The following is a 57,671-nucleotide window of genomic DNA, read 5'->3' as shown; positions in this document are numbered from 1 at the left end:
GAATCATACATGAATACGAATCCACTATTCGTTTGTTCAAAGCAATTGATGAATGTTTCTTTAAATTCGTTCAGATAATATAGGTCGCCATAGGGTTTTACAAGCAGGAGCTTACACATGTTCCACTTCATATCATGTTTAAGAAATTGATTTAGCTTTAAGCTGTTTATTCCTTTAATCGCATCAAGGAGGAGCGCTTCCTTTTTTTCTTGGATCATCTTTACCTTTAACTCTAAATATTCATCATTCTCCTCAACCGTTTTTTCTACTTCCTGCAAATGGTGGATTAACTCATCCTCATCGATAGGCTTTAGCAAATACCCTTTCACATTATACTTCATTGCTTGTTGGGCAAATTCAAACTCAGCATGCCCACTTAAAATGATGATCACAACCGAAGAATTCTGTTCTCTTATCCTACGAATAAGCTCAATTCCTGTAATACCTGGCATCATCATATCGACAATCATCACATCAGGTAAAAGTGTCTGAAATTTATTTAAAGCATCGTTCCCATTTCTAGCAGTTCCAACGACTTCAAACCCATATATTTCCCAAGGAATTAGGGTGACTAATCCTTGAAGGGTCGTTGGTTCATCATCAACAATCATAACCTTCAACATTCTAACTCCTCCTAAAGGTCGGTATTATAAAGTAAATCTTTGTCCCAACATGCTTTTTACTTTCAATATTCAGCCCTGCATCTTTACCGTAAGAAAGCTGTAGTCTTTGATGAATGTTCCTTAACCCTATTCTCATCCCCTCTTTTTCCTCTTGTTCATTTAACGCCTTGAAAATTTCCTGTTGTCTTTCTTCACTTATCCCAATGCCGTTATCTGTTACTTCAACAAGAAGACCCTTTTCACATAGAAGTGTCTTAACATAGACACTTCCGCCTGATTCATTTTTTTCAACACCATGGATGACAGCATTTTCTACTAACGGTTGAATAATAAGGGGTGGAATCGGAAATTGCTTTGTTTGTGGGTCAATTTCGATAAAATAATTCAATCGATCACCATGACGGAATTTTTGAATTTCAAGATAGGAACGGACTACTTCTATTTCACTAATAAGATTCACATTTCGTGAACCAACTTCAATGCTGTTTCTAATTAATTTTCCAAGTAGCTTTACTGCTCGTGCTATTTCCTGTTCTCCTCGAATATGTGCCTTCATTCGTATCGACTCTAATGCATTAAAAACAAAATGAGGATTCATTTGACTAGCTAGCATTTTAAATTTAATTTCACTTTGCTTTCTTTCAAGAAGGGTTTTTTGTCGATTTGATTCATATACTTCATTTAAAAGCTGTTTAATATTTTTCACCATTCGATCAAGTTGTTTAGACAGCTGACCAATTTCATCTTTTCCATCTATTAAAATATGTGTATTAAAATTGCCATTTCCTACTTGGCCAATCTGAGAGCTTAACCTAATGAGGCGATTTGAAAGTAATTTCGAAATATAATAGATTAATAGCAAAGCGATACATACGCTAATCGTCACAACGATAAGCCCCATTTTTCCAAACATATTTGCATTACGTCCAATCTCTTTATCCGCAATAAGTGAGATAATTCGTACATGGTTTACACTACTATCAAGCTGAATCGAATCAACCAAAATATGTGTAGAAACGTCCTGTGTCATCCCTTGAAAGGTTCCGGTTTTACCCGCTAATATTTCTTGTGAATCAATAATATTTTGAAGCTTGTTCCCAATGAAATCCTTTTGATTAGAGCTAATAATATTATTATCATCATCAACGATCATTGTTGGTTGCGATTCTTGCGATAAAATGAGGTTAAACATTTTCGTATTTAATTGAATAACTAGTACACCGCTTTTTTCATATTCAACAAAGTCTATTTTTCTAACTAAGCTTAAATATTTATTACCATTGCTTGTATCATCTTCAATATAATCCCAACGAATTAACCCTTTCCCGTTTTTAGCATTGCGATACCAATCGGAATTTTCGACATTTTCATCCACAGGGACAATTTGCCAATTGTTTAATAATGTCTCGTTTTCCGTATAAAATTTTATGTTTCTAATTTCATTTTTATAAATGCTTCGGTAGCTCTGGAAAATATTATAATCGCGGTACGATAAGACAACGTCATATAAATCTTCATAATCGGTGTTAACAATTTGTCCTAACCGCTGATCATATAAAAGATTATTTGATATATAAACAGGGACTTTTAAGACTTCTAAAGTTCGCTGTTTCACCCTTTCCATATTTGCTACAGCCTCTTGCTCTGCATCAACTAACGCTAACTTCCTCAGCTCATTCGTTAAAAATCCTCCGACAATGATGACGGGAATGAACACAACAACGATAAAAGAAAGAATTAACTTATTCCTTAGCTTTATATCATTTAATTTTTCTTTTACTTTATAAAGCTTTATATATACCACCCCTTTGGATTAGAGAATCAAAGTATAAGTTCCAATCAACATGTGATTGTACTCATTAAGTTCTTTATTCTAAGCTTATTTTTAAGATGGCTGTTTTCGTAAACTACATTGCTTTTATCCCTTAGGAGTCTCGCACTTTTGCTCCAATCAACCTTTATAAAATTAGTTCAATCGACGCACCATCAACAAAAATGTATGCCCTTACATTTTATTCTGCCTTTTTACATTTCAATTTCTTTGTTATAAGAATTAAATTACCATGATTGCTTGAATATAAGAATATCATAATGCTATTTTTTTATGGCATAATGCCTGTATCATGGAATAAAAATCGTTTTTGCAAGCTAGTGTGAAGCAATTTATATATGAATGTTCGAAAAAAGGATGATCGAAATGATCATCCTCTATTTCTTTCATTGCTATATATACATTTTTAAACAAATTATTTCATATATTTTTCAACTAATTCAAAACATCTTTCCTCAGTAAGATTATTTTCTACTACAACATATTCTAGATGTTCCTCCGTACCGCCTTCATATTTTAAAGATGCCTCTTTTGCTGTCTTATCACGATAATTTATCCATTCACGTTGTTCTTCTCTTAGCTGTTCCATCTCTTCTGATGGAAGTTGTTCCCCTAGAACTCCGTAAATTTCATTTAATAAACCATCCCAAATATCGTATCTATCGCCTTCCACTTTTTTCAAAGCGTATGTAGAGTCATCTAACGGGTTCTCTCGCATCTCGTCGGTTTTCTTTTTCGTGTCATTTAGCTTTGTAACATATTCTTCCTTTTTACTTACTGTATTGTTTTTTGGTAATTCTTCTTTTTTATTTTCATTGTCTGGAGTATCCACATTTTCATTTGTATCATTACTATCTACTTTGTTTGTAACATTATTTTTTGTATCAGACGTATTTGTGTTAGTTTTATCGTTTTTTGAATCAGTTTCTGTCGATTCTGAGTTAAAAGAATCATCGTCAGTGTGTTGAATTGATTCATTTTCTTTTTGTTTTTCTAATGTGGTACTGGACTCAGCAGAGGAGTTTCCACAAGCAGCCAATATAACGAATAAGGCTGTTGACATTCCGATTAAAAACATTTGATTTTTTTTCATTAAAATACTACCTTTCCTGTAATCTATTTTTGAATAAATGATCCTGCTCTTTAACGGAAAATGAGCAATTATTCCCATTTTTATATTCTAACATAAATTTCCTGTCTTTTTTTCATCTTAATACCACATCAAATCATCATGACAAAAATAAAAAAGGGTATTAAGGAATACGCTCATTCCCTAATACCCTTTGTCTTCAATCTGAGAAGATATTATCCTCTTTGATTTCTACTTTTACTTATTCCAAAGCTCAACACGTTCTTTTACTAGCTCCGTATAAGCCTTTTCGGCATCTTCAACTCCAGCCTTCTCTAAGTCTTTCATAAATTTATCCCATACTTTATCAAAATCATCTGGGTCTGCAAGAATTGCTTCTGGGATACGTTTTTTCACAATATCTAAGCATTTTTGCATGACTAACTCTAAATCTGATCCTGCTTCAACTGGAATATTGAAAGCAGCTCCCCATTCCTTAACAGGGAATTCTTCTTTTTGTGGATATAAATCCTTCCACATTTCAACACCGTAATTTTTTAATACTTCTTTTTCCGTTTCTGTATAGGCATCTTTAATTTGCTCAGGACTTGCAATTGTATATGTTTGACCAGTCGAATCAGTCACACCATCACCATAATAAGGAGCAAAGCCTTTTAATACACCGACACCTGTTTCTTTTACATAGTTCGCATTGTTATTACGTTCATTCATCTCTTCCTCAGGAATAATACGTTTCCCATCAACGATTTCGTAGTTTTCCCCTTCAATTCCCCAATTTTGTAAAATTTGCCCTTCCTCAGATGCTAAAAAGTCTAAGAACTTAATAGCACGAACTGGATCCTCACAATCAACGCTAATGCCAATTCCCCAGCCACCGAGATAGCCAGTGTCTTGGAAATTATGGTGTTTATATTCTTCAGTTAAGGTTACAGGATACATACCATGCATTCTTTCTTCCTTACCTGCTTCTCTTAATGCGCGTTGTGCATCTGCTACTTCCCAATCAGTGTCGATAAGTCCAAGAACTCGCCCTGAGGAAATTTTCGCTAAATATTGGTCATACTTTTGGACAAAGCTTTCAGGATCAAGTAATCCTTCAGCATTCATATGATTTAACCATCTAAAGTACTCCTTTTCTTCTGGACGGCGATAATGCATCGTAGCTTCATGTGTTTCTGGATTAATGTAGAATTCACCATCATCAGAGGCACCTGTTGCATAAAACGCTGGATTTGTTGTCGAAATTTGGATTCTCCAATCATCAGCCAATAAAGATAACCCAACCGTTGGCTGTCCATCGATTGTTGGATGTTTTTTCATATATTCCTTGATTGCGTTTTCAAAATCTTTCACTGTTCTAATTTCCGGGTAGCCTAAATCTCTTACAACATCATGCTGAAGCATAAAGCCATTTCCTGGTGCCCAATACGTATGATCAACTGCAGAAGTTGGCAGGATATAAATGGACGGATCTTCCTTACTCCATTTTAATCGATCAATATATTCTCCATATATCTTTTTTAAATTTGGCGCATGCTTATCAATTAAATCTGTTAAATCAATAAATGCCCCTGCATCAACTAACGTACTCGCAGAGCCTTTTGGCAGAATAAAGTCTGGATATTCACCACTAGCAGCCATTAACGGAATTTTTTGTTCGCCACCACTTACATCAAATTCTGCATTAATGGTTACACCAGTTTCTTCAATTACCTTTTTACTAACTGGGCTCTCCATATTATCCCATTGAGAATGTGGATCAGCACTAAACAATGTGAATGTAACAGGCTCGTCTGAATTACTGCTCGAATCTTCTTTTACCGTTTTTTCATTGCTGTTACATCCCACTAGAAATAATACGAGCGCTAGCAGCATGCTTAATGTGACTCTTGTGTATTTCCCTTTCATTGTTATTTCTCCCCTCTATACCTTTATTAGTGTTAACAGGATTACCTGGATTAACCAAACATTACAAGTGTTTATATCTGTTTCAGGAAAAGCTTAAGTTAGTCCTAGTAGAACCTTCTCTTCTGCTGCTTATACTTTGTTTCACATAAACCTTAGCTTTTTACAGCACCTAATGTCATCCCTTGAACAAAAAATCGTTGTACAAACGGATAAACGAGTAATATCGGGATAATCGTTACCATTGAAATGGCCATTTTAATCGATTCAGGTGAAACCTTTGCTGCTGCTGCTTCCCCTGTTGTTCCTCTGAATTGGTTCGCATCAGCGGCACCCATAGTCGTGTTTTGTAAAATTTTCATTAGCTCATATTGTAAAGTTGTTAAGCTTGGATTTGAACTATTATAAAGATACGTATCAAACCATGAATTCCATTGACCAACAGCAACAAATAGAGCAATCGTTGCTAATACAGGCGTACATAAAGGTAAAACAATTCTCCAAAATATGGAGAAATCATTTGCCCCATCAATCTTTGCTGATTCCTGTAACGAATATGGCAGTCCATCCATAAATGAACGAACAATAATGATATTAAATGCATTGACCATTCCAGGTAGGACATATACCCAAAATGAATTGATTAATGAAAGCTCCCTCATCAGCATATACCCTGGAATAAGTCCACCTGAGAAATATAATGTTAAAACAAGAATAGTCGAAACAAATTTTCTCCCTTGGAAATCTGCCCTGCTTAATGTAAAGGCTACCATTGCTGAAGATAAAACACCGAGTGCTGTTCCAATGACCGTTCTTAAAACAGAATTGAAAAATCCAGTCACTAAGTAGTCATATTCAAAAATCGCTTTATAATTATCAAGTGTAAACTCTCGTGGCCAAATGTATATTCCACCACGCACTGTATCTGTTGAATCATTTAAGGAAATTGCAAGTACATTTAAAAAAGGATAAAGCGTAACGATAAACACGAGAGTTAGGAAAATGTAATTACAAGTATCAAAGATTCGATCGTCCCATTTTGCCGTAATTGTTGATTTTTGCTTCATGTCGATACTTCCTCCCTTACATTACGCTTTGATTTGTAAACCTTTTGAAAATTCCATTTGCCAGGAAAAGTAGAATAATACTGACAAGTGAATTAAAAATTCCAATCGCGGTTCCGTAAGAAAATCTGCCTAAACCGATCCCGTAATTTAACGCATATAAATCTAAAACCTCTGAGTAATCAACAACAGTTGAATTACCGAGTAAAAATTGCTTTTCAAAGCCAATCGTAATTAAATGACCAATTGATAAAATAAGGACAACTAAAATCGTTGGTCTAATACCAGGAAGTGTAATATGCCAGATTTGTCTCCATCTGCTTGCCCCATCAACCTTTGCCGCTTCGTACAATTGCGGATCAATCCCGGCCATCGCTGCAAGGAAAATAATCGAGTTCCAGCCCATTTCCTTCCATAAATCAGACAAAGTGACAATTATCCAAAACCATTCTCCCTTTGTCATAAATTGAATTGGTTCATCGACTAGCCCTGTTGATGTAAGGAGCTGATTTACAATTCCACCATCGATTGAAAGCATTTTTGTTACAATACCTGCAACAACGACCCATGACACAAAATGCGGTAAGTAAGAGACTGTTTGAACAATGCTTTTAAACGCTTTTTTTCTAACTTCATTTAATAGCACTGCAAATAGGATCGGCACTGTAAATCCTAAAAGTAATCCCATAATACTCATCGCAAGGGTATTTCGTAATACGAGATAAAACCGCTCATCCTGGAATAAAGCAATAAAATGCTCAAAGCCAACCCATTCCTGCTCAAAAAACGTTAAGCCTGGACGATAATTTTGAAACGCCATTGTCCAGCCCCATAGCGGAAAATAATGAAAGACAATCACCCATATGACAAAGGGCAGTGACATTAAATATAAATATTTTTGCTGCTTAAACATCCGCCAAAAGCTTCTTTTTTTCTTTGGTGTTACTATCTCTGAATGCGCTTTCTCTTTTATGACTTCCACGTTATCCCCCCTCCATATCTGTACTTTTATGATAGCTAAGTTTTACTAACTTCAATACCTGATAGATTTTAAGAGAAATCAGGTCAAAATTATAGATTAATAATCAGATATTCAGGCGTGTGTCCGATTATCGAAACGATGAAACTTATTTAATCTATAGGGTAAAAGCTGCTTTATCATTTCCGAAAATGCTCTGAAACTTTGTTTTTATTTCCACTGCAAGAATTCAGTTCTGTGGTCGGCTCTTAAGACTCTCTGCTGAAGTGTCTGTGGCCTCCCTTTGACATGATTCTCTAAACAGGAGACTTACACACCCCTTTCGATCAACAATATTCTTTTACATGACCTAGAAAAAGAGCCTGACCTATAGTAAAGGATCAGACCCAATTTCCATCTTATTTTGTTTAAAGTCAGACCATTTATGGAACTCCCCCTTACCCTTCTTTGCGAAAAGATGAAGGTGAAATTCCAACATATTTTTTAAATTTCCGATGAAAATAATCGACATTAGCATAGCCAACCTTTTCAGCAACTTCATATACTTTATAGCCCTTTTCTAATAGTTTTTTTCCATTTTCAATCCTTACCTTATCTAAGTACGTATTAAAATATTCCCCTGTATAGCTTTTAAAAAGCTTACCTAAATAAGCGCTATTATAATTGAAAACATCAGCTAATGTTTCCAAACGTAAGCTCTGATTATATTCCTTATGGATTAAATCAATTAGTTTTTTTAATGTTACATCTGTCTCTCCATTATCAAGCATAGAGAGAATTTGGTTTATTTGCTTAAGGAAGTATTGCTTTATACAAGGAATGCTTTGCATCTCAAATAGATCTCCTGCACTCGTTATAAATGAATGTAAAGATTTTAAATCCGGATTGGCAAGGAGCAGCTTATTTATTGTATTTGTATATATGTGAAAAATTATTTTTTTCACGTCCAGTTCACTATTATCGTGGTGGCTTAACTCTTCAAAAAGCTCATTTGTAATTTTTTCACATGCAGCCATATTAACGATATCCATCGAATAGTATAAACGCTCAACATATGAATCGATTGAAATTTTAGTTCCCTGCTCATCATTTACTTGGAATGTAGCCTTAAGCTCCTTGCTTGATAGCAGCTTTCCTTTTGGATAGAAAAATTTCCTTTCAAATATTGCTAGTGCAGACTGATATGAATCGGGAATGTCTTCGATTCGATTGACCGCATCCCCGATCGCAGCATATAATTGCTGTTCCTTTATTAATAGAATTAGCTGATGGAAAGATATATTTGTTCGATGCTTTGAGAGAAAATCGTCTAGAAAGAATAGGATTAAATATTCACTTTTTTCAATAACAAATCCTCGCTTTGATGCTTCTATAATGCTCTTTACCTTTGCGCTTATTTCCTCATCGTTTATGGAAAGGATCGCCGTTTGATACGTATCAGAACTTACCTGATAGTAATCTGCCAGCCTCTTTACATCTTCTCCAATTTCGCTATGTTTCGAGAGGACAAGCTTTCGCATAAATTCCTCACGCATGTTTTCCTTGTCCTCGTTCAATAAATGATAGAGCTGTTTTTCATTTTGTAGCTTTTGAAAAATCCCCTTTAAATGTGTAATGAGTTCCTCCTCATCTAATGGCTTTAATAAAAAACCATCACATTTACAGCCTATTGCTTTTTTAGCATAATCAAATTCTGCATATCCACTTAAAATAATGAAATGGATGGATTCATTTTCCTCTCTTATTTTTTCAAGTAATGTGATCCCATTCATTTCTGGCATTTTAATATCAACGATCATTAAATTTGGTGAATGCTGTTGATATTTTTCATAACCATCTCGTCCGTTTTTGGCAATATCGACTACCTCAAAGCCTAATTCATTCCAAGGTATAATTGCTCTTAACCCTTTTCTAATCATCGGTTCATCATCTACAATGATCACTTTATACATGTTCATCCCCCCGCAGTAAGAGTAAATTGGATTTTTGTTCCTTTCCCCTCAATACTAGAAATTCTCAAGCCACTATCCTCTCCGTATGTTAGCCGTAATCGATTATGAACATTAAGAAGACCGATTCGATTTCCATCTAATTCATTAGGATTATTTAGCATTTCATTTATACTCGCTAATTTTTCCTGACTTATTCCACAGCCATTATCTTCAACAATGACAGTCAGCTCATTGTCTGAAACGCTTGTTGTTATATAAACCGTTCCACCATCCTCTTTATCCTCTAACCCATGAATAACAGCATTTTCAACTAAAGGCTGAATGATCAGCGGATAGATTTGGATGTTTTCAGAAAGTGGATCAATCGCTAATTCATAATTCAGGCGGTTTTCATACCTAAACTTTTGTATTTCTAAATAGCAGCAAACCATTTCGATTTCACTACTTAACGGAATTGTATTCCCACCTACCTCAAGACTTTTTCTCATCAATTTCCCTAGTTGCTTAACAACCATAGCAATTTCCTTTTCACCCTTCATATACGACTTCATCCGAATCGACTCAAGTGTATTAAATAAGAAATGAGGATTAATTTGACTTGCCATCATTTTCAGCTTTATCTCCTTCTGACTGATTTCAAGCAAATTTCGTTGCTGTGTCGCATCCTGTACTTGCTCGATTAATTGATGAATATTTTCAACCATCTGATTAAATTGCTTTGACAATTGCCCGATCTCATCATCACCATCAACAACAATTCTTGCAGTTAAATCCCCTTTTGAGACCCGATCTAAATTTTGGCTTAAATTTGATAAACGCTTTGATAACAGCCAGGAGACGGCAGCAATTAAAACAATCGCGAATACGATACCTGCGACTGTGACGACAATTCCAAGCAAGCTTAGGCGATTAGCATCCTTTACGATATGTTTATCCGTCACAATTGAAATGATCTTAAGATGGTTTTGACTCATTTCAGGCTGTAAGCTATCAATAATTATTTGTGAGGGCTCTCCTTCAATGTCTCCCTCAATAATCGTTGGATCATTGGTAATCGAATGCATAGGGTCGATAATTTCATACATGCTTTTCCCAATAAGTTCTGTTTGATTTGCAGAGATAATATAATTGCTTTCATCGACTATCATCGTGAGAAATGGCTCCTGTTGAAGAATCATATTAAGATGACGTTGATTGACCGTCATAACTAAAATCCCATATGTTTTATAATCTAAAAAATTAATCCTTCTAACTAAACTTAAATACTGCCTATTATTCTTCGTTTCATCTTCAAGATAGTACCATCGATTATAGGCTGGATCTTCAGTTGATTTACTATACCAATGGAAGCCTCTTACTTGTTCATTTATCGGAATGATTTCCCAATTACTAATTAACGTTGGATTATTTATATATAGCTTAATATTTTCAACCTCTGGATAATAATGGAGATAATAATCAAAGGCTTGATACTCCTGAAATGCATCAACAACCTCAAAGGTCGTATTGTATGAACTATTTGCAAGACTACTTAGCTTTTGATCAAATTGAAGATTATTAGAAATATAGATTGGTACATTTAAAACTTCGGCTGTTCGTTTTTTTACACGCTCAACATTCATTTTTGACTGTTCAATCGCATCCTTTACCGCATTGTCTCTTAATTCATAGGTTAAAAATATCCCGACAACCATGATAGGAATAAACACAACAACAATAAATGTCACCATAAGCTTGTCACGTAATTTCATACTATTAATTGTTTTCATCATTACTGAAGCAAGATTTTTCCCCACAAATATAGACCCCTTTTTAGTAAGCGCTTTCAAATAGATGTATTAATATTATTATAACTTAGATACCCTTCTTCATTAAAAAAAGATATTGTATGATATTTTACACATTTTCATGTCAAAATTAGTGAAAGAAGCCTTTTCTACTAGGAACTGTTAAGCTTGGGTGTTGATTTCAGCTTCAGGCATTTGCTTTCCTCGGTTGGTCTAGAGCCTTCTCGTATTTGAAAGCTTGGGGCTCTCCCATTGACAAGCTTCTCTATGCAGGAGACTCATTTATCTGTTCAATCCCCAGTGCATTAAAATTAACAATAAATATTTACATAGCCTGCCACTAAAAAGAGACTGGCCTGACAAATTCACCCTCATTGGACAATCAGGTTTATCAGTCATTTATCGGTCAGTCTCGTACTATTTTATAAGAATTGGAACCAGCTTAATTGAATGCTTCCCTTAAAAACGATAAATATATTTTTAACATCCATTCCATTTGTAATAGATTGTTCAACAGTTGTCCATGCTTGGAATCCGCCCGTTTGTGGAATCTCACATTTACTAATAACAGGACCATCTTCTGTATTAGCTCTTACTTCTAAACAAGCCTTTTCGCCACCATTAGCAACTCGCGCTTTAAAGGTTTGAAATGATTGTTCCCAGTTAACTTGATGCAAGGCAATCCAGCCCATAACCTTTATATTTCGAATACTTGTACCACCATCCTTACATTCATCTAAATAAATTTGATGATAATCATCGTAATTGATTGCCTTTACCTTTTGAGCAATATTTCTCGGTGGAATGACTTCACCATCGATTTCAATTTCGGTCTTTAAATGAATCGCTTCAGAGGATGCTCCAATCATGATCGAATAGATCCCTTGTTCAATACAATAGCGCTCTCTTGTAACATCCCAAAAGGCAAGCTCTTCTCGATTTAATTCAAAAGTAATTTCCTTCCTTTCACCCTTTTGAAGGTAAACACGTTTAAAGCCTTTTAACGTTTTAATTGGCCGCTTAACACGTGATGTTTTACAGCTTATATACATTTGAATAACTTCTTCACCATCTACCTCACCTGTATTTGCAATCGTTGCTGAAATTTTGATTTTTTCTTTATCTGTATCATTTATTATGAGATGTTGATAATCGAAGCTTGTGTACGATAATCCATGTCCAAACGGGTATAATACATTCCCTCTAAAGTATTGATAGGTTCTTTCTCCCTTAATAATATCGTAATCCATTATATCCGGAAGCTGTCCGGCAGATTGATACCATGTCATATTTAATCTTCCTGCAGGATTATATTCGCCAAACAATACATCAGCGATCGCTTGCCCATGCTCCTGGCCACCGTGTGAGGAGTAAAGAACGGCTGGCACATTTTGTTTTATCCAATTAATTGAAAATGGATAGCTTCCAACAATGACAACGACTGTGTTAGGATTTACCTTTAACACTTCCTGAATTAGCTTTTCTTGATCAGGTGGTAAATTTAAATTCGGTCGATCAATGCATTCCTTACCGTTTATAAACGGATTATTTCCAACAAAAAGAACTGCAGTCTCTGCTTGTTTTGCTGCTTCCACCGCTCTTTCAATTCCACTTTCAACAACTTCCTTTATGAAGTAATCCTTCTCCTGCTCACAAACATTCAAGTAGCCATTTTCATCAAGTCCAATCGGTTGCTGATCCCAGGATGATAAGTGAATTTGATTGTTTTTTCGTTCATTCATACTGAATACTTCTTTTACAAACCAGCCCTTAGCTTCTAAAGAGCTTGCAGTTAATCTTCCATGCTCGTCAACTGTCATATATTTCTCGTTGTACTCAGACTGGATTGTTTCACTGCCCCATCCCCAATTTTTATGTGTAAAGATACTTAAGGCATTATTTGCTGGCTCACCTAGTTTTACATGAAGAGAATGCTCTTCCACTTGAATATATTTTCCTGTTGTAGCCGAACGAAGCTTAATTCTGTCACATCCATCTGTAAAAATGACGTCTCCCTGCACCTTTTTGGTAATTCCTTTTAAAGGTGAAACTGTATAAGGAGGTGTACCACTATACCAATCAGTAAGCACCTCGTTTGCAAGTGGTCCGATAACTGCCACTTTCTTTGTTTTTAACGGCAATACATTTTGCTCATTCTTCAGTAGAACGATCGATTTTCTTGCAGCTTGTAATGAAAGCCTGCTATTTTCAGGTGAGCAAAGCTTATCCTCTGGAACGTTTGCATATGGATTTTTGTCTGTAGGATCAAATTCTCCAAGGCGAAAACGGACGCGAAACGTATTTTTTAAAGCTGTATCGAGATCAGCTTCATCAAGCAATCCTTGCTCAAGTGCATCCTTTATAGCCCGTAACGAAATCTCTTGATCATCTGTAATACTGTCAATTCCGTTTTTTATCGATAAAGCGACAGCTTCTGCATATGACTCAACATATTTATGGTCATTTACAGAACCTAATACATCCCCAGCATCACTCACAACAAAGCCATCTATGCCCCATTCCTGCTTAAGAATGTCATTTACATCAGGATTCATATTACATAAAGTGCCATTTACCGCATTGTAGGCGGTCATAATGGATTGAACCTTACCTTCTTTAATTTGTCTTTCAAAAGCCTTTAAATAATATTCACGCATATTTCTCGGATCAATGGTTGCGGAGCATTCGCCACGATCAACTTCATTATTATTTCCTAAAAAATGCTTTAACGTTGCAGCTGCTTTTAAATAGGTTGGATGATCACCTTGGATTCCTTTAATAAATTCTGTTGTTAGCTTCCCAGTAAGATATGGGTCTTCGCCATACGCTTCTTCCGTTCTTCCCCATCTAGGATCCCTTTCCATATCGACGGTTGGTGCCCAAATCGTAAGTCCATTTTTTTCTGGATCCTTTTGGGAGTAAATTCGTGCTTCATCGGCAATGACCTGTCCGATTTCCTTCATTAATTCCTCATCCCATGTACAGCCAAGTCCAATATTTTGCGGGAAGACCGTCGCTTTTCCAAGCCAAGCTACTCCGTGAGCACCTTCTGTCCCATGCTTATATTTCCTTATCCCTAACCGGGGAATTTCGTCTTGATATTGACACATTAAATTTATTTTTTCTGTTAACGTTAATTGTGAAACCAAATCCTCGAGTCGATCCTCTAACGGCATCACCGGATTTTGAAATAAGTAGGTTTTCGTCGTTGAGCTCATCAATCTACCTCTTTTCTACGTAATGTGAATACTTCTATTCTACGAGGTGTTGAAGCGTTTTCAAACCTAATGAATTAGCTGAAAAATCAGGTCATTTTTTCAGGTTTAATAAGAAAGTACCTACCTAACCAATTAAGAATAAGGTGAACAAAAGATGGCGAGTTCTCTACATTTTAGTAAATTGAGTTGTCGAACTATAACGTTAATGCTTCAATTCCTCATCTAAGTTATTCATCCAATATCCTTTTACTTCCTTTATTTGAGTATAATAATCCTCTTCTCCATCAAGGAAGAATGGCTCACCGCAATCATCTAGATATTAATCTTGATTAGTCGCATATTTTTTTTGCAAGTCAACATAAGCTTCAACAACTCGATTCGCGATTCTTTTATTAATCGGATCACTATCATTACTAGCCCACGGAACGACGACACTAAATGCAATTTCCGGATTTGTAGATGGGTAGTAGCCGACAAAGTTTAAATTATTTGTCTCCACACCCCAATACTTTCGATTTACTCCATAATACGCGGTCTCAGAAGTCCCTGTTTTTCCGGCGACATCATGAGAAAATCTTCCTTGCGCTGTCCCAGATGTAACGACAAGCTTAAATCCTTGGCGAACTCGCTCAATATCACTTGCTGTATTATTTACTCTGTTTAATATTTCCGCTTCTTTGTTAACAGCAATTGGTCCAAGCTCTGAATCTTCACTAGGTTCATGGATGCTTGTGACAATTCGCGGCTGAATACGTGAACCACCGTTTGCGATAACAGAGACATATTGTGCTAATTGCAATGGAGTATATGTGTCAAATTGTCCAATCGAAATATCTAAAAGCTTCCCCGCTTCATCTGGTGGGTTTTGCAAGCCAGATGATTCCTGTGGCAAATCAATACCCGTTTGGACGCCTAAGCCAAATTGGGCAAAATAATTTCTTAGTTTTTGAAAATCTTCTAAACTAGCATTAAATGGTCCATTTTTCACATATGTGATATCAGCAATTTTCATCGCGACAAAGAACATGTATACGTTTGAAGATTCCTGCAATGCGGTTAAATCTGTCATTAACCCTAATGGATATGCACTAAAGGATTTCTTCTCTGGTGTTCCTTTTAAATAAATCGGTGCATCATAAAATGTTTGTCCATGTGGCATTCCATCCTGGTAGCCTGAAAGAACTGTTGCACCTTTTACAGTTGAACCCGCTTCATATTGTGTTGAAAATGCACCATATGCAAAATCAAGGACATTGCTACGATTTTTCGGGTCAAGCTGTTTACCTACCATTGCCAACACGTCACCTTGGGACGGATCCATCATAACGACAAATGCACGGTCCATTAATTTATGACTACCACTCGCCAATACTAACTCTTCCTCTACAATCTTTTCTACTGCAATTTGTAGCTCCATATCAAATGATAGCTTTAAATCATGACCCCTTTGTCCTTCATCAACCACCTTTTTCGAAACAATCTTCCCTGTGTTATCAGAAATGTATTCTATTTTTGCTTTCCGTGGATTTAAGTAATCCTCGTATTGGTACTCTAAATAACTTTTACCAACACGATCATTTCTCGCATAGCCTCTTGCTACATAATAATCCTCTCGTGATTGAAGAATACCTTGCTCAGGTGTCGTTAAACCACCAAAGATCGACTTTAAATACTCTCCATATGGATACGTTCGATCCCAATCAGTAATTACATCGATTCCTGGTAATTCCTCCAAATGCTCAGCAACAGTTGCAACTTCCTCTTCTGTTAAACTTGTTGATTTTACAATTTGCGGTTCATATTGATATCCTGATGAGAAACGCTTGTATATATATGCAAGCTCCTGCTGTTCTAAATTTTCTTTTATTTTTGTTATCTCTGTTTCTGGCACTCTTTCAACTTGGAGCTTATAGGTTTGTGCTGGCTCAAGCTCTATTTCCTTTTTAGAAAGAAGCTTCTTAGCTTTTTCAGCGTTTGTTACTAACCAATAATCTCTTATATCACGTTCTTTTAACTCTTTCTTTAAAAATTCCGACTCAAAGCTAATAAATTCTGCAAGCCTTTTGGCAGTGTTGATTTTATCTTCAGTCTTTGTTGCCTTATCAACTGTATAGGTAATCGCAGGAACACTTTGATTATCGACAACAACGCGATTATAACGGTCAACCATTTTCCCTCTAGGTGCAGGGAGAGTTGCATAGGCTGCCTCAGTCTTTGAAGCTTCCTTTGAAAACTCCTCCCCCTGAACAATTTGCACAAATCCTAACCGAACAATTAGCGCTATAAAAAGCAAAAAAATGAGAAAAAAGAAAACATTGATTCGTACAAATCTTGTTTTTTTTAATTTACGAGTTTCAGATCCATTTGTTTGTTCTGTCAAATGCGTTCCCTCCAATTAACATCCTTTCAAGCTTGTATCTTGGTAAATATAACGGTCCTAATAAAATTTCATTTAAAGTATTCCACCAGCGCTTCCTTACCTACTGGTACCGCTGCGCTGCTGCCGCCTTTTTCCTTTACATCCTCAAGGACGATTGCCAACGATATTGTAGACGAATCGATATCTGTCGCAACGAACCAGCCATTTTCACTACCGTTTTCATCATCCTGGGATGCTTTGATTTCTGCTGTCCCTGTTTTTCCTGCTAGGCTTACACCAGAAATATTAGCAGTACTTGCTGTTCCACCTGATTCTTGTATAACAGCAGAAAATGCCTGCTGTAACGTAGGAAGATGTTTAGCGGAGATCGCAGACTCCTTCCAAATTACCCCAGCCTTGTTTTCTTGTTGAATGAGTGATGGTGCCATAATATTGCCATCATTTGATAAAGCACTATAGATGAGCGCAATATTTAATGATGTAACCATCACTTCACCCTGACCATATCCTGAATCTGCCAGAAGAATTTCACCATCAAGTTTTCCGTTGTTTGAAATTTGACTTCTGCTTAACGGGTAGCCAATTTCCAATTCCTCGCCAATGCCAAACTTTTTCGCACCCAATATAAACGGTTCACTTCCTAATTGAAGTGCACTCATTGCAAAGTAAATATTGTCGGAGTACTTTACGGCATTTTTTAGATTGACAGATGACTGACTATTAACACGCGTAATGCTATAGTTCCCCCAGGAACGATCCTTTTGCCATGAGCGCCCTTGTATTGATATTTGCTGATTAGGATCGATCACTCCTTTTTCGAGCCCTTCTGCTGCAGTAATTAGCTTAAACACAGAACCTGGTGAATACAGCTTGCTAAAGCGGTTCGCTTCATCTTCATACTCAATTGCTTCACGCCTTTTTTGCTCTTCTCTCGTTACATAGGTTGTATACCTGTTCGAGTTATAGGAAGGTGAGCTTACAAGGGCAAGAACCTCTCCTGTTTTTGGATGAACAGCTGCTGCTGATCCTTTTTCACCATCCATATGCTCATAAATCGTCGATTGCAGATTAGAGTCAATTGTTAACTTAATGTCCTTCCCGTTTTTCGGAGCTTGCTTTGCAATCGTTTCGATCTTTTCGCCATTTCGTTCAATATAGATTTCAATGCCATCAATTCCTCTTAAACTATCCTCGTAAACCTGCTCAAGTCCTGCTTTTCCGATAAGGGCTGTATTTTTATAGCCCTTATCCTTATGCTTTTCCAATTCCTCAGCACTGATATTTCCAACATAGCCAACAAGTCTGCCAAAGGCTTCCTGGTTTACATACACTCTTGATGTCTTATCATTGACAAAAATTCCTTCACTCCGTCTTTGCTCAAGCTTAATTAACCTTTCGTCTTGTACTAGAAGATCGACAATTGGAACAAAATAATTCGGATTAGCGTTTTCCTCTAGCCTTTTCGTAATATATTCCTTACTAATATCTAAAATAGCCGCCAAATCCATAATCTTCTTTTCTCGATTGCTTTCATCAAATACTGCTGGATTAATCCCAACTGTTTTGACATCTCCATCCATCGCTAGCGGTATCCCATTTCGATCGAGAATACTGCCTCTTATTGCTTTCAAACTACTTACCTTAACCTTATCCCCTTGCTTCATAGCTGGAAAAATCAAGCTCTCATCCCAGACAATTTTCCATTCACCCTCCTCTTTTTGTAATGGAAGCCGATAATCTGAGACAGATACTTTTCCTGCTACTGTTTCCATCTCTATCGAAAAGGAAATGATGTTTTCTTCACTATCGATATCCACATTTGTGACCCGAATATTCTTGGCTTCAATCCCTGAATAAATAGTTTTATATCTTGAAACAAACTCTTCTTCTGTTATGTATTCTTTCGATTCAGCCGCTAAAAAAGCATATAGCTCTTGAAAATCCTGCTCTGATAATCGATTAGAAAAGCGTTCAAACAGTTCGCTTTGTTTATTTTCAGTTGAACAGCCCACCATTAACCCAATATAAATTGGTAACAATAACAGAACGAAAAACAGCTTATTCTTTTTCACTAACGGTACCTCCTATTTGCAAGACATGAGAAAAATAAACTTTCCTACAGTTTACTTTTCTTCACTTCTAAAACTTACATATGTAATTTTTTCAAATTATTACACGTGTAAGTTTTAAAGTCAATACTTTTTTCTTACGCGTGTAAGTTTTAATTTGTCATAAGAGCTTTAGAAGCTTATTATCGACGTTGACTACATGTTTTCCGCCCTATATAATAAAATTATTACATTTGTAAGTTTAGGATGGTTGATATGAAGAATTTACCGCAAATTTCAGAAGCAGAATTAGAAGTGATGAAAGTAATATGGAAGCACCCGTCAATTAATACGAATGAAGTAATTGAAAAGCTATCAAAAAAAAGTAAATGGAGCCCAAAAACAATCCAAACGATGCTGCTTAGATTAATTAAAAAAGGAGCATTAAATCATCATAAGGAAGGTCGGGTTTTTGTTTATACACCAAATGTAGCTGAAAGTGATTATGTAGAGGTAGAAAGTCGAAGCTTTTTAAATCGTTTTTACAACGGTGCTCTTAATTCAATGGTTTTGAACTTTTTAGAAAACGATAAGCTATCAGATGATGAAATTAATGAATTGTATCAAATTTTAGAAGAACGTAAAAACAGAAAGCAGGAATAACATGGGCGATTCTTTCTTTACCCTCTTTTTGATTAGTAATATTCTATTGTCGATCATTTTTGGCATTATCCTACTCATTAAAAAATTCGGGAAAAGCCAAATAACAGTTAGAGCACAGTATTCCATTAGTGTTCTTTCCTTGTTCATACTGCTTATACCTTTTGTTCCCTTTAAGCTATTTCATGTAGACAGCTTTTTTTCATGGATAAAAACGAGCCCTTCTCGTTTATCTGGATATGCTGGGTCAGAAAGTACAGCTCAAGCTGCTAGTAATAATACGAATTGGCTTCAGGACTTTTCGTTGACAATTAACGAATCTCCTTTCCAAATGTTCGATTCTATTTTTTTAATCATCTGGGTTATTGGAATAATCGCCATGTTATTCGCTCTCTTTTATAGCAATCGAAAAATTCATTCCATAAAAAAAGAGCTACAAAAAGTGAACAATAAGGCGTTATCTGCCGTTTTTGAAGAATGTAAGCAGGAAATTCGCTTTAAGAAAAACGTTACCCTTGGATATTCCTCATTGGTTCACTCACCATTAACCTTTGGATTAGTCCGACCTTATATCGTTTTACCAAAGCATAGCTCATCGCTTTCTTCTGATGAGCTAAAATGTATTTTGCTTCATGAGCTTTTTCATTGTAAGCATCGCGACATGCTGGTAAATTATTTTATCTGTCTATTAAGAGCTGTCTATTGGTTTAATCCACTTGTATGGTATTTTTTAAAAGAAGTGAAAACTGAGATGGAAATTCATTGTGACTACTCAGTCTTAAAATCGCTTGACAATGAAACACAATATAAATATGGAGAGGTCATTTTAAAATTTGCTTCCCTAGAGCAGAAATCATCTTCCTTGCTGGCTGTATCAGAAATGAGCAGTTCATATAAACAAGTAAAAAAGCGCATCGTAAATATCGTCAATTTCAAAACAGAGTCACAAATTCTTAAACTAAAAAGTGCTCTCATCTTCATCCTTGTACTAGCAATTATCGTAATGAGCATTCCTTCCTTATCGGCTCTTGCTATTAATAAGGAGCACCATGCATTTACGAAAACAAATGTTATTTACAAGGATTATACTAATTTTTTTGGCGAGTTTACCGGAGGGTTTGTTTTATACGATTCAAAGAAGGATACGTATACGATCCACAATAAAGCGGAAAGTACGACAAGGTTCACACCGAATTCAACATATAAAATTTATAGTGCCTTATTAGCTTTAGAAACTGGAGTTATTGCGAGAGATGATACTAAATTGCAATGGGATGGAACTCCTTATCAGTATGAGGAATGGAATCAAGATCAGGATTTATTTACTGCTATGGAACGATCAACCTCATGGTATTTTCAAACGCTTGACAAGCAGGTTGGAAAAAAGAAAGTCTATAACTTCCTTGATAAATTGGACTATGGAAACGAAAACTTCACAAGTTCAGTTACTAACTTTTGGCTTGACGGCACGTTGAAAATATCTCCTGTTGAGCAGGTTGATTTATTGCGTAAGTTTTACCATAATACATTTAATTTTAATGAAAAGAATCTGCAAACGGTAAAAGATTCGATCACATTAGATAAGGCAAACGGACGTGTTTTATCAGGGAAAACGGGAACATCTATTGTGAATGGTGAACATATAGATGGTTGGTTTATAGGCTACGTTGAAACCTCTGATAATACGTATTTCTTCGCTGTTCATATTAAAGGGAATAAACAAGCAGGCGGAAGCTCCGCAACTAAAGTTGCTCTAGACCTATTGAAACAGGAAGGAATTTATCCATCTAGCTACTAAAGACTATGATCGGATAGAACTGCTAGCATCATTCAAGCAGGACGTGCAGCATTTTGCTCTTAAATTTTCATTTCCAAAGGCTCAAAAAAGCACTGCGTTAACAGTGCTTTTTGCTTTCCTCTTTATTGTTACTAATCTATAGCTTCTTCATGTTGACTTAAGTTTAGCTTTTGATCCATCATTTCTAACACTCTCATCGTTTTTTGAATCACCTTATGAAAATATAAGAATGTAAAATAAGCACTTAACGATCCAATGCACAATGGAAGAATAAACGTAAAGCTTAAGCTTAAATAAATAATTCCACCACTAATAAGTGCAACTCCTACGGTTGAAAATGGATTTCCAACTGTCAGGATAAATGAGTTTTTTAAAGATGGAATAAACTTCAATTCAAAATGAACGATGTATGAAAAATAATATGCGTTCCATGTAAAAAAGAATGCAGTTATCACAATAAAGATGACGATAAAAAGAGTTGATTGCTGCTCGAAAAACAACAAATAATTCACAATCCATCCGCTCCAAAATAAGACAAAAACGATTCCTCCAAGAATACTTCTTTTATAGTTTTCCTTGTAATATGTCATAAAGGAACGAACAATTGAAATATCTCCCTCACCCATAACCCATTTTCTAGCTACCCCATACATTGCAGAGGTTGCAGGGAAAAATACAAACGGAGTTAGAATTCCGATTAACATGCCACTTGTTTGTAGATTAGCAAAATCACTGCCTACTAAACTAAGGACAAGATAAACGATTGGAAAATTAAAAATGAGCCAAATGATATTTAATAATACTAGCCGTGTAAATACAACAGAAAATTTATAAAATCCTCCCATCAAGCCGTTCATTTCCATAGGATGTCCACCTTTATCTATGAATTTTTATCTTTACTCCTCTTTAATCCATGTTAAAGTTGTTTGTTTATTTTTATTAAGCGAGACTTTCCAGCCAGCCTCAGCTTTAAAAGCTTGCTCCGTTGCTATAAGGTTCATCGCTCATTTCTTTTTATTCTTACTAAAAGCTCCTGGTCCTTTTTAGATGTAATCGTTAGTTCAATTTTCTTTTTCTCTTGCAAATCCCATGCAAGCTCATTAACATAAATTTGGCCGCGGCATAAAGTTCCGTTAATCTTCCCTTGCATTAGCGCATTCGGTAAAGCTGGTAATACGTCCAACCTTCCTTGGAATGAAAATAAAAGCAACTGATGAATTAATTCAGGAATCGCCCCATTTGCATCGACATTAAACACATGATAATGATCATAATGAGCAGTCATCATGCTCGGATAGATTGCACCACCAGCTGCCATCATTCGTAAAATATCCCAGACTGTGTCCCCCATTCCAAACCTTGCTGCTGATAACCCGGCATGCATGCGTCCATGTGAGGATGTATCAGTATGGGGATTGTAGAGCCAATGCTCGAGCTTCTTCTCTAAAGCAACCTTTGATGCCTTCCAAAGCTCAGGTGTCTTCTCTTCTGAAAACTCATAGCTTTGAAAGATCGGATAAAGATGAGAATAATGTCTATGGTTATAATTTTCACCATGATCCCAAACAGCCCATTCTTTTAATGCCCCCTCCTCATTAATTAAATATGGAGGTAATTGCTCAAGCATTTTCTCCCATTTCGGAAGTTCCTCATTGTCGATGTTAAGCTCCTTACATGCTGAGATAAGATTTGTTAGTACCTCTTTGGCAACAGCAATATCCTGTGTACTATTCGCAGCGATTCCATTTTCAGCAGAATATGACGGATTAAATACATATTTCCCTGCTTCATCAAAATAAAGGAAGTCTTCATAAAAGAGCACAACCTCCTTTAAGAAAGGGACGACATAATTTTGTAAAAATGCCTTGTCGTCAGTATATAAATAATATTCATATAAAAAATGTCCTAGCCAGCCTGCACCACATGTCCAAAAGGCACCAAAAAAGATGTCACATTCGCGGTTCCCCCAGCTTGAATCACCCCAATGAAGATGTTTTCCACTGGTAGAAGCGCGAACTCCTGATAATATCCCACGGCAGCCAAACATTCTTTTTGCATTGTATCTGAAATCGTCCAAATATCGTTCCAATAATGTAACGTATGGTTTGAATCCCTCGAGCATATTCCCACTAAACACCGATGCCATTGCTAATTGAAGATTTGTATCTAATGTATAGTCAGAAGACCAGGAAGGTGTCCACGTTCCCGTCCAAATTCCTTGCAAATTAGGTGGTCGCAGCCCTGAGCTTGAAATAAACATATATCTTCCCGCATAGAACATTTTTTCTACTAACGCAAGAGATAGCTGATTCGTTTTCCGAACTTCATCAAATAAATCTTCTGAGCTCCAATAACGCCGATTTCCTCCGTTTAAATCGATTGCAACACGATGAAACATTTCACCATGAATTTCTTTATGCCTGTTAAGTAGCTGTAAATAGCTTTTTTCAATCGGAAAGAGCTGCTTCGAATTTAATAGAGTCTTATCAAGATGTTCAAATGGAATAATCTTGATAAAAAGTAAAACTTCCTTCGTATTTCTAATCGTTATTCTCTGCTCATCACTTGAAATATCACCATCATGACAAACAATCTCGACAAAGCTTTCATATCCATTGTTGCCATGTTTATACGTGTGGTGCCCTTTAATTGTTGTATCCTCGACGTTATAGGTGGCATCAATTAATTCATGGTCGATTTTTTCAACTGATAAGCATAGCTCAGGAATAGTATCACTAGAGAAGATGGACATCACTATTGCTCCATCTGAACGTGATGCAAAAAGATTTCGTCTAAATTGCTGGCTCCCCTCATTCCATGATGCCGATACTTCACCAGTTGCAAAATTAACAGTGCGAAGATACTCTGTTACTGCACCTATCGATGGTTGTTCAATCGTTAGAAATATTCCTGGATGAAAGGGATCTGTATTAACAATTGTATGCCCTAATTTTTCACCTTCACGAATGAAATATTCATGTGAAGCAATATAGCCCTTTGTCTTACTTAGCTTGCGAACCTCTTCTAAGAAAGGTGCCATATTAGGAATTTCCTCGGTTGAACCGAGTGGTAAAAATAATTCGGCATGATTAACGATAACTGTTTCTTTTTGTGGTGGGCCAAAATGCATTGCCCCAAGCTCACCATTTCCTGTCACATTGGAAAATTCCCATGTTTCTGCTGGTTGCCTGCTATAAGCGCCATATTCTGGTATTCTTTTATCTATTTGTTTTAGTGCTCCATTTGTCACGTTTCTTCCCTCCCCGAACTATTCATGATAGTGTACTTGTTGCCAAATATGCATGAATATTATGTTTCGTAAGCTTTGCTGTAAGTTATCATATTAATCTATCAATAAATGTATTTAGATATCGCCACAAAAGCCTATCATTCAGCTCAAGTACTATCTTCCATTTTAAGCGCTTCCATAATTGTTGTAATGAACAGGACATAGAATGATTCTTTCCTCTAAGTTTAAATGAAAAGAATGTAGTAAATCCATGTTCTATTTAGTAGAAAAATCCATTCATTTTTTTATATTTTTCGCTAAGGGGGGACAGTCCCCCTTAGAAATGATTTGCAGCACATCTAAATCCCATATGCCCGGTCGTGCTATTTGCTGTATTAAAGGTTCTTGCGGAGATTCGATACCGATTGCAATAGGAATGGTGGCAAAGATAGGAGCCACCTTTTATAACCCTCACATTTGATTCCATCTGTAAGACAGCTTCTCTCGCAAACTGAGTACTATAAATGTCCTCACACCATTCCCAAACATTTCCTGACATATTATAAAGACCAAAGTCATTTGCTTCAAAGCTATCAACAGGTGCTGTTCCATAATAGCCGTCATCTCCATTATTTACCGACGGAAATTCCCCCTGCCAAATATTGCAATGATGTATTCCATTTAAATACAATTCGTTTCCCCACGGGTATGTACGATCAATCACTCCACTAGCAGCAGCGTATTCCCATTCAGCCTCAGTTGGGAGGCGCTTTCCTGCCCAATTTGCATATGCCTTTGCATCATTCCATGAAACATGAACAACTGGATGTCTTAGTCGATTTGCAATTGATGAATTCCTCCCCTCAGGATATTTCCAATTCGCTCCATTCACTGCTTGCCACCACGGTGTATGTGGCGAAGAACCTAATAAATCTGATTCATCAATGTCACGAATGAATGAATAAAAAACAAAAGACCAGCCATATCTTTCTGCTTCCGTTACATAGCCTGTTTCCTTAATAAATTGAGAGAACTGTTCATTTGTGACCGCATACTTATCCATATAAAAGGAGTTTATTGTGACTTTGCGACGGACTGTCTCTCCATCCTCCACAGAGCTTTCACTATCGTTCGAGCCGAGTAAAAACTCCCCACCTGGTAGCAACACCATCTTTTCTTTTTGAAAAACTGGATTTTGCTTCACATTTATTTCCTCCAATTGATTCGGTTCATGTCTAGAAAGAGAACAGCAAGATTGATTCAGATTTGCCTTCAAATAAAATCCACTCCTTTGTTTATAGATAAAAGGTTTAATCAGCTAAAATGAACGAAAAAACTGCCGATAGGACGACAGCTTTTTCGTTGTAATGATTTCTTCCTATTTTTTTGAAATTAATGAACTAGCTTCATTGCTCTGATTAACTGGAACGTTTTTCCCTACAGTAACACGGCGAACGACACGGTGCTCATCATAATCAGCGATTGCGTAATGCTGTGTTGCTAAGTTATCCCAAATAACTACATCCCCTTCTGTCCACCGCCAACGTACAGTATTTTCCAAACGAGTAACATAGCTATCAAAGATGCTTAATAACCGTTCAGATTCACTTGTTGAATACCCTTCAATTTTCCCAGCAAAGCCGCCAAGTAAAAGATGCTTTTTCCCAGTCTCGGCATGAACATGAACAACTGGATGTCTTGTTTTATATTTAGTAGATTCAAAGATTTCACGGTATTTCTTTTTCACTTCATCAGCTTCACTCACATATTGCTTAAATTGTGCGTAATCATATTCATTCGTATGAATCGCCCATAACTCATCCGCTAGCTTTTGCAAGCCCTTTGGCAAATCCTCATAAGCTGTATTAGTATTAGCCCAAACGGTATCACCACCTACACTAGGGATTGTGACGCCTCTTAATATAGAGTACTTCGGAACTTCAGGTACAAATGTTACATCTGTATGCCAATTATTTGCTTTTGCACCATGCTCTGAATCAAGCTCAAAGATGTAGTTTGAATTTTCTTTTACAGGTACAGTTGGATGTGCATATGGTGCACCTAGTCGCTTTGCAAATTCCTCCTGGCTTGCATCATCTAAATGGTTCTGACCTTTAAAAAATAAAACCTTGTATTCATCTAAAGCAGCTTTTATTGTTTCAAAGACTGATGGATGAATGTCACCACTTAATTTAACTCCTTGAACCTCTGCTCCGATTCTCCCTGCAACAGGTAATACCTTGATTCCTTCTGTTTGAATTGTTGTCATTTTAAACTTCCTCCCATGTTTACTTAACTCATAGCCGAGTTAGATTTTTCAAATACCCCTCAAACTAAATTGCTTCTTATTTCGTTTGGTGAAAATGTAATCTTTTTCGTTATTCTTCATATGTCACAGCTTCAGGTAAAGCATTTCTTAGCGGCTCGATATAGAGCTTCTCTTTCACTTCATATTTATCAGTTAATGTGCCTCTTTTTTCTAGCCATTCTTTCATTTCCTCAAGATGCAAAACATCTTCATTTGTAAAACCAAGTACGTAGTTCGTATGTTCTAAATCACGTAGCACGTCAGCTTCGGGTAGCTTGATTTGTTTATACGCGATTTTTGCTGCTTCCTTTTTATTTGATTGGATGTACTCAATCCCTTCACTTAAAGCCTTTAACACATTTTCGATATTTTTTGGATTCTTCGTAACATATGATTTATTTGCAAGTAGATAAAGATTGATAGAGACACCTGCCCCATTTAAGTCGTCAATTTGCCTCACCCCCTCAATACTTTTAAATTTTTCATTTAGTGCACCACCTCCCCAAACTGCATCAATATCACCATTCTTCATTCCTATGATCGCTTCATCAGGCGAGCTGTAAGGAACAAATTTGATATCCTTTTCAGCAATCTTATTTTTCTCTAAATATTTGGCCCAAATATATTCATAGACGGTTCCTTTAGCAACACCTAACCTTTTTCCTTTTAAATCCTGAGCAGATTGTATATTTCCATTTACTAAAAGTGTGATATCTTGATTGGATTGTTCAGTTCCTCTAGTAATCGTCCCGAGAATAACTAAATCTCCTTTTCCTAATGAATTTAATAATGCATAATCTGCTGCAAACCCTGTATCCGTTTGCTCCGTAAAAAGTGCATTAATCGTATCTATTCCATAGGCAAAGCTAGCTATCGTTGGCTCTAAGCTATATTTTTCAAAATAGCCTTGTTCCTCTGATACTCTAAATGGAAGTGTTGAAATTCCCGCATCGATCCCAAACCTAACTTGGCTCGTTTTACTTCCTTCGCTTGCTGAACTCGAAATCGTTTCCCCATTACTTGTTGCACAACCGGCTAATACTAGAACAATCAAGAAAGCGACAATTTTAAATAAGTAATTTCTCAATAATGCTCCCTCCTAATTCGTTTCATGAACAAAAGCTCAGGGCGCCTTGATCAGCCTTTAGCTTATATCAAAGACGGGCTAGGCACTGAAAGCTGGATACGTGAGTGCTTATCCCGCAGGTTTAAGATTTTTATCGTTACCTAAACAAAGACTAAGAACACGAAATTTAGATTTTCGTGTCCTTTGGTCGTCCAATCAGACATATATATTCTTTTTGATAACAAACCTACATTTGTAGACTTCTCATTACTCTACAAAAAATGGAGATTCTACTTGCATTGAAGATTAAATGCAAGTGGAATCTCCGATTGTTCGGTCGATTATCATGTTATGTTCCCCTATATAAATACTCAGGTTTACTAGTGCCTCTGTTCCATTATTAGTTTATCAATCACTCAATTGCGAGCTCTTTTTCAATCACTTCCTGTAAATCCTTTTCATAGGAGCCTGTAATAATTTTTAATTTTTTTAACTGATCTCCTAATGAAAAAGGCTCCTTGTAATATGGCGTGATATAGCTTAATTCATTATATCCAACGTGATACAAGCCATTAAAAAAGCCTAAATCGTGAATATGACCGATTATCCCCTCACCAATAAGTTCATCATTTGCATATAAACGAATCATACCTTGATCGTCTTTTCGTTTATGATGTCGTATCTTCAAATGATGATCACCTGATAAAAGCCTTTTATCAGAACGTACGAGATATTTATCAATATTTTTATGATTATAGTAAAAATGTAATTTACCACCCTGAATAAAGATGCTTATCCCCCCACTGTTTTCACCGTGAGCTAAAATTACCCCTTCTGTATCATCAGTTATTCTTACTTCGGCAGTAATGTCAAAATCCTTATTCCGCAAATCAGGTGCTACTGAACCGTGGAAGGGTGCCCGTGATGGATAGTACACTTTAAATGATGGTTCAACCTCTGTTGTTTTAACTTTTTTCAATCCCGCTAGCTTTTTATCAAGCGTTCGACCATCGAGTGGAAAGACTCCATAGTTTTCAGCCTCCTGCCACCAAAGCTCGATTAATTCCTGCAGTTTTTCAGGATAAATTTCTGCTAGGTTATTTGTTTCGGTAAAATCTGTATCAGTATGGTATAATTCCCATTCATCATGCTCAAAATCCCCATTAGGAGTATGCGCAGATACCGCCTTCCAGCCATTATGCCAAATTCCTCGATTCCCTATCATTTCATAGTATTGTGTTGTTTTACGGGTCTTATCATTCTTTTCAAATGTATAAAGCATACTCGTGCCATGAACAGGTTGCTGCTTAATGCCTTTTAAATAATTTGGCATATCTAAATCCAATAACTCTAACACCGTCGGAACAATGTCTGTTACATGATGGTATTGTGTTCTAACCGTACCAGGGTCTTTAATTTTTTTCGGATATCGAATGATTAACGGATCTCTAATTCCACCTTCATGCACATAGGATTTATACCATTTAAGCGGAGTATTTCCAGCATAAGCCCAGCCCTTTGGGTAATGATTATTTGCTTTAGGACTACCAATTTCATTTAATCGTGCTAATTTTGCTTCCAATGACTCACCGCCACCGTGCCACGAATTCACTGTCCCTTCTTCTCCCCCCATCGCACATGCTCCATTATCTGATAAAAGTATGACAAGGGTATCCTCTAAGCGATTAATTTCATCCAGAAACGAAATAAATCGGCCAATATGATAGTCTGTATGCTCTAAAAATCCGGCAAAGGCTTCTTGTAATCGTGCATAAAGCCTTTTCTCCTCTGCGGATAAATCGTCCCATGCTTTTATATCTGGGTTTCGCTCTGGTAAAACCGCATCCTGTGGAACAAGGCCAAGCTTTTTTTGGTTTGTAAACCATTCTTCTCGAATCACATCCCAGCCTTTGTCAAACTTCCCTTTATAATTAGCAATAAATTCCTCAGGAGCATGGTGTGGAGCATGTGGAGCTCCATACGCTAAATAGAGAAAAAATGGCTTATTAGGAGATTCAGAGGTTTGATTTTTAATATATGTTATTGCTCTGTCTGTTAAATCTTCTGTTATATGGTAGCCTTCTTCTGCAGGTTTTGGCTGACGGATGCGATGATTATCCTCAACTAGGTCAGGATTCCACTGATTCGTAGCACCTGGAAGAAATCCATAAAACTTCTCAAATCCACGACCTAATGGCCAATTATCAAACGGTCCGCTATTTGTTTGCTCCTTCCCAGGTGCTAAATGCCATTTTCCAACTGCAAATGTATTGTAGCCTCTATCAACAAGAACCTCGCTTAACAATGCACTATCCTTTCTGACTTTCCCTCGGCTATGTGGAAATCCACTATCATATTCTGATACAAAAGACACGCCGACAGAATGTGGATTTCTTCCTGTTAATAGAGCCGCTCTTGTCGGAGAGCAAATCGCGGTTGTATGAAAATTATTATATCGAAGTCCTTCTGAAGCTAATCGATCGATTGCAGGTGTTGAAATGCTCGATCCATAGCAACCTAGCTGTGAAAAGCCAAGATCATCTAATAGAATAACAACAACATTCGGCTTTTTTTCCGAGGATTCTTCTGCTAATGGCCACCATGGAATCGAATCGTCAATAGTTTTTCCGATTTTACCTTGAAATTTTTCATCTTGATATATACTCATTTTCGTCCTCTTCCCTTCTATTCCTTCACTACGTTATATCGCTTTAGCAACACTTTTCCGAATTGATTAAATAAGCGGTCCATAATAAATCCCATTAATCCTAAAATGACGAGTCCTACAAATATCCAATCGGTTTTAAAATACAATCTCGCATTCCAAATCATATAGCCAATCCCTTCATTGGCCGCAACCATCTCAGCACCTACGATAGCCATAAAGGAAGAGCCCATTGCTAATTTCGCACCTGTGAATATGTAAGGAAGTGTTGCAGGAATGATGACATGAAACATGATCTGAGTTTCAGATGCCCCCATACTCCTGGCTGAACGAATTTTATCCTCTTCCACTGCCTGCACACCCGTAATTGTGTTAATCGTAACAATGAAAAATGTTGCATACATGATTAAAAATATTTTCGATTGTTCACCAATGCCAAACCAGAGCATGAATAATGTAATAAAAGCAAGCGGAGGAATAAAACGAACAAAATTAATTATCGGGTCAACGAGAGCTCTTAATACTGGTATTCTTCCAATCAATAAACCTATTGGAATCGCAACAATATTTCCTAGCAGCCATCCAGAAATAACCCTTAGGAAGCTTACCCACATATACAAGAATAGAGAGCCATCCTGGGTCAAATCCAACGCACCCTGCCACACCGCTATCGGCCCAGGTAGAAACTGTGGATCCGACATACTAGCTGCTAATGACCAAATGATTAGTACAATTGCCCAGGGAATTACCCCAGTCCTTAATAACCTGCTGATAATCGTCTGAAATTGTGGTTTCTTTTTTGGATAAGCTACCTCTTTTTTTACGACTTCACTATTTACTACACTCACTTTATATCCCCCCTTCAATCAAAATGGTTTTGTATCTTTTGATAATACGTATTAAACTCTTTATTGGTAAACTGTCTAGGATATGGTAAAGGAATCGAATAAATCGTCTCAATTTTTGATGATGGTCCTATTGACATCACACCAATTCGTTCACCTAACAATAGAGCTTCTTGAATATCATGAGTGACGAAAATAATCGTTTTGTTCGTTTCCTTCCATATTCGTACAAGCTCAGTTTGCATTGTTCGACGAGTCATAGCATCAAGAGCACCGAACGGTTCATCCATTAATAAAATGTCAGGGTCATTCGCTAACACCCTTGCTAATTGAACACGTTGCTTCATTCCTCCTGATAACTCCTTCGGAAACTTTTGCTCATGTCCTTTCAAGCCAACTAGCTCAATAAAATAAGCTGATGTTTCGTGACGAATTGACTTTGGCGTTTTTTTCATTTTTAAGCCAAACTCAACATTTTCTCTTACGGTTAACCAAGGAAAAAGCGCTGCATCTGCTTGTTGGAACACCACTCCCCGGTTTCTCCCCGGCTTGCTAACCTCTTCATTATCAACAATAAGCTCACCTGAAGTTTTTTGAATAAAACCAGCAATCATCGACAGTAACGTAGATTTCCCACAGCCACTCGGCCCTAGTAAAATAAAAAATTCTCCTTTTCCAATTGATAAATTCACATCCTCAAGTACATAATGATGATTGTTTAAAAATGATTTTGACAATCCAGTAATAGAAATTGCCGGCACATTCGCAATTGCCTTTTCTGTAATTGAACTCATTCATCCTTCACTCCTTGTTATTCATAGGTCACTAAGCTTGGAACAGCCTTTTTTAATGGATCCAGCATAAGTTTATCTTTCAAATCAAATGACTCCTCTAAAATCCCATTCTCTTCAAGCCAGCTTTTCATTTCTTCTAAATGCTTTGCATCCTCTTCTGTGAAGCCTAGTACATAATTTGTTCTTTCTAAATCTTTAAGGGCATCCTCCTTAGGAATTTTTAATTGCTCGAATGCTATTTGTGCTGTCTGTTCCTTTTGTTCCTGTACAAACTCAATTCCTTCCTGTAATGCTTTTAATGCATTTTCAATGGCCTGCGGATTTTCTTCAACAAATGTCCTGTCAGCTAATAGATAACTATCAATACTCACACCCGCTCCAAGTAAATTATCTAATTGATGAACTCCGTTAATGCTATAAAATTTATCAGTTAAAGCACCCCCAATCCAAACTGCTTCAATATCACCTTTTTTCATTCCAACGATTGCTTCATCAGGGGTACTATAAGGTACATACGTAACATCCTCTTCAGAAATTTCATTCGCTTTCAAATATTGATCCCAAACATACTCGTAGACCGTTCCTTTAGAAACCCCTAGCTTTTTCCCTTTTAAATCGATAGGCGTTTTTATTTCCTCTTTAGCAAGTAATTGTGTCTCACTTGCCGATTTTTCGTTAGCCCTTGTAAGCGTTGAAATGATAACCATGTCTCCCTTTTCTAAGGAATTAATCGTTACATAATCTGCTGCAATCCCGGTGTCCGCTTGTTTTGTTAATACTGCGTTTACAGTATCTATTCCCATTGCAAAGTTTGTTAGCTGTGGCTTTATCTCATGGGCATTAAAAAATCCTTGTTCTTCTGCTGCACGAAATTGTAAGGATCCCCCTGCTGCAGTATCAATTGCCATGCGAATCTCATTTGTTTCATTTTCTTGATTTGCTGAAACTTTTTCCTTTGTTGATGAGCAACCAGCGATTACAAATGTAACGATGATCGTTATTGTAAAAAACATTGCTTTTACCTTATTCATGTAAGGATCCTCCTGATTTTTATCTAATAAGTTTTTTAAAAAATACTGCACTATGTTTGTTTGGAGCTAATGGTACGATTGTTGTTTTGCCAAGACTAGCGCTCGCCCCGCGGAAAGCAAGCAGCTTTTGGAAAACAGCCTAAACCAAAAAGCTAAGTTGGAGCTTTCTATTAATTCATAAAGCTTGAAACTCCCTTTGGAAAATTCCCCTATAACCCCTTACACCCAAAAGAATGGTAAAGGAGCATCGAGACAATTTAGGTAAACCTAAACAAAAAAAGGATATAGAAACGAAGTGAATAATTCACAACGATTCTATATCCTTTGGTAGTCCAATCAGATATTTTCAAACTTTTATGAAAGTTTTTTATAACTGTATATTAAGCCCATAATTCCTATATGTCAAGTTGGTTTAATGATTTTTATAATAAAAACTTTTCTGAAGAACCTCGTTTATTTTTCCCATTTAAACTACGCAATCGATTATGTAATTCAAGAAAAACTAATAGGGTGTCTCTATTAAAGACACCCTATTACGCTCTAAGCTATAAAATAAGTTTCCCTACAAAACCGCTTATTATTCCAAGAACAATGACTGATGCGATAACAAATAAAAGCACCTTTTTAGGAAATGATTTTGCAACCATTATGAGAGAAGGTAAGCTAATTGCTGGAAGTGTTACTAATAACGCTGCTGCAGGACCACCACCAATTATTCCTAAGGACATAAATGTTTGAACTATCGGAATTTCAGCTGCTGTTGGGATCACAAACAGCATGCCAGCAATGGCAAAAATCAAGATTGCAAGGATGCTATTCGTTTGAGCTTCACTTAATTGTGGGAATAACCATACACGTCCAGCACCTAAAAGTAAAACAGATAGTACATAGGCTGGTACAATATATACAACCATCATTCCCATGCTTTTCAGCCATCTAGTTAAAAAGCTGCCTTTCTCTTCTTCCTCGGGGATCATTTGGTCAATATCAATTGGCTGTATATCTTTTACAAACCGATTCGCTAAATAACTAACGCCAAAAGTTAAAATTAGACCGAAAACAAGTCTTATTACGGTAAATTTCCATGATAAAACAAATGTCATAAATATAAGTGTAGCCGGATTAATCATCGGGTTTCCAATCCAAAACGCTAATGCAGCCCCTACAGAAGCATTTTTCTTCCGAAGTCCAACAGCTATCGGTGCTGCACAGCAAGAGCACATCATTCCAGGTACAGCAGCTAATCCGCCGATCGCCGTACTACCGAATGAAGTTTTCCCTAAAACTTTAAGTAGCCATCCCGTTGGTAACAGCACCTGAAGCAATGACCCGAGGAGAATTCCTAAAATAGCCGCTTTCCATACAGAATTGAAATAAGCAAGTGCATACTCTAATGCTTGTTGCCACAAAGGAGATTGATTTGAACCATCTCCTAGTATTGAAGCTCCAATAGAATGCGTATTGGCTGCTAAAATTGATTTGTTAAAGTAGGGCCACCATTTTACATAAAGTAAACCAGCAGTCGCGATAACAATAAATGAAATGACAAACCAAATCGTTTTCTTATGATTTGTTTGTTTTAGTAATGTTGTATCAAGCTGATTCATGGTATCCTCCTAATAAATTTATAGACGACAAAATATTATATCACAGTTATGCGCAACATTATCTTAAAATGCTTTTCATTATGAAATACTTAAGGGAACACGGATACGACAACATTTCATTTATTTCACTTTGCTACAATAGTGTTTTATAATAAGATAAGACACTATTAGTGCAATTATATTATTTTGTCGAAAAAGCACTTCGTTTTTTTCAATTCTCATATATTTATTTTTACAATATAACTCGTTTAGAAAGGTTGTTTTCTTCATGTCTGATACAGAACAAATTAAGCTTACTTCATTATCATCTAAAGGTGGCTGTGGCTGTAAAATAGGCCCTGCAGATTTAGCTCAAGTGTTAAGAGACCTGCCTCCTGCAGTTCCAAATCCCAATTTATTAGTGGGGTTAGACACAAGTGATGATGCGGGTGTATACCGTTTAAACGATGAATTAGCGATTGTTCAAACCGTCGATTTCTTTACACCAATCGTTGATGATCCGTATTCATTCGGTCAGGTTGCTGCTGCAAATGCAATTAGTGATATTTATGCAATGGGTGGAAAACCATTAACAGCGTTGAATATTGTTGCTTTCCCAATTTCAACATTAGAAAAATCGATTTTAACGGAAATTTTACGTGGTGCCGGAGATAAAATAAAGGAAGCAGGTGCTACACTTGTTGGCGGTCATTCGATTGATGACAAGGAGCCTAAATTCGGCTTAGCTGTTACAGGGATCGTTCATCCTGATAAGGTTCGGACTAATGCTGGTGCGAAGCCAGGAGATAAATTAATTCTAACTAAACCAATTGGAGTCGGGATTTCAACAACTTCGATTAAACGGAATTTACTAACAGAGGAAGAAATAGCTCTTGTTACAAAGGTGATGGCTACGTTAAATAAGACAGCTTCAGAAACGATGGAACCATATCATGTGCATGCATGTACTGATGTCACAGGCTTTGGATTACTTGGACATGCATCTGAAATGGCAAAAGGCAGTAAAACAGGTTTAACAATTTTCAAGGATCAAGTTCCATTACTTCCAAGAGTGAGAGAATTAGCTGAGGCCGGTGCTGTGCCAGGTGGTACAAAAAATAATTTTGCCCATTTACAAGGTGATGTTACCTTCCCAGAAACAATGGACCAAATTGACCAATGGATTTTATGTGATGCTGTAACATCTGGTGGTCTATTGATATCCGTAGCTGGTGAAGAAGCAGAGGAATTAGTATCAAAATTGAAAAAGGCTGGTGTTGAAGCAGCACTTATCGGTGAAGTAACTGAGGAGAATTCAGGACATATTACGGTTATTTAATGTGAGTTCCCAAAAATTAGTTCGTTAATAAAAATCGGCCGTCATGCCGATTTTTTATATTGTTAAGACAGAAAGGTGGAACATAAAGTGTTTAAGGACATATCTGTTACGGAACTTATCGCATTAAAAAATAAAGGGGACCTTACTGTTATCGATGTGAGATCACCATCAGAATTTCTTGATTCTACGATTCCAGGTAGTATGAATATTCCGTTCTTTAATGACGAGGAACGAGCTGAAATTGGAACGATTTACAAGCAAGTCAATCCTCAGGCTGCTAAGGAAAGAGGCTTGGAAATCATCTCAGCTAAATTACCTGCTTTCGTTAAGGAATTTTCCAAAATTAAAGGCAAAAAAGCAGTTTTTTGTTGGCGTGGAGGAATGCGAAGCCGAACTTCTGCAACAGTACTTTCGTTAATGGGAATCGAGGTATTCCGCTTAGAGGGTGGCTACCGAAATTACCGAAATTCAGTAGTAGAGAAGCTTCACTCATTTCAAATAACTTCTGATGCTTTTGTATTAAACGGCAATACAGGCTCAGGAAAAACAACAATCCTCCATCGTTTAGCTAACGAAGGCTATCCTACAATTGATTTAGAAGGCCTTGCAAAGCATAGAGGATCGATATTTGGACAAATCGGTTTAACCCCACATAACCAAAAAACATTTGACGCTTTGCTTCTCGAAGAGCTTGAGAGACTTAAATGCTCACCTTATATTTTATTTGAAGGTGAAAGCAAGCGAATTGGAAAAGTGATGATTCCAGACTTTATTATCGACAAAAAAGAAAGTGGAACTCAATTATTAATTGAAATGCCAATTGAGGAAAGAGTAAAACATATTTTAGAGGACTATCAACCATGGGAGCATCAGGAAGAATGTATAAGTGCTTTCCTTCGAATTAAACGACGTATTCATACACCGATTGCGAAACAAATACAAACAGATTTAGAATTAAAAAACTATGATTCTGCAGTTCGATATTTACTGGAATATTATTATGACCCATTATATGAACATTCAACTAAACAATATCGTGCTGATCACATCGTAACCATTAAGGCGAACAATATTGATGAAGCAGTTGATAAAATCCGTCAATATCTAAATACTAAGAAATAATTTATGAAAATAAAACAGGGGTCTGCCGACTGCAATATCAAGTACAAGCAAGTATATTGTTAAATGGCTTGACCCTTTTGTTGTGCTACATTTATCGCTTTTTCCTACTTAAATGGTTATAATGCCAGCTTCCTTCAAGTATCTTTTTGCTATTTTTCCTGACAAATTCACGCAATGATTCTGGTAGTGGTTCATTTTCAAGCTGATGGAAATTAATGTACCAAATCCGTCCTCTACTGAAATCCATCACTTGCACTTCTGTATATCCCTTCCCAGATATCGTTGACTTTTTCATCGTTAACATAATCTCATAGTTATCCATGAAGCTCACCTCTCCTTATATTATACGAACATATGTTCCTTTTTTCAATATAAAGAAGGCTCTATACTCGATGAGATTTTAAATAATTTTATTCCACCATTAATCTTGGTTACTTCGTACTTGTCTCTCATTATTATTCGCTGATGGTGGCAATTCCCCAGAATACGCTAGCCAATAAAAGCAAGAAACAAAAATGCTTCCTCCCACTGCATTGCCAAGAAATACAGGGACAAAATTTCCGAGGAACTCAGTCCAGGTTGCTTGTCCTATAAAGATTGCTGCCGGAATGACGAACATATTTGCAACGATATGCTGAAATCCTATCGCTACAAACCCCATTATCGGAAACCAAATCGCAAGTATCTTCCCGCTCATTTCCTCTGAACCATATGAAAGCCATACAGCTAACCCGACTAACCAATTACAGCCAATTGCCGAGAAAAAGGCTTGAAGAAAGGTATGATCAATTTTTGCCCTTGCAAATTCAACGGTTTGATTCAAATTCGGACCTGATTCAGTTAAGCCAACGATATGTCCAAAAATATAAGCGACAAATACAGCACCAATAAAATTCGCAATCGTAATCCAAAACCAATTTATTAGAAGCTTTTGCAAAGGAATCTTTTTTGCTAGAAACGCCATTGAGACGGACATCATATTTCCTGTCAACAGTTCCCCGCCAGCTAAAATAATAAGAATAAGGCCTAAAGGGAAAACGCTCGCACCTATAAACCCATTAAATGAACCCCATTCTTCAGGTAAGCTTGCCGTAACTCTTATATCTAACAAATATCCTAGCGATATAAATGCTCCACCTAAAAATCCTAAAATCAACATAGATCTAAGTGGAAGATTCGATTTCCTAAGTCCAGCATCTATTGTCATCTGTGCAATTTTTTGTGGTGTGTGAAAAGCCATTATGCTACCTCCTTATGTTTATCAACAACTTTGTAAAAGGAAAGTATTTCTATATTCAACTCATAGTATGTTTAAATTCACCTTATTACATTCTTTATTGGATGACTCCTGATTCTAATAATTCCACATCACCATTTACGTTTAGTTTTATTGTAGGATAGATGTCTTTCCACTTTTTCATATCCCAGTTTCGTGAACGAGTTCGAACTTGTTCCCCTATTCCTAAAGGATCGATTTCCTTTTCTTGAAATTCCTTCATCATATCTTCTGCTGCTTTTTTAAATTCTTTCTCCATTTCCTTTTCCAGCATCGTCATTTTTGCTTTTGATAATGAACCATTCTGATATTCTAAAAGGATGGATCTAATTTTTATATTTATATTAATATCGGAGCTCGTCATAGGCTTCGGGATCTCAAACTTCCTTGTTGCTTTAATATTATATATTGAGGCTTTACCTTTATTTTTAAATTGGATCGCATATGAATCACGCTGACTTCTCCGCTCTAACAAAATTTTAAAAATAAAAAATTGATCTGGTTTTATTTCATCAACCAATTTGTCATTTTTAAATAGTCCTAACGCCTTTAAATTTGCATTCCCTTCCTTTTGTTCAAGAATTGGCAGGACAGGATCAATCCCCTCTGCATAGAGCTTGTACATAAATTGATGAAGATTTGTCTTATGAATTAATCCTGATTCAATGTTTTGTTCAATTAAATTAGATAAATAAATACCATTGTCCGCATTTCCATATTGCTTGCTTAAAAAATCCCTCGGACTTCCTTCAAGAATACCTAAATAAACTTTAGCACCAACTGACGGGTCCCGTTCAAGTGCATCCAACAAATTTGCTAAACCACGTTCTGCAGTTTTCCGTTCAAACAAGGTTACCTCAATTTTCCCACTAACAAATGGCTTATCTGATTGCAAGCTTTGCAAATCACGAATTTCCCGAGTAAGAACCGATTTCGCTGTAATTGTTTCATTTTTCACAGACTTATCTGGCTGAAAATTAGGGAAGACAACAGTAGTTTCAAACGTATCTTTATCAATATATTCATACCCTAAAGCAGTAGCCAATTGAATATCGTCTAATACTCTTTTCTCAATATTCATACATCCTGATAGCATAAATACTACAAGAAGCGGCAGAACAGCTTTTTTAACTTTTTGCACCCTTTGTCCCCCTAACCTTTGTTATAATGAAAGACAAAATCGCAAGGAAAGGTAAATAAAGAAAAACAATATATAAAGCAAAGTCCCCTATATATGTATTGATGAATTGTACAGCTTCCCTGCCTCGAATAAGAACTGTTGAAAGAAGAACGATAAGCAAAATAAGAATAATTGCCGTTTTAGATTTTAGATTAAAAATTTTTTCAATCCCTTTCTTTGATGCCCAAACAGACATACAAAGGTTAGGAAGAATAATTAAAATCCATGAAGTAATTCCGATATATTCAATCCTCTCAACAAATGGAAGTTCAACTATTTTCCACATCGACAATGTCGCCCAAATATGCTGACTTACTTGCTTTTCACTAAAAAAACCGATTGAAATGATTAAAATGTATAAATATAAAGTTAATGAAATAAAATTTCCTAAATGTGCCCATTTTTGCGATTTTTCCGGGTTTTTTATATACGGATAAAACATTAGCAATGTTGAAGGTCCAATATACGTTAAAATCATATCCTTTGTAGCAATCGCTAAATCACTAATCGAATGGTTAAAGAATGGAAGGAAATTTCGAAAATTCGTATATTCTAATGGAAAAAGAAAGGTAAAGAAAATATAAAACGGAATAACTATCCCTAAAAAGCTTATCCCCGCAACAATTCGAAATCCTCCTGTCACACAATAATAAGTAAGTCCAAGCATGAAAAGACTAAATATCAAAATATTAATCGTTGGATAAACCCACACTTGTACTACCTCTAAATACGTACGAAGGACTGTAATCGCGATTAATATCCAATAAGCAACCCAGATTAGGCTAAAAAAACCGCCAATCCATTTTCCAAACAATTCTTTATGGATGTCCACTAGGTCTTTCTTATGCCTGTTTAAGAGCACATACATAAACCAGATAATCAGATTCATCAATAAAGCTGCAGTGATGACAGCAACCCATGCATCATTACCCGCTGACTCCATAATAATCCGTTGAAAGCCAAAAACTCCAACACCCAATTGGATCGAATGAATGATTGAAAAAACAAGGAAATGAGAAATTTGCAATTTCTTTTTTTCCATTCGTAACCCCTCCTAAAATCCATGCTTCTTTTTTGCTTGCTCCTTCTTCTTTTTTGCCTTTTTTGCACTAAAGCGATCTGTTTTTTCAGTTTGTTCTTGGATTGGCCGCTTTGACTGGAAGGAAAATGGTAAACGAATAAGAGAATCCTTTAAATCTTTCATTCTTGGCGGATAAAATGGTTCTAGGAACGGTCTTCCTAATGAAGTCAATTTTAATAAATGAATGAGCAAGCAACAAAAGCTAATCGCAACTCCTAAAAGACCGATAATATGAGCCATAAATAAAAATGGAAAACGAATTAAGCGAATCGTATTACCCATTTGATATACCGGAGTTGTAAAAGAAGCTAAAGCTGCAAGCGCGACGATAATTAATAAAACATTACTAGTTAAGCCTGCCTCAACGGAAGCAGTTCCTATTACGATACCACCCACGATACCGATCGTTTGACCTACCTTTGTTGGTAGTCTAGCTCCAGCCTCTCTGAGCAATTCAATTGCTAATTCTAAAATTAGCGCCTCTAAAATTGGTGGTAAAGGAATACCACTACGTGAGATGACAAGTGTATTAACTAAATCCTTTGGAATTAATTCATAATGATACGTAATAACAGCGACATAAATAGGTGTAATTAAAATTGAAAATAATACAGCAAAAAAGCGGACCAAACGGAAAAATGAAGCAACCGTCCAATTTAAAAAGTAATCCTCAAAGGCTGAAAAAAATTCAAAAAGAGTAGTAGGTCCAATTAATCCATGTGGTGCACCATCAACTAAAATCGCAACCTTCCCCTCCCCTAATGCAGCAGCAATACGATCTGGTCTTTCCGTATCAATAAGTTGGGGAAATGGTGAATTTTGATTATCTTGAATTAATTGTGTAATAATTGAGCTATCATTGATTTGGTCAAAATCTAACGTTGATAAACGTTGGATCACGGTATTAACATTCTCCTGATTAGCAATTCCATCAATGAAAAGTACAGAAACCTTCGTTTTCGATAATTTCCCAACGATAATGTCCTTTGCCACCAATTCAGGAATCGGCAATCTCTTTCGAACAAGATTAATATTCGTATCCAATGATTCAACAAATGCCTCTTTAGGTCCAACTACACTAAACTCAACCTCGGGAAGAGAAACCTGTCTTGTATTTTCTACACTTGCTTTTACAAGACATACTTCAGTTTCCTTGTTTTTTTCGTAAATTAAGATAAATCCTTTTAAAAGGTTCTCCTTAATTTTTGATAAATCTGTTGTCACGATTACCTTTTCGATTGGTAGCACTAACGGCAAAGCAGAAATTGAATCACTTGCCTTTAAATACGGAAAAATATCACGATGAATAATTTCCTTATCAACTAATGTTGTATAGTATCCTATACAAAACGAGCATGAATCGAAATCTAAAGTGAGTTGTTTAAAATCATTCGAGGTACTTATATCTATTAATTGATTTGAAAGCGAGTTTTCATTTTTCTTTTCCGTTCCAGTATCATTCTCGCTTTTTCTATTTGCTTCTTGGCTATTTTTCTTTGCCTCTTGACCTTTTTCGTTTTCAATTGCTAATAATTTTTCGTACCTCTTTCTCATGAACAATCACCAACTATGATAGAAATAATCAGTATTTACCATTTTATTCTCTTCAAGCGCAAACCAAATTATACCTTTCCAACTAGACTATAAATAAAGAGGAAGTTAAAATCCTCATCTTATGTATTTGTTGAAAACAAAAAAATCCTTACCTTTTAAAGTGTAAGGATCATGATATTCAACTCGTTTTATGGTCATATTCAATCGCGTATACATCCTCATTTTCTTTCCATTCCGCATATAGAACGTTTTTATAATCAGAAATTCCTTGCTTAGCTAGTTCATCCATGAGCCACTTTTCTTTAAGACCATATTTCTTCAAATTATTGTACACTATTTCTCCATCAAGGATTAACGTAACTGTTATATGGACTGGCTTTAATGGGAGCCCGAAATCACCTACTTTAGGAGTGTCAAATTCCGCTTTCGGCAGGACACTTACAAGCCCATTTGTTTCCAAAATTGCATATTCCACTTCCTTAATTGAAAAATAGCCTTGCTGTCTTAATAGGCTTTGCAATTGATTTATGTCCATCCTGCTTTTCTTAAGGACATGATAATTTATTTTTCCTTTATTAATGACAATACTCGTTTCCCCTTCTAAGAGTCTTCTTGCTTTTGTGAATTTTTGTGTAATAAATTCAATTAGGTATATGAGTAATCCCCATATAATTGCAGCAAAAACAATTTCACGGAGCTTCGTATTATGGTCATAAATAGCGTTGCCAACTAACTCCCCTAAAACGAGAGCTGAAATAAAATCAAATGGTGTAATTTGCGAGAATTGTGTTTTCCCTAATATTTTCGTGATAATAAATAATATGACTAATCCTGATATTAACTCTATCGTAACTGATGCATAATGGTTCATATCTGACACAGCCTCTCTTGTATCAATCGTTAACCATTATGGATAACAGCATTATGTTTTATACTATCAATAAGACTATGAAAACAAATTAGTTGAACAAAAGCATTTCACAATGATTTAAATTTAAGCCCATATCCATCTATTTACTTAGTAAATATAACTTGAAATGTAATTCCTTTACACGTAGTATTCAATCTATGGTAGTGTGTAGATAGAATCAACAAAATAGAAGGAGTGGAGAAAATGGAAAAGAATCAAATAAAATGGGGAATTCTAGGCACTGGCTGGATAGCAAAACAATTTACTGAGGATTTAGCTCATGCTAGCAATGGCATAGCTTATGCGGTTGGCTCACGCACAAAAGAAAGCGCTTCTACTTTTGCTGAAACACATAAGATTTCTCATTTCTATGGTAGCTATGAGGAGCTTGCACAAGATCCAGAGGTTGATGCGATTTATGTTGCGACACCACATCCATTTCATAAGGAAAATGTTCTCACGTGCTTACACGCAGGAAAGGCTGTTCTTTGTGAAAAGCCATTCACAATGAATGCAGCTGAGCTTGAAGAATTAGTACACTATGCAAGGGCAAATAAGCTATTTCTTATGGAAGGAATGTGGACTCGCTTTCTCCCACCTATTCGTAAAGTTAATGAATGGCTACAAGCCGGTAAAATCGGTGAAGTAGGACTTGTAAAGGCAGATTTTGGTTTTAGAATGAATTGGGACCCAAAGCATCGGCTATTAAATCCTGACCTCGGTGGTGGGGCATTACTAGATGCAGGAATATATCCTGTTTCCTTTGCTTCAATGGTTTTTGGCTCGAATCCGGAGAAAATCTTGAGTACAGCTTATATTGGTGAAACTGGTGTTGATGAACAATTCTCTATCATTCTCTCTTATCCATCAGGGAAAACTGCAAGCTTAAATGGAGCGGTTCGCCTTGGCTTAACAAATGAAGCTTATATTTTTGGTACAAATGGATATATTCATATTCCTTCCTTCTTAAATGCAAAAACAGCGACTCTACATGTAAACAATGAGGAAGCCATTCACTATACAGATGACCGAAAATCACACGGTTATACGTTTGAGGCTGAAGAAGTAGGTCGATGCTTGCTTAATGGTCTAATTGAAAGCACAACGATTCCTTTAGAGGAATCTATAGGAATTATGAAAATACTTGATACTGTCCGTGGTCAATGGGGATTAAAGTATCCATTTGAATGATATTTATAACGTAAGGAGGGTGTCTCAAAACCAGGAGGTCAGACCCTTTTGAGTCACCCTTTTTATTTATCCGTCCACTTCAGTTTTAGCTTCCTCAGCATATACTCCAGCAATTTCAAAATCCTTAGCATATTCACTAATAGGCATTGATTCAAAATGCCACGACTTTCCCGGCTTTAAATCAAGCGCTGTTTCAATTTGGCTTTCGACAATTGCTCCCTTTCGATTGTAATATTGAATATCAATATTTATATAGCGGTAAACTTTATCAGATTGATTTGTTATCGTTCCTCTTACAGTTGAGCCGTATTCACCTACATCGAATTCAAAATCGGAAAAGGCTAATTGATACTGCTTCTCTCCCTCTTGTTGTGTTAGCGCCTCAGATAACCCCTGATCGTACACGGTCACTACATTAAAATGTGGTCCTGCTAAATATCCTGCGAGTACAGCTATTCCAGCCAAAACAATAAATTTAAGAAATCCATACTGCTTTTTTTGAAATTTTCCCTTTTTGTTAGATAGATTGTAATCAATCTGACTCGTAAGTTCTTCCTTTATGTCATTAGCATCATCAGGTGGTAAATCGGTTAGTTCAATTTTCGTTTCAGAGAAAAAAAGCTCCATTGCAACATGAAGATTTTGCTGTTTCAAATGAATATATTCTAAATCATCTAAAGAAAAGGCTAAAACCTTTACTTGAAATATCTCATTGTAATAAACAAATAACAATCGTTCAATAGTTTCAACTACTAACCCTTTATTTCCATCAACACCACCAATTGTAATGTTCATAATGACTTCATCTTCAAATAATATATTTGCAAGCTCTTCAACTTCACGATATGAAAGAATTTCCTTAGCCTTTGAAAACTCACCTATTTCATGCTTAATAGTCTCGATATCTCTCAAAAGACTTCCCCCTATTTATGTTTTGAAGCATAGTTTCTATCTAAAAAATATATTATTATTCTAACTAAACAATTCGTAGATTGACTATAACTTTTTATCGTCCTTTTGTACTTATTTTGTTCGTGAAAATAAAATAGCTAGAATAATAAAGGTATTGGAAATCCGTTCAACCAACAATCCCCAATTCCCTTCATTTAAAGACAAACGTCATGTAATATTTCTTTTATTATCAACTCATAATAATATATAAGCTTCGCGTCATATAGTCGTTTTAGTGATTACATCGTGCGGTACGGTGAGCTTACCACAGGTGACCTGTAAAGCTCCTCGGTGTTAGCACCTTCTTAGGCACGTAGCAAAGCAGGAGTCACTGAATTATGCTCCAATCAACCTTTACAAAATCTCGCATAAAAATAACAATATTTTAGAAAAGAGTCTAAATAAATGATGTCTTTTGTATGTTACAATGTCTCACTTTGAAAGGTAAACATACTATGAAATCTAGTTTTAAACAAGTGAATTCGCAGAAAAAAACGAAAAGAAGTAATTACTACATACCAATAAAAATGAAGTTTTGGCTAAGTCATCTTTTCTCTCTAATATGGATATGCCTCTCAATTTATCTTGCATTACCATGGTTGAAAGATCTAACAGAAGCCGTTTCTTTTCAGGTCGCAATCCTTATCATCGCAGGAATATCGTATCTCCCCGGATATATGAATGCCTTTTTAATAATGAGTTTAATCCTAGATCGTCAACCTCACTTTAAAAACGAAAAACCTACTGATACAATTACAATACTAATTGCTGCTCATAATGAAGAGGATAAAATATTTCAAACACTTCGATATATAGACAACCAAGATTATACAGGAAATATTAAAACAATCGTAATTAATAATCGTTCATCTGATCAAACAGTTAACGAAGTTTTAAAAGCTAAGAAGGATTTAAAATTAGAAATTGAATTATTGCAAGAAGATAAGCCGGGGAAATTTCACGCTTTAAATTATGGATTAAATTTTGTAGAAACATCTTATGTTATTACAATCGATGCTGATACATTATTACACCCATCTTCAATACGCTTTCTTGTAGCTCGAATGAACTCTAGTTCTGAAGAAGTTTGTGCTGTTGCTGGTTCTGTATTAACGAAGAATAGTCGAGATAACTTATTGACTAAAATTCAAGAATGGGATTATTTTTTAGGAATCGCTTCTATTAAAAGACTTCAAGGCTTGTACCAAGGTACTTTAGTAGCTCAAGGGGCATATAGTTTATATAAAACAAAATGTTTAAAGGAAATCGGGGGATGGCCAGATGCAATAGGAGAGGATATTGTCTTAACCTGGCGCCTGCTTCAAAAGCATTGGAAGGTTTATTTCGAACCATTAGCTGTTTCTTTTACAGAGGTACCAAACTCATTTAAACATTTTGTCCGACAGCGAGCACGCTGGGCAAGAGGTATGGTTGAAGGCTTGAAGGAAATTAAACCTTGGCAGCAACCGCAACTATATGTCAAATATTTAACAGGTATCAATTTCATTATGCCGTATCTAGACATAACCTACACATTATGTTGGATTCCTGGTTTAATATTGGCTTTTTGTGGAAACTTCATAATCGTTGGTCCCATGACATTGCTTGTCCTCCCTTTGACACTTATTAGCTATAGTATTCTCTATTTCTATCAGAGAAATTATGTATTTAATCGTTTACAGCTTAGAATTCGTAAAAATTTCGTTGGTTTCATCTTATTTATCCTTTTTTATCAAATGATTATGTCACCTGTTTCTGTCTATGGCTATATTCAAGAATTATTTAAGCTAAAACGAAACTGGAAATAAAAAGTAGCAAAGAGAAGAGGGTGTCTCAAACCAAAGGTTCAGACCCCTAAAACACAATATATAGACTAGTAATGAGGTTAGTTCAATATATAATGTGTTTATTAGAGGAGGCAGACCCATTTGAGTCACCCTCTCGCTATATTTTGATAACGAAATTACCAGTTTATTTTATTTAAATCCTCAATGAGCTCTTTTACCATTCCATTTGTAAGGTTAGACTCAGGATGTTTTGGTAAATCTCTTAATTTCTCGGTTTTTAATGCAAAAATTGCTGGTGGTTTTGATATTCCTGGTGCATACCTCTCAATTACCTCATGCGTTTCCTTTTGATTGAGAAGATCAATAACTCTTGTTTCTTCTGAAAAAGTTTGCTTCAACCCATGCTTGTTACGGTATTTAAAACAATATACTCCAGACCCAATTGTTAAATGAACACCATCTTCTTTCTCAAAATAAGAACTGATGTCTGTAGCATTTATTAGTAAGTTCTCACTTTCAAAAACATCTGATATTGTTGCATAAGGGAGAATGACCTCTGCTGTCGTATTAGGCGGAATTTCAAGATCTATTTTTACCTCTGCATCAGTAAGTGTCCATGAGGATAAGATTTTTCCATACATCGTATCATAGCTTGCTTTTGCAAAGGTCAATTCAATTCCAGCAAATTTCGGTTCAATTCGGATTCGTTTATATGCAGGAGCAGCATTATCCATATCAATCCCTGCCACGTTTTTGTACAACCAATTCCCGATGGACCCGTATGCATAATGATTAAATGAGTTCATCTGGTCACTCCAAAATGAACCATCCTCTTTGATACTGTCCCAATGCTCCCATATTGTAGTAGCACCTTTTTTAATCGCGTAAAGCCATGACGGATAGCTTTCCTGCATTAGTAATTTTACCGCTGTTTCATGATAGCCACCCTTTGATAAAGCCAAGCATAAATAAGGAGTTCCGACAAAGCCTGTTGTAAGGTGATAATCATTTTGAATGATTAGCTCATTTAATTCAAAAGCTGTTCTATCCTTTGCTTCTCCCTTCACAACATCAAACATAAGTGCAATGACATGTGCAGTTTGCGTTGGCGACACCAATCTTCCTGAAGGTGTAACAAATTCTTGATTAAAATGCTCAATAATCTTATCCAATAAGAGACTATATTCTTGCACATCAGCAAAATTCCCAAGAATCTTTGCAGTATCCCTTACAATTCTTGTTGAGTAAGCATAAAAAACGGTCGCAATAAAATCTTTTGGTGTAGCTCCAACAAAGCTGTTTTCCTTTGCATCAAGGGCTAACCAATCACCAAAATGAAATCCGCTATTCCAAAGATATTCACTTTTGCCTTGTCTACGAATAAATTCTACCCATGCCTTCATGCTCTCGTATTGTTCAGAAAGCAAACGCTTATCCCCATAGGTTTGGTATAATGTCCATGGGACGATCGTTGCAGCATCTCCCCATGCAGCTGAGCCCACTCCAGCAACAACAGCTGGAATAACAATTGGAACATTTCCATCTTCTAGCTGATCAGCCTTCAAATCACGAAGCCACTTTGTAAAAAATGGACCACAATGATAATTAAAAACTGCTGTCTCAATAAAAACTTGAGCATCGCCTGTCCAGCCTAATCTTTCATTACGCTGAGGGCAGTCTGTTGGCAAATCAAGAAAATTTCCCCGTTGCCCCCAGACAATATTTTTCTGTAATTGATTAATCAATGGTTGAGAACATTCAAACTCCCCTGTTGGCTCCATATCTGAGTGGATGACTTCCCCAACAAAATTGTCTAATGGCAAACCATTTTCTTGTCCTGGATATCCTTCAACTCTTACATAACGAAAGCCGTGATAAGTAAAATGAGGAGCATATTCCTCTCCAGCTACTCCCTTTGTAATATACTCTACCTTCTGCTCGGCTTTTCCTAAGTTTCCGAAGTAAATATTTCCTTCTTTATCAAGCACTTCTCCATGTTTTAAACAAATTCTTGTTCCTTTTGGCGCATTCACTTTAAATCTTATCCGGCCAACCATGTTTTGTCCCATATCAATGACCGTTTCACCATTTGGAGTGACAAATGTATCAACCGGCTTTATCACTTCAGTCACACGGGTTGGCCAATTTTCCTGTGCAACCAAATTTTCTACTGGTAAATTCACCTTCACTGTATGTTTCCAATTCTGTTCTTCAAGGCTCGGAAGACACCAATCTTCTATCTCTAATCGCGCATCATATATTTCACCATTGTATATCTCCGAATATAATATCGGACCAGTAGAAGCTTTCCAAGTAGGATCAGTTGTAATTAGCTCTTCTGTACCATCTTGATATTTAACATAAAGCTGAAAGATAGCTGATCTTTTATCTCCATACACATGACGCTTATTTTCGAAGCTAAGCGTTCCTTTATACCAACCATCTGCCAGCACAATCCCTAATGCATTTTGCCCTTCTACCAATTGTTCTGTAACATCATAAGTTTGATATTGCAATCGCTTATGATAACTCGTCCAGCCCGGGTTAAATAAATCATCACCAACACGAGCACCATTGAGGAATGATTCGTACAAACCTACTCCAGTTCCATACAGGCGGGCTGAAACAATCCCTTTCCTCAAAGCAAATTTCTTTCTAAGCAAAAATGCTGGTTCTGAATGAGGGTCAATTTCTTCAGGTGAAGGTGTGATCCAGTTTGCCTTCCATTCAGATGTGTAAATAAGCCCTGACTCCCACCAAGCTACCTTACTCCATGGGGATTCCCTGTCATAGTTATCCCATATTTTCACTCGGTAATAATACCTTGTTCTTGGTTTTACATCAGGACCTTCATATTCAATGTGAATCGAATCATCAGACGCGACAATTTTTGTATCCCACAATATATCTGTAAAGCTTTCATTACTAGCTACTTGTATTTGATAAGCCTTTTGCATCGTTCCGCGTAAATTAGATTTCACCTTCCAGCTTATCCGCGGTTTCTTCACATCAATACCCAATGGATTTTTTCGATACTCACATGTTAACGAGTCTACTATTAATTGAGTCATATGCTTCCCCTCTCGTTTAGATTCTTTCTTCAATAACACATGAGACTACTACTTTATGTAACTAGTACAACAGTCAAACATGTTTATAAATATTATCTCGTAATTATTGAATTCTTCTGAGCGATGCGTCCAAGATAATGAGCGCTTTCCTTTGATTTTCTTTCCTGTGTAACTCTATCTACCTCAATTAAACCAAATTGCATAGCATAACCGGAATTCCATTCAAAATTATCAAATGTTGACCAATGAAGATATCCGATAATATCAATGCCATCGTTTAAGCAAGAATGAACACCTTCAAGACCTCTTCTAATAAATTCTACTCGTCTTTCATCATTTTCTGTTGCTATCCCGTGCTCGGTAATCATAATTGGCATCTTGATCGATTGGCTTACCTTGCGAATTACATTTCCAAGCGCCTCTGGACAATATACATAACCCATTTGTGTAAGCTCTGCATCTTCAGGTGGAGCTATCTGCCCTTCTGGACCGTAAGTCTCACGGGTATAATTTTGCAATCCAAAGAAATCATCACCAGTAATCACATCCTGGAATTGCCCGAAATAACTTTGCCATTTCTTTTCTGCAAGTGATTCCCCACCTGGAACCGCTTGTATATCTGACAGGGCCATCGAAAGACCTACTTTTGTATTAGGTGATGTCCGTTTAATAACATCACGTGCCTTCATATGCGCCTCTTTTAATAGCTTAATAGAAGAATCGTCTGAAATCATATGAAAGGTAAAATATTTATCTGCTGTTGTACCACATAGTCTTGCTGCTGATTCTCTCCATTTAGGGGCTACCCATGCGTCCCTTTCAATTCCTACAGGTGGAATAAATCCAATATTCGAAAACACCTCTCTTAACATAACAGGTAAATTCACTTCATTCATTGTTAGCGTATATGGAATTAAATGACCTAAATCTCTAAATACTCTCTCACAATATTGAGCGAAAAGATTAGCTATCTCAGAATTTGCCCATCCCCCAAGCCTCATGAGCCATCTTGGTGAAGAAAAATGATGCATCGCAACGATTGGTGTAATTCCATATTCGCGACAAGTCTCTAATACATCCCGATAATGTTCGATAGCAGAACTTGAGTATTCACCTTTTTCAGGCTCAATTCTTGACCACTCAATAGAAAATCGATACGCCTTTAATCCTAGCCTAGCCATTAAGGCGATATCCTCTTTATAAAGGCGGTAGTGATCAATTGCATCTCCGGATTTATCTTTATATGGTGAACCTTCCGCATGCTCCTCTGCCCAGAAGTCACTATTCACATTATTCCCTTCAACCTGATGTCCAGCTGTTGCTGAACCCCAAATAAAATTAGGTGGAAATTCATATTTCATGTTATTCACACTCCCTTTTCATCCTCAAATAATACGATTAATGTTCATTGTAGCAAACGCATTCATTTAATTTAATGTTGAAAAGAAAGAGAAATATTGCTCATTTCAAATATTTTTGTTTACTTTATAAAAGATACTGGTAATAAGAAATACCGCTCTATAAAGGCGGCTTTTATCAAGGACTTTTCTCTTGTTTTAAAGATTTTTTTCCCTATACTCTTTTGGAGTTTGCAGGAATATCTCATTAAACTTTTTATAAAAGAAGGACAAACTCGTGTATCCGACCTTCTCAGCGATTTCAGCTACAGGAAGATTAGAGTTTGTTAAATATAACGCTGCTTTGTTTAATCTCTGAATCTGAAGTAGATCCTTAAAAGACTTTCCTGTTGCTTTCTTTAGAACAGAGGATGCATAGTTTGGATGATAATTAAAATGACCAGCCATCTCTGTTAAATTACAATTTTGATAATGGTCTTCAATATATTTTAAAAAATTAAGAGCGATGGCATCCTGCTTTGAATCACTTTGTTTAATACTACTTGTATTGTTACTATGTCTAATTAACTCAGTAAATAATATGAATAAATAAGAGTTAATCATATCTGCAGAGCAAAAGTCTTTATCAAAATACTCACACATAATATGCTCCATAATTCCAGCAATATTTGAGCGTTCTTTAAAAGGAAAATAAAGATAATTATTCGTACTTCTATTGTTAATTAAAGAATCGATTAAAAACTGCGATATAATACTTTTTTGCGTAAATCTACTAAGAAAGCTAGATGATAAATAATCATGCTTAAGTTTAATATCTATCACAATATCTGTATCCGTCATTCCTTCAACCGCATGTGGTGTCTTTTTATCAATTATGACTATTTCTCCCTCAAAAATTGTTAATTTTCTATTTTGAAAGGCAACTGTACATTGTCCTTGATAAACATATATTAATTCAATAAAATGATGGACATGCATTGGCACATATGCAGAAGGCAATTGCTGAGAGATTCCGATCGGATCCTCAATTGGAGTAATTGTCAAATCAAAAATCATATCAAACACGTAAACTTGCTCACCATTTATATCGATTGTTACTGGTTTAAATTCTTTTTTTATCAAGTCCCATTCAGCTGCTTGTTTTTCATTATTTGATACAAGAAATGTTCGCAATTCTTCCCCATTCATTGAAATCTCCCCTTTCTTAAATCATGGAATTATAGCATACATATTTTATAATGAAAATAACCTACTTAGGGGTAAGCCCTAAGTAGGTTTAACAATTTAGTTATCTATACTAGTTCTTCTCTGTTTTATTTCATCTAAAGCACTTTCACGAACTTTCCCGGAAAACTTGATGAAAAGAATAGGTATTGCAGCAATAATCCCCACTATCGCAGGTACCACCGTAAAGCCAAGGAAAATTCCATCAACTGTTTCAGGCGTTTGACTCTGTGAAGCTGCTTGATACCCTATAAAGGTAAGGATGAAACCGACTAGTAAACCTGAGATCGCCCCCTGACATTTACTCGTAAATGATTGGACAGCAAATGAAATGGCTTCAAATCGATTTCCCGTCTTCCACTCACCATAATCAATCGCATCTGCAATAAACAAGGAAATAATCGTAGAATTAATTAAGGCAAAAAACAAGGTGATTCCATTCAAAATAAAGACAAATGGTAAATGATCATAACCAACCACAAATAAAATAAGTAAGGTGATTGCATTTGCAATTGTACAAGCTAGAAAAATATATTTCTTTTCAAATCGTTTTGTTAAAGCAGGTACGATCATCGGTATTAATGGAACAATTAGCAATGCAGGAATATTTAACATTGCCATATATGATATATTTCCTAAATTATTAACAGCAAAATAAACAGATAGAGATTGTGATATTGGCATCGATAATCCTAGAAAAGCAGATAAAAGTGTTAATTGTAATGGTCTATTCATTTTTAAATAAGAAAATGTACTTCTTAAACTAACCGCCTGACTACTTGATTTTACCCTTTCCTTACAAGTAAATGCCATGACCAGCATGACTATCAAGGCCAAAACTGAAGCAATAATTGCTAAGTTAGAATATCCTCTTCCTGGATTAATTCCGTCTATATAAGCTACGATTGGCCCACCAGCAAGCATTAGTAAAATCATTCCAACTAGCGTCGATACGCGGGCAATCGATACTAATCTTGTCCGTTTTGTTTCATCCTGAGTCATAACAGTAGAAAAACTCCAATAAGGAACATCAAAAAAAGTAAAGGCTAGTCCCCATAAAATATAAACTGCTAATAAATAGGTGAACTTCCCTGAGTCAGAAAGATCTGGTCCGTTAAAAAGAAAGATTGTTAACAACACCCATGCAATACTACTTACGACTAAATATGGACGAAATTTTCCAAATGGTGTTCTTGTTCGATCAACGATAATACCTGCTATCGGATCTGATATCGCATCGACAATCTTTGCAATAAAGAAGATTGTCCCTACAGCCAATGCTGATACACCAAATACATCTGTCGCATAAATCATTAGATAAACGTTGATAAGACCAGAAAGTAGCGAGTTACCTAATCCTCCACCAATATATGAGGCTGTCTCTCTCTTTTTTAGCTCCGTTTTCTGTGTTCTTTCATAATACAAATTATATTTTTTAACAGTTTCCATAACCTCACACTCCATTAACACAAATTTGACCCCATGTTCATACCTCGATATTCCTAATGCAATAGAATGAAATTTCTCCTTAAAACCCTGATTATTCTTAGGACGAAATGCTTATCTTAGCTTCATTTTAGCAATCGCTTTCAACATAAGAAATACCAAAATGAAAGCGATTAATTGCTTGAATCAAAGATTCCTTATTTTTTAAACCGATCGATATGGAGTAATAGGCACTAATAAATGTGGCCAAAAATACCTTTCTCACCTAAAAAACAAATCACAATAGCTTAGTGAGCTAGGGTGACGATGTGCTTATTTACAATTTCAGAAAGTTATAATCTCCTAAACAAAAAAATGCTACCTCATTTGTTGAAATAGCATTTTTCTTACTAACTATTTAATTTGTGCCAATGTATGTATTCTAGCTCAAGATTTGTCTGAATTTCATTTCAATCTTTTCTAATCTTACTTTAGTAACTTCCGATTCTCCTTTTTTAGTCAATATTTCTTCTAATGTCTTTAATTCATATTCACTCATTAAATATGGTGGTATTGCCATAATTTCATGGATTTCGTTCAAAACATAATTTTTAATAGGAGGTATATTTAGTAATTCCTTTAACTTAGATTTTCTATTAAAAACCTTTACATATGATGCATCAGGTAAATAGGTAAAATTCCAGCTTCCACTATTTAAAGAAACGACCACTTCTGAGCCATTCTGCTCCATATTTACTAAATCACCTTCGACACTAATAAGCCTACTATTTGCATCAGGAAGAATTAGTGTTGCTGTTGAGTTAAAAGGAATTTCAACCTTCACATCTAATAACCCATCGTCTTGAATATGCCAAGAAACAAGATAGGTTCCTGACGCTGTATTCAACGTTCCCTTTGCCCACTTCATTCTCCAATGAGGTTTTGGAGCAATTAAAGCATGCTTAAACCCAGGTACAGTTTCATCCGGCTGTATTCCTACCATATATCGATACATCCACTCAACAATCGAACCATATGCATAATGATTAAGTGAATTCATGCCTTCTGGATTCATCTTGCCATCTGGTAATACAGAATTCCATCTTTCCCAAACGGTAGTTGCCCCTAGCTTAACTGCATATAACCAACTAGGATAATCATCATTCAACAGTAGCGTATATGCCAAATCATTATGTCCATACTCTGATAATACCTGACAGAGATAAGGTGTACCGACAAACCCTGTTTTTAAATGTTTATTATCTTTTATAATCCGATTTGCTAAATCATCTGCTACACGCTGTTTTTGTTCATTAGGTACAAGGTTCATAAATAAGGCTAGTACATAGGCTGTTTGCGTATCAATCGTCATCCGCCCATTTGGAGAGATATATTCGTTTTGGATTGCGTGCCGAATCTCCTGTGCTAATTGGTGATATTCACGCTCAATCTCTTGTTTCCCTAATACCCCCGCTGCTTTTGAAACAATGTCTGCTGAATAATAATAAAAAGCAGATGCGATAAAAAAGTTATCTGTCTTTCCCATCGGTAGCTTTGGATTTTCTCCATCTAAAGCTAACCAATCTCCAAAATGAAAACCATTTTTCCATAAACGATGCCCACCTGACGTATCATCAAGCCGTTTAATATAATCAACCCAAGCTTTCATGCTTTCAAACTGTTGCTTTAAGATTGAGTCATCACCATAGAATAGGTACATATTCCAAGGAATAATCGTCGCTGCATCCCCCCAAGCACTTGAACTACTTTCTGGGTTAAAAGGCGAGGGAATATCCGGTACTGTCATTGGAACTGCTCCATCTCTTTCTTTCTGCTCTAACCATAAATCATATCCATACTTCGTAAAGAAAGAATAAACGTCCATATTAAAGGCAGCAGTTCCGGAGAATACCTGTGCATCCCCAGTCCACCCCATGCGTTCATCTCTTTGTGGACAGTCTGTAGGGATATCAAGGAAGTTACCCTTTTGGCTCCACATAACATTATCAAATAATTTATTTATTAATGTGTTACTAGTCTTTATAAAGCCAGTTTGTTCGAGATCAGAGTAAATGACACAGCCTGTAAAATCATGCAAATCTAATTCACTTTGCCAGCCACATACTTTAACATAACGGAATCCATAGAAGGTAAAATGAGGCCGTACCGTTTTTTCTTGTCCATCTGAAATGTATATAAATTCTGCTTTTGCTTCACGAAGATTATCTCGATAGAAGTTTCCATCTTGAAGAATTTCCCCGAATTGTAAGATAACCTTTTCCCCCTTAGAAAGACGGTTTTTAAACTGTATCCACCCAACCATATTTTGTCCCATATCAATAACTGTTTCTCCAGCAGGTGTTTTTATTAATTGAAGTGGTTTTCTTTTTTCTTTTATAACAACAGGTAAGCTGAGTCGAGCAGTTAATCGTTCATAACCTAAATTTATTTCACTAACACCATACTCTACTGAATCTAGGAATGTGTCATCATAGACTTCACCATCATAAATTTCACTTTCTATTACTTTACTTTTCCATACCTTCCATGACGTGTCTGTTGCAATAATCTCTTTAGTCCCATCCTTATAAGAAAGATGAATTTCTGCTAATAATGCAAATTTGTCACCGTAAATGTTTACTTGTCCACCCTCGAATCCTAATCTACCTTTATACCAGCCATTTCCCAACAGAATATTCACTTTATTTTCACCGTTAATAAAGTTATCTGTAATATCGTATGTTTGGTACTGCAACCAATTATCATAGTCGTTATTAAATGGTGTTAAGTACTCATTACCAACCTTTTTTTCATTGATATACATCTCATATAGTCCTAATCCACAGATGTATACTCGCGCATTTTCTACCTCCTTTGCTAGCTGGACTTTTTTCTCAAAAATAGGATGTATATCAGGTGCGAGGTTTGGCGTTATCCACTTGCCAATCCACTTTTCATTTATTTTCGCCGTTTCAAAATAGGAAACATCACTTATTGCAACGTCTCCATTATCTCCCCAAACTTTTACACGCCAATAATATCTTGTACGTGGAAAAAGAGAAAGCTCACATTGATGGGCTAAGCTGTTAAGGTTTTCATTTCTCTCGGTGTCGTAAATTATCTCATCAAAAGCTGGTGATAAGGCAACTTGAATTTGTGCTGCTACTTGTTGCTTACTACTCGTCTCGGTTACTTTATAAGAAAATGTAAGATTGTTCTCTAAATGAAATCCAATTGGATTCGTAATATGATTTGTTTTTAAGTCTATAATTTTCAATGATTCTTCCTCCTTCTTCCCGTTAAAGGCATTCCTTATTAAATTATTTTAGCAATCGTTTACAAA

39 protein-coding genes (1 of these 39 running past the window's edge) are annotated in these 57,671 nt (G+C 36.2%); 6 read left to right on the top strand and 33 right to left on the bottom strand.

What is annotated here, in order from left to right:
* The 11 genes from HU235_RS05960 to HU235_RS05910 form a co-directional block, all read right to left on the bottom strand.
* On the bottom strand, nt 1-623 hold part of the coding region annotated (locus HU235_RS05960) for a response regulator (RefSeq protein ID WP_174879607.1) (this coding region is incomplete at its 3' end). The annotated region extends 632 nt beyond the left edge of the window; 623 of 1,255 annotated nt are visible.
* Nucleotide 624: 1 nt separating this feature from the next.
* Complete coding sequence (locus HU235_RS05955; protein WP_233452143.1) at nt 625-2,427, bottom strand: sensor histidine kinase; 1,803 nt, start codon at nt 2,425-2,427, stop codon at nt 625-627.
* Nucleotides 2,428-2,869: 442 nt separating this feature from the next.
* On the bottom strand, nt 2,870-3,547 hold the full coding sequence (locus tag HU235_RS05950; RefSeq protein WP_174879606.1) for a lysozyme inhibitor LprI family protein: 678 nt from the start codon (nt 3,545-3,547) through the stop codon (nt 2,870-2,872).
* A gap of 234 nt (nt 3,548-3,781) precedes the next feature.
* On the bottom strand, nt 3,782-5,452 hold the full coding sequence (locus HU235_RS05945; protein WP_174879605.1) for an ABC transporter substrate-binding protein: 1,671 nt from the start codon (nt 5,450-5,452) through the stop codon (nt 3,782-3,784).
* 152 nt (nt 5,453-5,604) lie between these two features.
* The gene (locus HU235_RS05940) at nt 5,605-6,516 is read right to left on the bottom strand and encodes a carbohydrate ABC transporter permease (RefSeq protein WP_095298547.1); all 912 of its coding nucleotides are present in this window, start codon (nt 6,514-6,516) and stop codon (nt 5,605-5,607) included.
* A gap of 16 nt (nt 6,517-6,532) precedes the next feature.
* Nucleotides 6,533-7,495 (bottom strand): ABC transporter permease, encoded by a 963-nt coding sequence (locus HU235_RS05935; protein ID WP_233452142.1) that lies wholly within the window; start codon nt 7,493-7,495, stop codon nt 6,533-6,535.
* Nucleotides 7,496-7,929: 434 nt separating this feature from the next.
* Nucleotides 7,930-9,444 (bottom strand): response regulator transcription factor, encoded by a 1,515-nt coding sequence (locus tag HU235_RS05930; RefSeq protein WP_174879604.1) that lies wholly within the window; start codon nt 9,442-9,444, stop codon nt 7,930-7,932.
* A gap of 2 nt (nt 9,445-9,446) precedes the next feature.
* Nucleotides 9,447-11,240, bottom strand: a complete 1,794-nt coding sequence (locus tag HU235_RS05925) for a sensor histidine kinase (RefSeq protein ID WP_095298543.1) — start codon at nt 11,238-11,240, stop codon at nt 9,447-9,449.
* A 413-nt stretch (nt 11,241-11,653) separates the two neighbouring features.
* Nucleotides 11,654-14,449 carry a glycoside hydrolase family 3 protein gene (locus tag HU235_RS05920; protein ID WP_174879603.1) on the bottom strand — a complete coding sequence of 932 codons (2,796 nt, stop codon included), beginning with the start codon at nt 14,447-14,449 and terminating at the stop codon, nt 11,654-11,656.
* 319 nt (nt 14,450-14,768) lie between these two features.
* On the bottom strand, nt 14,769-16,829 hold the full coding sequence (locus HU235_RS05915; RefSeq protein WP_174879602.1) for a peptidoglycan D,D-transpeptidase FtsI family protein: 2,061 nt from the start codon (nt 16,827-16,829) through the stop codon (nt 14,769-14,771).
* A gap of 68 nt (nt 16,830-16,897) precedes the next feature.
* Entirely contained in the window at nt 16,898-18,901 is a 2,004-nt protein-coding gene (locus HU235_RS05910; RefSeq protein WP_217451418.1) for a penicillin-binding transpeptidase domain-containing protein, read from the bottom strand.
* A gap of 252 nt (nt 18,902-19,153) precedes the next feature.
* Between HU235_RS05910 and HU235_RS05905 the strand changes: the two genes are divergently transcribed.
* Together HU235_RS05905 and HU235_RS05900 are read left to right on the top strand one after the other, a co-directional pair.
* Nucleotides 19,154-19,540 carry a BlaI/MecI/CopY family transcriptional regulator gene (locus HU235_RS05905; RefSeq protein ID WP_145580595.1) on the top strand — a complete coding sequence of 129 codons (387 nt, stop codon included), beginning with the start codon at nt 19,154-19,156 and terminating at the stop codon, nt 19,538-19,540.
* 1 nt (nt 19,541) lies between these two features.
* On the top strand, nt 19,542-21,335 hold the full coding sequence (locus HU235_RS05900) for a BlaR1 family beta-lactam sensor/signal transducer (RefSeq protein WP_174879601.1): 1,794 nt from the start codon (nt 19,542-19,544) through the stop codon (nt 21,333-21,335).
* Between the two features lie 131 nt (nt 21,336-21,466).
* Here the strand turns inward: HU235_RS05900 and HU235_RS05895 are convergent, their stop codons facing one another.
* The 10 genes from HU235_RS05895 to HU235_RS05850 form a co-directional block, all read right to left on the bottom strand.
* A complete protein-coding gene (locus HU235_RS05895; protein WP_174879600.1) occupies nt 21,467-22,198 on the bottom strand; it encodes a YesL family protein in 732 nt (243 codons plus the stop codon).
* Between the two features lie 134 nt (nt 22,199-22,332).
* Complete coding sequence (locus tag HU235_RS05890; protein ID WP_174879599.1) at nt 22,333-24,585, bottom strand: glycosyl hydrolase family 95 catalytic domain-containing protein; 2,253 nt, start codon at nt 24,583-24,585, stop codon at nt 22,333-22,335.
* Nucleotides 24,586-24,901: 316 nt separating this feature from the next.
* The gene (locus tag HU235_RS05885; RefSeq protein ID WP_233452141.1) at nt 24,902-25,840 is read right to left on the bottom strand and encodes a formylglycine-generating enzyme family protein; all 939 of its coding nucleotides are present in this window, start codon (nt 25,838-25,840) and stop codon (nt 24,902-24,904) included.
* Between the two features lie 102 nt (nt 25,841-25,942).
* Complete coding sequence (locus HU235_RS05880; protein ID WP_174879598.1) at nt 25,943-26,833, bottom strand: TauD/TfdA dioxygenase family protein; 891 nt, start codon at nt 26,831-26,833, stop codon at nt 25,943-25,945.
* 109 nt (nt 26,834-26,942) lie between these two features.
* Complete coding sequence (locus HU235_RS05875; protein WP_095298531.1) at nt 26,943-27,959, bottom strand: ABC transporter substrate-binding protein; 1,017 nt, start codon at nt 27,957-27,959, stop codon at nt 26,943-26,945.
* A 391-nt stretch (nt 27,960-28,350) separates the two neighbouring features.
* The gene (locus HU235_RS05870) at nt 28,351-30,606 is read right to left on the bottom strand and encodes an arylsulfatase (protein WP_174879597.1); all 2,256 of its coding nucleotides are present in this window, start codon (nt 30,604-30,606) and stop codon (nt 28,351-28,353) included.
* A 17-nt stretch (nt 30,607-30,623) separates the two neighbouring features.
* Nucleotides 30,624-31,379, bottom strand: a complete 756-nt coding sequence (locus HU235_RS05865; protein WP_095298590.1) for an ABC transporter permease — start codon at nt 31,377-31,379, stop codon at nt 30,624-30,626.
* An 86-nt stretch (nt 31,380-31,465) separates the two neighbouring features.
* A complete protein-coding gene (locus tag HU235_RS05860) occupies nt 31,466-32,242 on the bottom strand; it encodes an ABC transporter ATP-binding protein (RefSeq protein WP_095298527.1) in 777 nt (258 codons plus the stop codon).
* Nucleotides 32,243-32,259: 17 nt separating this feature from the next.
* Nucleotides 32,260-33,273: an ABC transporter substrate-binding protein gene (locus HU235_RS05855; RefSeq protein WP_174879596.1), complete on the bottom strand. Its 1,014-nt coding sequence runs from the start codon at nt 33,271-33,273 to the stop codon at nt 32,260-32,262.
* Nucleotides 33,274-33,818: 545 nt separating this feature from the next.
* Nucleotides 33,819-34,880: a permease gene (locus HU235_RS05850; RefSeq protein WP_095298523.1), complete on the bottom strand. Its 1,062-nt coding sequence runs from the start codon at nt 34,878-34,880 to the stop codon at nt 33,819-33,821.
* Nucleotides 34,881-35,148: 268 nt separating this feature from the next.
* Between HU235_RS05850 and selD the strand changes: the two genes are divergently transcribed.
* Both selD and mnmH read left to right on the top strand, forming a co-directional pair.
* The gene (gene selD, locus HU235_RS05845; protein ID WP_095298521.1) at nt 35,149-36,198 is read left to right on the top strand and encodes a selenide, water dikinase SelD; all 1,050 of its coding nucleotides are present in this window, start codon (nt 35,149-35,151) and stop codon (nt 36,196-36,198) included.
* 87 nt (nt 36,199-36,285) lie between these two features.
* Complete coding sequence (mnmH, locus tag HU235_RS05840) at nt 36,286-37,320, top strand: tRNA 2-selenouridine(34) synthase MnmH (RefSeq protein ID WP_095298519.1); 1,035 nt, start codon at nt 36,286-36,288, stop codon at nt 37,318-37,320.
* Between the two features lie 91 nt (nt 37,321-37,411).
* Here mnmH and HU235_RS05835 read toward each other — a convergent pair whose 3' ends face one another.
* The 6 genes from HU235_RS05835 to HU235_RS05810 all read right to left on the bottom strand — a co-directional run bounded on the left by HU235_RS05835 (nt 37,412) and on the right by HU235_RS05810 (nt 43,282).
* Nucleotides 37,412-37,642, bottom strand: coding sequence for a hypothetical protein (locus tag HU235_RS05835; RefSeq protein WP_095298517.1), 231 nt, complete (start codon nt 37,640-37,642; stop codon nt 37,412-37,414).
* A gap of 99 nt (nt 37,643-37,741) precedes the next feature.
* The gene (locus HU235_RS05830) at nt 37,742-38,560 is read right to left on the bottom strand and encodes a formate/nitrite transporter family protein (RefSeq protein WP_174879595.1); all 819 of its coding nucleotides are present in this window, start codon (nt 38,558-38,560) and stop codon (nt 37,742-37,744) included.
* A 94-nt stretch (nt 38,561-38,654) separates the two neighbouring features.
* Entirely contained in the window at nt 38,655-39,737 is a 1,083-nt protein-coding gene (locus tag HU235_RS05825; RefSeq protein WP_174879594.1) for a Ger(x)C family spore germination protein, read from the bottom strand.
* Nucleotides 39,724-40,818 carry a GerAB/ArcD/ProY family transporter gene (locus tag HU235_RS05820; RefSeq protein ID WP_174879593.1) on the bottom strand — a complete coding sequence of 365 codons (1,095 nt, stop codon included), beginning with the start codon at nt 40,816-40,818 and terminating at the stop codon, nt 39,724-39,726. The genes HU235_RS05825 and HU235_RS05820 overlap by 14 nt, the downstream gene beginning before the upstream one ends.
* A 12-nt stretch (nt 40,819-40,830) precedes the next feature.
* On the bottom strand, nt 40,831-42,411 hold the full coding sequence (locus HU235_RS05815) for a spore germination protein (RefSeq protein ID WP_174879592.1): 1,581 nt from the start codon (nt 42,409-42,411) through the stop codon (nt 40,831-40,833).
* 178 nt (nt 42,412-42,589) lie between these two features.
* Nucleotides 42,590-43,282, bottom strand: a complete 693-nt coding sequence (locus tag HU235_RS05810; RefSeq protein ID WP_095298510.1) for a DUF421 domain-containing protein — start codon at nt 43,280-43,282, stop codon at nt 42,590-42,592.
* A gap of 243 nt (nt 43,283-43,525) precedes the next feature.
* Between HU235_RS05810 and HU235_RS05805 the strand changes: the two genes are divergently transcribed.
* A complete protein-coding gene (locus HU235_RS05805; RefSeq protein WP_174879591.1) occupies nt 43,526-44,512 on the top strand; it encodes a Gfo/Idh/MocA family protein in 987 nt (328 codons plus the stop codon).
* 66 nt (nt 44,513-44,578) lie between these two features.
* Here the strand turns inward: HU235_RS05805 and HU235_RS05800 are convergent, their stop codons facing one another.
* Complete coding sequence (locus HU235_RS05800; protein ID WP_174879590.1) at nt 44,579-45,424, bottom strand: FxLYD domain-containing protein; 846 nt, start codon at nt 45,422-45,424, stop codon at nt 44,579-44,581.
* Nucleotides 45,425-45,918: 494 nt separating this feature from the next.
* On the opposite strand from HU235_RS05800, the gene HU235_RS05795 reads away from it, so the two are divergent.
* Nucleotides 45,919-47,271: a glycosyltransferase family 2 protein gene (locus HU235_RS05795; protein ID WP_174879589.1), complete on the top strand. Its 1,353-nt coding sequence runs from the start codon at nt 45,919-45,921 to the stop codon at nt 47,269-47,271.
* A gap of 155 nt (nt 47,272-47,426) precedes the next feature.
* Here the strand turns inward: HU235_RS05795 and HU235_RS05790 are convergent, their stop codons facing one another.
* From HU235_RS05790 to HU235_RS05770, 5 genes are all read right to left on the bottom strand, one after another.
* A complete protein-coding gene (locus HU235_RS05790; RefSeq protein WP_174879588.1) occupies nt 47,427-50,321 on the bottom strand; it encodes an alpha-L-rhamnosidase in 2,895 nt (964 codons plus the stop codon).
* 92 nt (nt 50,322-50,413) lie between these two features.
* Complete coding sequence (locus HU235_RS05785; protein WP_174879587.1) at nt 50,414-51,682, bottom strand: glycoside hydrolase family 1 protein; 1,269 nt, start codon at nt 51,680-51,682, stop codon at nt 50,414-50,416.
* A 195-nt stretch (nt 51,683-51,877) separates the two neighbouring features.
* Nucleotides 51,878-52,867 carry an AraC family transcriptional regulator gene (locus HU235_RS05780; RefSeq protein WP_095298500.1) on the bottom strand — a complete coding sequence of 330 codons (990 nt, stop codon included), beginning with the start codon at nt 52,865-52,867 and terminating at the stop codon, nt 51,878-51,880.
* Nucleotides 52,868-52,963: 96 nt separating this feature from the next.
* Nucleotides 52,964-54,352 (bottom strand): MFS transporter, encoded by a 1,389-nt coding sequence (locus HU235_RS05775; RefSeq protein WP_174879586.1) that lies wholly within the window; start codon nt 54,350-54,352, stop codon nt 52,964-52,966.
* 418 nt (nt 54,353-54,770) lie between these two features.
* The gene (locus HU235_RS05770; RefSeq protein WP_174879585.1) at nt 54,771-57,605 is read right to left on the bottom strand and encodes an alpha-L-rhamnosidase; all 2,835 of its coding nucleotides are present in this window, start codon (nt 57,603-57,605) and stop codon (nt 54,771-54,773) included.
* Nucleotides 57,606-57,671 lie beyond the last annotated feature (66 nt).

This window comes from Metabacillus niabensis, from assembly GCF_902829255.1.
Lineage (GTDB): Bacteria > Bacillota > Bacilli > Bacillales > Bacillaceae > Metabacillus > Metabacillus niabensis.
Note: the sequence above shows the minus strand (reverse complement) of the source record. Positions and strands in the feature narration are given on the sequence as shown.

Bases quoted from the DNA above. Each gene is read 5' to 3' on its own strand.
- HU235_RS05905 (WP_145580595.1), top strand. From the start codon at position 19,154: ATGAAGAATTTACCGCAAATTTCAGAAGCAGAATTAGAAGTGATGAAA.
- HU235_RS05855 (WP_174879596.1), bottom strand. From the start codon at position 33,273: ATGAATAAGGTAAAAGCAATGTTTTTTACAATAACGATCATCGTTACA.
- HU235_RS05790 (WP_174879588.1), bottom strand. From the start codon at position 50,321: ATGACTCAATTAATAGTAGACTCGTTAACATGTGAGTATCGAAAAAAT.
- HU235_RS05805 (WP_174879591.1), top strand. From the start codon at position 43,526: ATGGAAAAGAATCAAATAAAATGGGGAATTCTAGGCACTGGCTGGATA.
- HU235_RS05795 (WP_174879589.1), top strand. From the start codon at position 45,919: ATGAAATCTAGTTTTAAACAAGTGAATTCGCAGAAAAAAACGAAAAGA.
- HU235_RS05945 (WP_174879605.1), bottom strand. From the start codon at position 5,452: ATGAAAGGGAAATACACAAGAGTCACATTAAGCATGCTGCTAGCGCTC.
- HU235_RS05880 (WP_174879598.1), bottom strand. From the start codon at position 26,833: ATGACAACAATTCAAACAGAAGGAATCAAGGTATTACCTGTTGCAGGG.
- HU235_RS05860 (WP_095298527.1), bottom strand. From the start codon at position 32,242: ATGAGTTCAATTACAGAAAAGGCAATTGCGAATGTGCCGGCAATTTCT.
- HU235_RS05780 (WP_095298500.1), bottom strand. From the start codon at position 52,867: ATGAATGGGGAAGAATTGCGAACATTTCTTGTATCAAATAATGAAAAA.
- HU235_RS05870 (WP_174879597.1), bottom strand. From the start codon at position 30,606: ATGAGTATATATCAAGATGAAAAATTTCAAGGTAAAATCGGAAAAACT.
- HU235_RS05810 (WP_095298510.1), bottom strand. From the start codon at position 43,282: ATGAACCATTATGCATCAGTTACGATAGAGTTAATATCAGGATTAGTC.
- HU235_RS05930 (WP_174879604.1), bottom strand. From the start codon at position 9,444: ATGTATAAAGTGATCATTGTAGATGATGAACCGATGATTAGAAAAGGG.
- HU235_RS05830 (WP_174879595.1), bottom strand. From the start codon at position 38,560: ATGGCTTTTCACACACCACAAAAAATTGCACAGATGACAATAGATGCT.
- HU235_RS05775 (WP_174879586.1), bottom strand. From the start codon at position 54,352: ATGGAAACTGTTAAAAAATATAATTTGTATTATGAAAGAACACAGAAA.
- HU235_RS05815 (WP_174879592.1), bottom strand. From the start codon at position 42,411: ATGAGAAAGAGGTACGAAAAATTATTAGCAATTGAAAACGAAAAAGGT.
- HU235_RS05850 (WP_095298523.1), bottom strand. From the start codon at position 34,880: ATGAATCAGCTTGATACAACATTACTAAAACAAACAAATCATAAGAAA.
- HU235_RS05820 (WP_174879593.1), bottom strand. From the start codon at position 40,818: ATGGAAAAAAAGAAATTGCAAATTTCTCATTTCCTTGTTTTTTCAATC.
- HU235_RS05950 (WP_174879606.1), bottom strand. From the start codon at position 3,547: ATGAAAAAAAATCAAATGTTTTTAATCGGAATGTCAACAGCCTTATTC.
- HU235_RS05920 (WP_174879603.1), bottom strand. From the start codon at position 14,449: ATGAGCTCAACGACGAAAACCTACTTATTTCAAAATCCGGTGATGCCG.
- HU235_RS05900 (WP_174879601.1), top strand. From the start codon at position 19,542: ATGGGCGATTCTTTCTTTACCCTCTTTTTGATTAGTAATATTCTATTG.
- HU235_RS05835 (WP_095298517.1), bottom strand. From the start codon at position 37,642: ATGGATAACTATGAGATTATGTTAACGATGAAAAAGTCAACGATATCT.
- selD (WP_095298521.1), top strand. From the start codon at position 35,149: ATGTCTGATACAGAACAAATTAAGCTTACTTCATTATCATCTAAAGGT.
- HU235_RS05940 (WP_095298547.1), bottom strand. From the start codon at position 6,516: ATGAAGCAAAAATCAACAATTACGGCAAAATGGGACGATCGAATCTTT.
- HU235_RS05785 (WP_174879587.1), bottom strand. From the start codon at position 51,682: ATGAAATATGAATTTCCACCTAATTTTATTTGGGGTTCAGCAACAGCT.
- HU235_RS05895 (WP_174879600.1), bottom strand. From the start codon at position 22,198: ATGGAAATGAACGGCTTGATGGGAGGATTTTATAAATTTTCTGTTGTA.